The organism is Niabella drilacis, assembly GCF_900101395.1.
GTDB classification, from domain to species: domain Bacteria; phylum Bacteroidota; class Bacteroidia; order Chitinophagales; family Chitinophagaceae; genus Niabella; species Niabella drilacis.
This window is the reverse complement of record NZ_FMZO01000007.1, coordinates 173,015-230,685: the sequence shown is the minus strand read 5'-3', so window position 1 is coordinate 230,685 and position 57,671 is coordinate 173,015. Positions and strand designations below refer to the sequence as shown.

50 protein-coding genes (2 of these 50 running past the window's edge) are annotated in these 57,671 nt (G+C 44.8%); 18 read left to right on the top strand and 32 right to left on the bottom strand.

The window, feature by feature from the left end:
• Both BLS44_RS14445 and BLS44_RS26570 read right to left on the bottom strand, forming a co-directional pair.
• On the bottom strand, window positions 1-737 hold the 5' portion of the coding sequence (locus BLS44_RS14445) for a histidine kinase (protein WP_090390802.1). Its footprint begins 751 nt before the window's first position; 737 of the gene's 1,488 nt are visible here — the first part of the coding sequence; its start codon is at window positions 735-737; its stop codon lies off the left edge, out of view.
• Window positions 738-802: 65 nt separating this feature from the next.
• Window positions 803-940: a hypothetical protein gene (locus BLS44_RS26570; RefSeq protein WP_176954426.1), complete on the bottom strand. Its 138-nt coding sequence runs from the start codon at window positions 938-940 to the stop codon at window positions 803-805.
• A gap of 436 nt (window positions 941-1,376) precedes the next feature.
• Here BLS44_RS26570 and BLS44_RS14435 point away from each other — a divergent pair, with 436 nt between their 5' ends.
• The 5 genes from BLS44_RS14435 (at window position 1,377) to BLS44_RS14415 (ending at window position 9,975) form a co-directional block, all read left to right on the top strand.
• Window positions 1,377-3,119, top strand: a complete 1,743-nt coding sequence (locus BLS44_RS14435; RefSeq protein ID WP_143019782.1) for a hypothetical protein — start codon at window positions 1,377-1,379, stop codon at window positions 3,117-3,119.
• Between the two features lie 152 nt (window positions 3,120-3,271).
• Window positions 3,272-5,770: a hypothetical protein gene (locus BLS44_RS14430; RefSeq protein ID WP_090390798.1), complete on the top strand. Its 2,499-nt coding sequence runs from the start codon at window positions 3,272-3,274 to the stop codon at window positions 5,768-5,770.
• Between the two features lie 57 nt (window positions 5,771-5,827).
• Window positions 5,828-6,139, top strand: a complete 312-nt coding sequence (locus BLS44_RS14425; RefSeq protein WP_090390797.1) for a hypothetical protein — start codon at window positions 5,828-5,830, stop codon at window positions 6,137-6,139.
• 49 nt (window positions 6,140-6,188) lie between these two features.
• Window positions 6,189-7,667, top strand: coding sequence for a PL29 family lyase N-terminal domain-containing protein (locus BLS44_RS14420; RefSeq protein ID WP_090390796.1), 1,479 nt, complete (start codon window positions 6,189-6,191; stop codon window positions 7,665-7,667).
• A gap of 124 nt (window positions 7,668-7,791) precedes the next feature.
• Complete coding sequence (locus BLS44_RS14415) at window positions 7,792-9,975, top strand: aegerolysin family protein (protein ID WP_090390795.1); 2,184 nt, start codon at window positions 7,792-7,794, stop codon at window positions 9,973-9,975.
• 1,000 nt (window positions 9,976-10,975) lie between these two features.
• Here the strand turns inward: BLS44_RS14415 and BLS44_RS14410 are convergent.
• Complete coding sequence (locus tag BLS44_RS14410) at window positions 10,976-12,778, bottom strand: MICOS complex subunit MIC60 (RefSeq protein WP_143019781.1); 1,803 nt, start codon at window positions 12,776-12,778, stop codon at window positions 10,976-10,978.
• Window positions 12,779-13,004: 226 nt separating this feature from the next.
• Here BLS44_RS14410 and BLS44_RS14405 point away from each other — a divergent pair, with 226 nt between their 5' ends.
• From BLS44_RS14405 to BLS44_RS14375, 7 genes are all read left to right on the top strand, one after another.
• Window positions 13,005-13,349, top strand: coding sequence for a hypothetical protein (locus BLS44_RS14405; RefSeq protein ID WP_090390793.1), 345 nt, complete (start codon window positions 13,005-13,007; stop codon window positions 13,347-13,349).
• 83 nt (window positions 13,350-13,432) lie between these two features.
• Window positions 13,433-14,164, top strand: coding sequence for a DKNYY domain-containing protein (locus tag BLS44_RS14400; protein ID WP_090390792.1), 732 nt, complete (start codon window positions 13,433-13,435; stop codon window positions 14,162-14,164).
• Window positions 14,145-14,735: a hypothetical protein gene (locus tag BLS44_RS14395; protein WP_143019780.1), complete on the top strand. Its 591-nt coding sequence runs from the start codon at window positions 14,145-14,147 to the stop codon at window positions 14,733-14,735. The genes BLS44_RS14400 and BLS44_RS14395 overlap by 20 nt, the downstream gene beginning before the upstream one ends.
• 29 nt (window positions 14,736-14,764) lie before the next feature.
• The gene (locus BLS44_RS14390; RefSeq protein WP_143019779.1) at window positions 14,765-15,271 is read left to right on the top strand and encodes an STM3941 family protein; all 507 of its coding nucleotides are present in this window, start codon (window positions 14,765-14,767) and stop codon (window positions 15,269-15,271) included.
• Between the two features lie 24 nt (window positions 15,272-15,295).
• Window positions 15,296-15,769 carry a lipocalin family protein gene (locus BLS44_RS14385; protein WP_090390789.1) on the top strand — a complete coding sequence of 158 codons (474 nt, stop codon included), beginning with the start codon at window positions 15,296-15,298 and terminating at the stop codon, window positions 15,767-15,769.
• The gene (locus BLS44_RS14380) at window positions 15,766-16,185 is read left to right on the top strand and encodes a DUF3592 domain-containing protein (RefSeq protein ID WP_090390788.1); all 420 of its coding nucleotides are present in this window, start codon (window positions 15,766-15,768) and stop codon (window positions 16,183-16,185) included. Before BLS44_RS14385 ends, BLS44_RS14380 begins: the two co-directional genes overlap by 4 nt.
• A gap of 122 nt (window positions 16,186-16,307) precedes the next feature.
• Window positions 16,308-16,994 (top strand): hypothetical protein, encoded by a 687-nt coding sequence (locus tag BLS44_RS14375; protein WP_143019778.1) that lies wholly within the window; start codon window positions 16,308-16,310, stop codon window positions 16,992-16,994.
• A 170-nt stretch (window positions 16,995-17,164) separates the two neighbouring features.
• Here the strand turns inward: BLS44_RS14375 and BLS44_RS14370 are convergent, their stop codons facing one another.
• The 19 genes from BLS44_RS14370 to BLS44_RS27170 form a co-directional block, all read right to left on the bottom strand.
• The gene (locus BLS44_RS14370) at window positions 17,165-17,575 is read right to left on the bottom strand and encodes a hypothetical protein (RefSeq protein WP_143019777.1); all 411 of its coding nucleotides are present in this window, start codon (window positions 17,573-17,575) and stop codon (window positions 17,165-17,167) included.
• 76 nt (window positions 17,576-17,651) lie between these two features.
• Window positions 17,652-18,080, bottom strand: coding sequence for a hypothetical protein (locus BLS44_RS14365; protein WP_143019776.1), 429 nt, complete (start codon window positions 18,078-18,080; stop codon window positions 17,652-17,654).
• A gap of 92 nt (window positions 18,081-18,172) precedes the next feature.
• On the bottom strand, window positions 18,173-18,457 hold the full coding sequence (locus BLS44_RS14360) for a hypothetical protein (protein ID WP_176954425.1): 285 nt from the start codon (window positions 18,455-18,457) through the stop codon (window positions 18,173-18,175).
• Between the two features lie 124 nt (window positions 18,458-18,581).
• The gene (locus tag BLS44_RS14355; RefSeq protein ID WP_090390784.1) at window positions 18,582-19,028 is read right to left on the bottom strand and encodes a GNAT family N-acetyltransferase; all 447 of its coding nucleotides are present in this window, start codon (window positions 19,026-19,028) and stop codon (window positions 18,582-18,584) included.
• 182 nt (window positions 19,029-19,210) lie between these two features.
• Window positions 19,211-19,663, bottom strand: coding sequence for a hypothetical protein (locus BLS44_RS14350; RefSeq protein WP_090390783.1), 453 nt, complete (start codon window positions 19,661-19,663; stop codon window positions 19,211-19,213).
• A gap of 24 nt (window positions 19,664-19,687) precedes the next feature.
• The gene (locus BLS44_RS14345) at window positions 19,688-20,245 is read right to left on the bottom strand and encodes an imm11 family protein (protein ID WP_090390782.1); all 558 of its coding nucleotides are present in this window, start codon (window positions 20,243-20,245) and stop codon (window positions 19,688-19,690) included.
• A gap of 645 nt (window positions 20,246-20,890) precedes the next feature.
• The gene (locus BLS44_RS14335) at window positions 20,891-21,574 is read right to left on the bottom strand and encodes a hypothetical protein (protein ID WP_090390780.1); all 684 of its coding nucleotides are present in this window, start codon (window positions 21,572-21,574) and stop codon (window positions 20,891-20,893) included.
• Between the two features lie 363 nt (window positions 21,575-21,937).
• The gene (locus tag BLS44_RS14330; protein WP_090390779.1) at window positions 21,938-22,354 is read right to left on the bottom strand and encodes a hypothetical protein; all 417 of its coding nucleotides are present in this window, start codon (window positions 22,352-22,354) and stop codon (window positions 21,938-21,940) included.
• A 3-nt stretch (window positions 22,355-22,357) separates the two neighbouring features.
• On the bottom strand, window positions 22,358-23,071 hold the full coding sequence (locus tag BLS44_RS14325; RefSeq protein ID WP_143019775.1) for a hypothetical protein: 714 nt from the start codon (window positions 23,069-23,071) through the stop codon (window positions 22,358-22,360).
• Between the two features lie 10 nt (window positions 23,072-23,081).
• Window positions 23,082-23,699, bottom strand: coding sequence for a hypothetical protein (locus BLS44_RS14320; RefSeq protein ID WP_090390777.1), 618 nt, complete (start codon window positions 23,697-23,699; stop codon window positions 23,082-23,084).
• A gap of 17 nt (window positions 23,700-23,716) precedes the next feature.
• Window positions 23,717-24,640, bottom strand: a complete 924-nt coding sequence (locus BLS44_RS14315; RefSeq protein WP_090390776.1) for a hypothetical protein — start codon at window positions 24,638-24,640, stop codon at window positions 23,717-23,719.
• A gap of 46 nt (window positions 24,641-24,686) precedes the next feature.
• A complete protein-coding gene (locus tag BLS44_RS26245) occupies window positions 24,687-24,917 on the bottom strand; it encodes a hypothetical protein (protein WP_143019774.1) in 231 nt (76 codons plus the stop codon).
• 760 nt (window positions 24,918-25,677) lie between these two features.
• Complete coding sequence (locus BLS44_RS14305) at window positions 25,678-26,520, bottom strand: PKD domain-containing protein (protein WP_090390774.1); 843 nt, start codon at window positions 26,518-26,520, stop codon at window positions 25,678-25,680.
• 18 nt (window positions 26,521-26,538) lie between these two features.
• Window positions 26,539-27,792 (bottom strand): putative glycoside hydrolase, encoded by a 1,254-nt coding sequence (locus BLS44_RS14300; protein WP_143019773.1) that lies wholly within the window; start codon window positions 27,790-27,792, stop codon window positions 26,539-26,541.
• 18 nt (window positions 27,793-27,810) lie between these two features.
• Window positions 27,811-29,319: a RagB/SusD family nutrient uptake outer membrane protein gene (locus tag BLS44_RS14295; RefSeq protein WP_090390772.1), complete on the bottom strand. Its 1,509-nt coding sequence runs from the start codon at window positions 29,317-29,319 to the stop codon at window positions 27,811-27,813.
• 21 nt (window positions 29,320-29,340) lie between these two features.
• Entirely contained in the window at window positions 29,341-32,847 is a 3,507-nt protein-coding gene (locus tag BLS44_RS14290; protein ID WP_176954424.1) for a TonB-dependent receptor, read from the bottom strand.
• A 206-nt stretch (window positions 32,848-33,053) separates the two neighbouring features.
• Window positions 33,054-34,244 carry a FecR family protein gene (locus tag BLS44_RS14285; RefSeq protein ID WP_090390770.1) on the bottom strand — a complete coding sequence of 397 codons (1,191 nt, stop codon included), beginning with the start codon at window positions 34,242-34,244 and terminating at the stop codon, window positions 33,054-33,056.
• Between the two features lie 60 nt (window positions 34,245-34,304).
• Window positions 34,305-34,898, bottom strand: a complete 594-nt coding sequence (locus tag BLS44_RS14280) for an RNA polymerase sigma factor (RefSeq protein WP_176954423.1) — start codon at window positions 34,896-34,898, stop codon at window positions 34,305-34,307.
• A 133-nt stretch (window positions 34,899-35,031) separates the two neighbouring features.
• Window positions 35,032-35,301: an integrase core domain-containing protein gene (locus tag BLS44_RS27170; protein ID WP_394332469.1), complete on the bottom strand. Its 270-nt coding sequence runs from the start codon at window positions 35,299-35,301 to the stop codon at window positions 35,032-35,034.
• A 520-nt stretch (window positions 35,302-35,821) separates the two neighbouring features.
• On the opposite strand from BLS44_RS27170, the gene BLS44_RS14270 reads away from it, so the two are divergent.
• Complete coding sequence (locus BLS44_RS14270) at window positions 35,822-36,457, top strand: DUF6266 family protein (RefSeq protein WP_090390767.1); 636 nt, start codon at window positions 35,822-35,824, stop codon at window positions 36,455-36,457.
• Window positions 36,458-36,828: 371 nt separating this feature from the next.
• Entirely contained in the window at window positions 36,829-37,107 is a 279-nt protein-coding gene (locus tag BLS44_RS14265) for a MerR family transcriptional regulator (protein WP_090390766.1), read from the top strand.
• Between the two features lie 73 nt (window positions 37,108-37,180).
• On the opposite strand, the gene BLS44_RS14260 is transcribed toward BLS44_RS14265, so the two are convergent.
• From BLS44_RS14260 to BLS44_RS14240, 5 genes are all read right to left on the bottom strand, one after another.
• Window positions 37,181-37,420: a hypothetical protein gene (locus tag BLS44_RS14260; protein WP_143019772.1), complete on the bottom strand. Its 240-nt coding sequence runs from the start codon at window positions 37,418-37,420 to the stop codon at window positions 37,181-37,183.
• Window positions 37,410-38,531, bottom strand: a complete 1,122-nt coding sequence (locus tag BLS44_RS14255; protein WP_090390764.1) for an endo-1,4-beta-xylanase — start codon at window positions 38,529-38,531, stop codon at window positions 37,410-37,412. Before BLS44_RS14255 ends, BLS44_RS14260 begins: the two co-directional genes overlap by 11 nt.
• Before the next feature lie 29 nt (window positions 38,532-38,560).
• A complete protein-coding gene (locus BLS44_RS14250) occupies window positions 38,561-38,860 on the bottom strand; it encodes a hypothetical protein (RefSeq protein ID WP_090390763.1) in 300 nt (99 codons plus the stop codon).
• Window positions 38,861-39,000: 140 nt separating this feature from the next.
• Window positions 39,001-41,379: a glycoside hydrolase family 127 protein gene (locus BLS44_RS14245; RefSeq protein ID WP_090390762.1), complete on the bottom strand. Its 2,379-nt coding sequence runs from the start codon at window positions 41,377-41,379 to the stop codon at window positions 39,001-39,003.
• A 588-nt stretch (window positions 41,380-41,967) separates the two neighbouring features.
• On the bottom strand, window positions 41,968-44,133 hold the full coding sequence (locus tag BLS44_RS14240; RefSeq protein WP_090390761.1) for a TonB-dependent receptor: 2,166 nt from the start codon (window positions 44,131-44,133) through the stop codon (window positions 41,968-41,970).
• A 538-nt stretch (window positions 44,134-44,671) separates the two neighbouring features.
• Here BLS44_RS14240 and BLS44_RS14235 point away from each other — a divergent pair.
• The 4 genes from BLS44_RS14235 to BLS44_RS14220 all read left to right on the top strand — a co-directional run bounded on the left by BLS44_RS14235 (window position 44,672) and on the right by BLS44_RS14220 (window position 47,340).
• The gene (locus BLS44_RS14235) at window positions 44,672-45,112 is read left to right on the top strand and encodes a hypothetical protein (protein ID WP_090390847.1); all 441 of its coding nucleotides are present in this window, start codon (window positions 44,672-44,674) and stop codon (window positions 45,110-45,112) included.
• On the top strand, window positions 45,109-45,669 hold the full coding sequence (locus BLS44_RS14230; RefSeq protein ID WP_090390760.1) for a TlpA family protein disulfide reductase: 561 nt from the start codon (window positions 45,109-45,111) through the stop codon (window positions 45,667-45,669). The genes BLS44_RS14235 and BLS44_RS14230 overlap by 4 nt, the downstream gene beginning before the upstream one ends.
• Window positions 45,662-46,330 (top strand): ArsR/SmtB family transcription factor, encoded by a 669-nt coding sequence (locus tag BLS44_RS14225; RefSeq protein ID WP_090390759.1) that lies wholly within the window; start codon window positions 45,662-45,664, stop codon window positions 46,328-46,330. Before BLS44_RS14230 ends, BLS44_RS14225 begins: the two co-directional genes overlap by 8 nt.
• A 497-nt stretch (window positions 46,331-46,827) precedes the next feature.
• On the top strand, window positions 46,828-47,340 hold the full coding sequence (locus BLS44_RS14220) for an MFS transporter (RefSeq protein WP_218127760.1): 513 nt from the start codon (window positions 46,828-46,830) through the stop codon (window positions 47,338-47,340).
• A gap of 182 nt (window positions 47,341-47,522) precedes the next feature.
• Here the strand turns inward: BLS44_RS14220 and BLS44_RS14215 are convergent, their stop codons facing one another.
• The 5 genes from BLS44_RS14215 to BLS44_RS14195 form a co-directional block, all read right to left on the bottom strand.
• Entirely contained in the window at window positions 47,523-49,904 is a 2,382-nt protein-coding gene (locus BLS44_RS14215) for a glycoside hydrolase family 31 protein (protein ID WP_090390757.1), read from the bottom strand.
• 33 nt (window positions 49,905-49,937) lie between these two features.
• Entirely contained in the window at window positions 49,938-51,836 is a 1,899-nt protein-coding gene (locus tag BLS44_RS14210) for a glycoside hydrolase family 71/99 protein (protein ID WP_218127759.1), read from the bottom strand.
• Window positions 51,837-51,840: 4 nt separating this feature from the next.
• The gene (locus BLS44_RS14205) at window positions 51,841-54,498 is read right to left on the bottom strand and encodes a glycoside hydrolase family 2 TIM barrel-domain containing protein (RefSeq protein WP_090390756.1); all 2,658 of its coding nucleotides are present in this window, start codon (window positions 54,496-54,498) and stop codon (window positions 51,841-51,843) included.
• 72 nt (window positions 54,499-54,570) lie between these two features.
• Window positions 54,571-56,064 (bottom strand): RagB/SusD family nutrient uptake outer membrane protein, encoded by a 1,494-nt coding sequence (locus tag BLS44_RS14200; RefSeq protein WP_090390755.1) that lies wholly within the window; start codon window positions 56,062-56,064, stop codon window positions 54,571-54,573.
• Between the two features lie 14 nt (window positions 56,065-56,078).
• Window positions 56,079-57,671, bottom strand: partial view of a SusC/RagA family TonB-linked outer membrane protein gene (locus BLS44_RS14195; protein ID WP_090390754.1) — the final stretch only. Its footprint extends 1,623 nt past the window's final position; 1,593 of the gene's 3,216 nt are visible here — the last part of the coding sequence; its start codon lies off the right edge, out of view; its stop codon occupies window positions 56,079-56,081.

Genomic DNA, 57,671 nt, shown 5'->3' with positions numbered 1-57,671 from the left:
TGCATGGGGGTATAGTAATTTTTTTGAGAATGTTCGCTGTCAATAGCACCCAACAGTTCGTTGTTGTACAGTACCGGCGCGCATATTTCGCTGTGGCGAAACATTTCATCCTCCCGGTAGCGCGGATCGAGCGTGGTATCCGGAATTAACAGGGCTTCCCGGCCAGCAACTACGGCGCCTACCACACCCTGGCCGGGCACAACGGTAAAAGGCTGTTTCTCTATTTCCTCGATGCTGCCCTTAGGACCATAGCCTGCTTTTTGTATCATCATTGTTTTATCCTCATTCCATAAATAGAGCATACAGTCTTCAAACTGCAGCCTGGAAATAAGATTGCCTGCCACGCTCCAAAGCACCTCATCTTCCGTATTTTTATTGATCAGCTCGGTTGAAAAAAAGCTGGTTATCTTTTCCAGGTCCAGCGCTTTATTCAGCTGTTCCGCTTTTAGCCGTTCCCGTTGCAGGGCGTTCTTATAGATAATAAAGCTGCCAATACCTGTAAGCAACAGCAATGCCACGCCACTAAAAAGCCATTGCTGGCGAAGGCGCAGGTTTGCCTCGGCAACCTGCAGCTTATCCAGCCGGCTCATGTAGTTTAAGGAATCTTCCTTTTCCGAAAGATAGTGAGCATTCTCGGGGATCGAAAAGCTTTTTTGCCTACTCTTTCCGGTTCGGCCCGGAACATTCGTTTGAAAAGAAAAAACCCCAAACAGGAATAGTAAGATGGAGGCTTTCATAAAAATCGGTCTTGCCGTATACTGAAATTAACGGTCAATAATGAACCGGGTGCCGTCTTACTATATCAACAGTCCGTTTGATTGTATAAATGACCGGTTATACTGTATAAAGGAATATGCTGACCGGAAATATGCAGGAAGAAAGCCCGTAATGTATGATCGCCGACGCCGGTGATGCCGGCCTGCTCTCCTGCAGCATTCATACAGGATAGCTGCATTTTATACAACAATATGTGCCGTTTGCAAAGTGTTTCAATATACAGACTGCTGACCAGTTTATTTTAGACATATCAATAGTAAATGCAGTGCCGGTTCCGTGGAGGAGTTCAGAAGCATGTTACAACTGAGCCGATATATCTATTTATTAATAAAAAACAGGGAGAATGCCTTTAATCCTGGTGCCCCGAAAAAGCGCAATGGTTTTTATTATCGTGCTCGCCGCAATTTGCATTGCCGGCGGAGTTGTTAATAAGGCATTAAAGCCACTCATTGTTGGTCTGGCTATAATGATTTATGCGTTCATCTGTTTGGCGGCCGGCAGCAAAAAAAAGCCCGGGCAAGATTCCTATCCGACCTATTAAAGGGGGAAAAAGCAGTAATGGACAATGAAGCATCAACACAGATAGAATACCATCAAAAATGAAGCATCAATATATCATAACAGCGGTACTTGTTTTCCTATTGCAATATAGCGCAGTGCTACCGGCCCAGGACCTGCCACCCTTAACCTCTGTTGACTCTTTAGCCTATTATCCCAAAACATTGACGAGACCTAATGCAAGCGGTATTTACCCCAATACGGTCATCGCTACTTTATTGATCTCTGCTCCCGGCAATTATTTTACAGACTGGACGATAACAGGCCCCAATAATACGGCAAATCCTGTTGGGGTTACTTTAAATACGACAGACAGCTATGGCTCCGCTACCTCATTAAGAACCAATAGCAGTTTTGTATATGTAGTTTTTAAATCTACCGCAGCGATCGGAACTTATACAGTAATGGCTACCAGGGGAACAACGGCCTCAACAACAATAACCCTTACAGACGGCAGTAACCCCTCCATTAATTTATGGGTGGCAAGGGATCAGGGAGACATACAAAGAGTTGAAAGTTTTACGGTGAGCAATGGTAAATATATATCGGGGCCTTCCACGCTTTTTTATACGAATACTTCATTTGCCGCCCTCAGCAGCAACGCTTATTTTCGCCAGCAGGACGGTTTTTTCTACTGGAGTAACCAATATGATCTTGGGGCCAACACTTTTGACTTGTATAGCGTGAGCAGTGATGGCGGTTCCGGTAACATGAAGGTTTCAAGATGGAATTTCCCCGCCAATACACCCTCCTTTGCAGCCTGGAATTTTGTGCGCCTGGCCAATGACAACAACACCCCTTCAAGCGTGTGGACCATCATCTCAGACGGCTTTCAAATATGCCTGGCCAAAATGCCCTCAAGCGGCCTGAATCAGGGAACTACAATACTTGTTGATGATGATGTACAGCTCTCGGGGGGAACCGCATTCGATTTTCAGGGTGGCGATCTGTGTTTTGATGCCTCGGGAAACATGTATGTTGTAGCAGGAGGATCGGACCATAACTATATTTATACCGGGCGACCGGAAAATCTAAAAACCGCCGCCACATCTCCCAGTGGCAATACACTGCTGACACGAAAATGGCAGATTTATAATGAGAACAACCAGCCTTTTACGGGTAGCTTTACCGGTTGCTGTTTCGATATCAATGGCGGCATGTACCTTTCCGTAGCATACAACGCCAATAGTGCCGCCGACGGGATTTACTATCTTGATCCCGCCACCATCCAAAATGCAAACAACACAAATATTATACAGGCGAAACAGATTTATTCCGGCAGCGGAGTAACCGACCTTGCCTCGAATGTTTTTCCTGCATCAACCCCATTGGCTGCAGTTTTTGGCCCGGTACAGGCGGTGCGGAATAAAAACAATATCACCATCAATTGGGACACATACAGCGAAGAACACAATACGTATTTTGGTGTTGAGGTATCAAACGATGGAATGCGTTTTAAGGAAGTGGCGCGTGTAAAAACCAAGGCGATCAACGGTAATTCATCCAGCCGGTTAAGTTATACCTGTTCCCTTACGGCAGACAACGAGGGCATTTTAATAAGCTTTTCGCTTTTGCCGGTTTGTATGATCCTCTTATCTTTTCCGGGAAGGCGCCTCCTAAAACTTTTAGTGTTTTTATCAATCATTGTATGCAGCTCCTGCAGTAAAAACAAAAGCATAAACAGCCCTGGCGACCGGGCATCGATATATATACGCATTGCGCAGCATGACCTCGATGGCAGTGCTTCATACTCGAAGATTGTTAAAATAATTGATAATAATTAAGACCTGCCGCTCCATTGACATAGCATTCTTCAAAACAGCTATGTTCCGGATCACCTGGTTGATATAGATGGCCTGCAGCAGGGCCCTTGCTATGGCGGGTCAACACTATGCTAATATTCGATGCCGGGCAATTCTTGTTTAAAACAACAACAATGAAAAAACTTATCCTACTTATTGCCATTAGCTGGTGGGCCTTATTGGTTGCCAATGGGCAAAACACCTGGAAGGGTACGGTAGACAACAATTGGTTCAATGCCCAAAACTGGTCCTTGGGGCACGCGCCGGTTGCAGCTGAAAATGTGGTTTTACCGGCTAATTACATCAACTATCCTTCTCTTCCGTCTTCTCCATCAGTTAGCATTGGGGCATTAGACATCTGGGGGAAATTTTATATAAACAAATCGTCTTTAACAATTTCAAAACTAACAACGCATCCGGGTGCTGAAATTCATGCATCAAGCTCTTTTGAACAGAATTATGTACAGGGTTTCTTAATCTCCAATGGTTTTGGTGCAAATTTAACCAGCACATTACAAAACACTACCATTTATGGAGCCGTTTCTTTTACCGCGGACCATGGAACGCTTACCGAAGGAAATAATATTTATACAGCAAATGCCGGTGAGCAAAGCAATATCTGGTTCCAATCAAGGTACGACCCTGCCGCAAAACTGATGCTGGGCAATGCGGGCCCCTCGCGGTATGATGGTAATTTATGGATTAACTTGTTAAACTCAGGAACCTGCTCTGTACGCAATTTTTCAGTTGCCGGCAATTTTATTTTTTCCGCTGCTGATATGAGTATGATAGAGATCGCGGGCAACCCTAATGCTGTTACCGTGGCCGGGACGGTGTATATTAATATAAAACATACTTATGGCGACACCCCCCGGCGCCCCACCATCAGTATTACTGATTTCAGCAATGGCGCTACCGCCTCCCCAGAAAATATTTCTATAAGCGCTGTTTCCAACATTTTATTCGCCAACAATAAACTAAATATACATAAAGCCGATATTGCCGACCTTATTGGGAGCGATGCCAGTTTCACAAACAACACATTCAACACAGATACATTTAATATTGCAGACAATAGCAATAATACAGGAAATTGGATGTTACAGGGCAATACGTTCAAGGGCCATTTCAGCTTCACCAAAAACGGCAACGGCCGGGCCTATGCATATAGCAACCGGTTCAATGGCACCCTCGCCATTACTCAAAACGGCAGTGGCAATTTTACTACATCCGGAAATATAGTCAGCGGCTCCGCAGTTATTAAAATGCCGGGCAATGGTACGCTTTCACCCCCCGGCGACTATGATCTGAATAATTACGGACCAGACCAGTTTGCCGGCGACCTTACCCTCACCGCCTCCAATACCGGCCATATCGGTTTGAGTGGTACGGGTATCGGAGGCGATCTTAAGCTATACGGGAATAATACATCCGTTAACAATATCGTATTCAATGGCAATGGTGACAGTCATTTATATTCCGATCATGGCCCCGTTGCCTTCAGTGCCCTTACCATTGCAAAAACAGCTGAAACCGGTAAACTGATCCTGGATGTACCTGTAAATCTTTTCAGCACGGGTGGATTTCTGATTCCGCTGGCAAAAGTCAATTTTACAAAAGGGCAGATCATATCCAGCAAAACAGCGCCCTTTACGTTCCTGGGCCGCAATATCATACCCCCAGTTGCCAGCGCAGCAAGCCATGTGGTGGGCCCCGTTATTAAAACCGATGAACCCTATATTGACAATACTACTTCTTTTACATTTCCTGTGGGTTCAGATGCAAAGTACTATCCGCTTACGATTTCGGGCGAACAGATCTCGGCCGGCGACCAGTTTACTGCCGAATATATTTCTCAAAACCCCACTGCCGCGGGTTATGATGTAACAAAAATGGCGACTACCCTGAAAGGCGTTGCTACTACCGGTTACTGGCTTATCAGCAGGGATGCCGGCACCACCAACGTAACCGCCACATTTACTTTCAACGCAGCGCCCGGTACCATTACCAATCTTGGCAAACTGCGCGTGGCCCACTGGAATGGCAGCCTTTGGGAAGACCTGGGCAATGGCGCTGCTGCATGGATCGACTCTGCCAATGGTATTGGCCGCATCACCACGGCGGCACCCATCACCAGCTTCAGTCCATTTGCAATTGCCACCACCAATGCCGCGGCAAATGTGTTGCCGGTAACCTTTACTACACTATCGGCCATTTATAAAAACGGGCACATCGAGGTAAGCTGGGTTACCGCCGGCGAAACAAATTGCGCGTACTATGATATTGAGGTTTCCACCGATGGAACAAAATTTACAAAGGCAGGCACCGTAACCAGTAAGGCCCCGGGCGGAAACGCTGCTGCAGATCTGGAATATAACTTTTCATTTACGCCCGCTGCGATGGCCCTGTCCGGGCTGATATTACTGCCTTTCTTTTTTGCGTTTTCAAACAAAAAACGGCCGGTGTTCATCCCGGCATTGATGATCATAATCTGCGTTATGATCGGTTTTGCGGCCTGTAGAAAGGAAAAGGAAATGCTCCCTACAGGGGCCATGCGTTTGTTTATACGCATCGCCCAGGTAGATAAAGATGGTGCGGTGCACTATTCCAAAATCATCAAAGCCGTGGAGTAGCAAAGATTTTAAGGGATAACGCTTCTTTTAAATATCAAAAATATAAATTCTGAATACATGAAAGCGACAAATTCAAACACAATAAACCGGGCAATAAAAGCCATCGGCGAAATGCAGGCAAAAGCAGACACGCGTGAACAATTAGGTGTACTGCTCTATGACCGGCTGCTTAAAGAAATAGCCACAGGAAAGCATTTCAGGGAAGACGGAACAGCTAAGCTTTCTGTTACCGTGCATTTTTCCACGCAAGAGGTAAATACCGAAAGCGCTGACGGCATGCGGAAATTTTGTATCCAGGTTTGTTTTGAGACCCCGGATGGGGAAATAATATGTCATAAACACTGCAGGCCGGACTGGATAGATGGGTAATTGCCCTGTCCTTATGCCTTACTTTAAAAACCACCCACAATAAAATACAATGAAAACAAAAATCATCCTGCTGCCTTTGTTGATTACAATCTTCGCGGCCTGCCAGAAAAAAGATATTAATGCATTAAAAAACGAAGTGAATGATTTGAAAACCCAGCTGGCCTCCCTGCAAAACACAGTAAATATGACCAATGCAGACATCAAATCATTAAAAGACATTGCCGTTGCGCTTCAAAAAAACATCAGCGTAAAAAGCTATACAGCTACTGCCACCGGCTATCTGCTTACAATGAGCGATGGCAGCACTATTGAACTGAAAAACGGACAGAACGGAACCAATGGAGTAAACGGCAGCAATGGTAAAGATGGCGCTAATGCTCCCACCATTGGTATAAAGCAGGATACAGATGGCCAATACTACTGGACATTGGCCGGCGACTGGTTACTGCAAAACGGACAGAGAGTGCGGACCACCGGTAAAGACGGTGTCAACGGTACCAACGGTGCTAATGGTAATACCCCCATGCTAAAAATCGATAGCGCAACCAACTACTGGCTCATCAGCTACAATAACGGCGTCAGCTGGGCATTGCTTACCGACACCGGAGGCAAACCCGTACCGGCTACCGGCCCCCAGGGTATACCGGGGCAAAACGGTGCAACAGGGCAACCGGGTCAACCAGGCATACCCGGCTTTACGATCACTGAAAATGGCACCGCCATTGTTATCACTTATATGGGGGCAATTTACACCCTGCCAAAAGATGGAGGCGGTATCAATACATATAAAATGACATTTGCTACCCAAATACGCCTGGGGAGTGATATATCAATAGTTGTTGACGCAGCACTTAATGACAGGGCAGATGTGTGGATAGACCTGAATAATAATAAAAAGCAGGAAGACGGAGAACACATAGGTATTTTTGGCAGCGCTGTTTCATATACCTTAAGCACATCACAGACAGTAACAATCTATGGAAAAATAACACGGCTGGATTGCTCCCACAGTCAAATTACCGAACTAGACGTTTCGCAAAATACGGGGTTGGTTGAGCTGAACTGCAATAGCAATATACTCACCGCGCTGGATGTCTCCAAAAATACGGCATTGGCCAAGCTATCCTGCAACGTCAATAATCTTAAAGTGCTGGATGTTTCTAAAAATACAGCATTGGTTGAACTGAGTTGCTACGCCAATCAGCTTACGGCACTAGACGTTTCCAGCAATACGGCATTGCTTGAACTGAACTGCATTGTCAATCAACTCACCATGCTCGATGTTTCCAAAAATACAGCCCTGGTTGGACTGAACTGTTATTACAATCAGATTAAAGATGCACAAATGACAGCACTTATTAACAGTCTGCCTGTACGAACTTCAGCCGCAGTTGCCTATATCTTGAGAGAAGCCTCGAATGAAGGAAATACCATGCCTTCCGATACCGAGTTAAGCGCTGCAAAAGCAAAACAATGGAAATTGTATCAGGCAACCGCTTCGGGGGACGAAGCTTTACTTAATCCATAGATACGGCACTGCCAAGGGCTGAACAATCAGCACCAGCATTGCAATATGGCAGATAAGAACGTCTGATTGATACACCCGGACGCGCGCAAAACAAGTATAATGAAACCCTTTAAAACGTAAAATAATGGCAGCAAGAAGTGTTAAAATCAAATTACATAACCTGACCGGCTTCAGGCTAACGAAACTCGAAGAAGGACTTGATCATGGTGAATGGACCGGTCATGTACCTGAAATTATTGAGCCCAATTCGATGGTGGAGTTTGGATCTGAATCCGGCGGTGACATACCGGTTTTGGGAAGTATCGGAACCGGAACAGAAGGGCATATTAAGTATAAAATAGAAGACGGCAAAAATACCGAATGCTATTTTCACTGGAACAATCCATTTTCAAGTAGCGCTATCGGTGACCATTTCAATATTTTTCATGAATTCATTAACGAGGGTTATGCCATTTACCACACAGGCGATGACAATAGTCACGATGAAATCGTTGACCTGTATATCGACATTTCAAAAGAAGTAACGGTACCCCGTTTTTTACCATCAACTCATGGATTCAGATTTGCTAATCACTGGGCCGATTTCGGTTATCAGATACCGGCATTACAGGACATTCCGTTAATAGGCGACATAAAGTTTGGTGATGCAAGTAATGGGCTGTGCGGAGGGATGGTAAACGCTGTGCGGGATTATTATGAAGCCAATTACCCGATACCACAAATACAAACAGTGCCCAATAACCCCAATGATCCTTTGACAAAGTATATCATCGATCGGTTGCTGGCCAGTTTTGACCTCAGGGATGTTACAATGTATCTAAAACTAATGAGCCCGGCCTATGCAGATACCGATGAAGGATTGCTGCACCAGGCCGGGCAACAGGGGCGCGCTTATATAACCATAAAGGAAGAGTGGCCGATGATAAAGAATGATATTGACAACGGGCATCCCTCCCCTATTGGATTAATCAGAATCAAATCCCTGAATCCGGGCGACCTGGGGCATAACCATCAGGTTCTGGTTTATGGATATAAAATAAGCGGCAATAATGTGGTCCTGAGGATTTACGATCCCAATTATCCTGCCCGGGACAACCTGGAGATAAACTTAAGCCTGTTTTCTACAGCTGAGCCGGTGAAAGCAGTATACAATACGAATGACGGCAAGCCCATCTATGCGCTATTCAGAACCAATTATGAACGAAGGGACGGGTTTCCCAGATTCAATTATGACCGGTTCATTTCCCGCTTTGCAGCTACCAATATATACGCTTCACAAGCCGGTAAAGTTTACGGAACCATACTGCTAAAAAAAGAAGCCGCCGATTGGAGGGATATCCGGGCTTCGGATTTGGGTAACCCGCAAACCTCAGATGAGCGATTCAGAGCGGTGAGTACTTATGCCGTTAATAACGGCTATATCGGCGCGTTTCCAAATTTCTTCGAAGCCGATTACGGACAGGGAACGGTTTATGGCACCCTATTGATTAAAAAAGAAACCGCCGACTGGAAAGACATTCCGGCCGCTGACCTGGGTAACCCCCAAACACCCGACGAACGGTTTAGAGCGGTAAATACCTATGCCAGCAATAATGGCTACATCGGCGCATTCCCCAATTTCTTTGAAGCCGATTACGGACAGGGAACGGTTTATGGCACCCTATTGATTAAAAAAGAAGCCGCCGATTGGAGCGATATACTGGCCTCAACTTTAGGCATCCCCCAAACATTTGAAGAACGATTCAGAGCTGTGAATACCTATGCCGGCAACAAGGGCTATGCAGGTGCATTCCCCAATTTCTTTGAGGCCAATTATGAATATATAGGCGCATTCCCGAATTTTTTCGAAGCCGATTATGGACATGGAACAGTTTACGGTACCCTATTCATTAAAAAGGGAGCAGCCGATTGGAGCGATATTCCGGCCGTTGATCTGGGCAATCCGCAACTGCCGGAAGAACGTTTTAGAGCAATGAATACCTATGCCGGCAAGAAGGGCTACATCGGCGCATTTCCGAATTTTCTTGAAGCCGATTATGGACAGGGAACGGTTTATGGCACCCTATTGATTAAAAAAGAAGCCGCCGACTGGAAAGACATTCCGGCCGCTGACCTGGGCAACCCGCAAACACCCGACGAACGGTTTAGAGCGGTAAATACCTATGCCAGCAATAATGGTTACATCGGCGCATTCCCGAATTTCTTTGAAGCCGATTATGGACAGGGAACAGTTTATGGCACCCTATTGATTAAAAAAGAAGCCGCCGACTGGAGAGACATTCCGGCCGCTGACTTAAAATTACAATAGATGTACTTACATTCGATGACACTGTATCATAAAGTGCCGGTAGAGGCTAATACGCAAAACGGAAGCAAAAGTTTCTGATGACTATTTGTGGGATTTACTCAATTGTAAAAAGAAAATGCCATGTCCACTCTACCTCTACAAAAAGCAAGCTTTTTGCAGACCGGTCCCAAAAGCTCAATGCCTTTCTATTTCCTTTTCCTAAATATCGTTGCTTTTTTCACACGAAAAGTTCCAATAGGTTTCCTATCTGTCCTTTGTATAACCGCAAAAAACGCCAGTAAGTACTTTTAAGATCTTATAAAAAAGGAATCGGGGCAATCCAACCTGTAATATATAGCGTTTATCTTGATGATGTCAACGATGTTCAATTGATAAATATTCAACCACCCAGAAAAGCGCTACGAAATTGATCGGTCAAAAAGAAACGGTTGCGCTAACCAATCAATAATCCAGGTAAGCGCACTATTAGATTTTACAGACCTATTAGCGGAACATGTCGCCAAAATATTGTACAGGGTAATATACCAGGGCAAACGCATCTAATTTCAGTATTGTTCAGCTCCGGTGGAGCCCCGTGTTTATAGTAATCTGCTGTTTTATCAACCCGGCTCCTGTAGGAGCCGCGTGTTTGTTGGGCCCGAAATTTTACGCGGCTCCCACAGGAGCCGGCTTTTCTCTTTAATACCTTGCTATAAACACGCGGCACTTATAGTGCCTGAAAATGCTCCAGGTGTGCTCTTTTTACCCAATTCAGATGCGTTTGCCCCAGGTAATATACCTGGAAACAATTCTTTTCATACCTTTAATCTTACACTATTTATTCTCTATTCTATTAATGATCCCGAAACAACTATATGCCGCAAACACCCTATCGGGTTAGCAGTCTACCTGATTTCAAAACGCACCACTTTCAAGAAAAGCTTCTGCGAGGATATACAACAACTCTTTTGTGCTAATAAGAGACGCTTCAAAAAAAATGAACTCGCTAAAAGCGATCATTTCAAAACAAAGCCTGTAAAAACTCCTCCAGGTTCGTATCCTTGTCCAATCCGAATTTTTGCTTCAACCGGTACTTAAACATACGTACACTTTGCGGCTCTACGTGTAGCGCCTGAGCTATTTGCTTCGTGGTCATTTGCAGATGCAGGTAGGCACAGTATTTCACGTCCAATGGTGTAAGCTTCTGCACAGCTTTTTCAGAAAGCTGGTTGAAAAAACCGGGATGCAACTGCTGTATTTGCAATTTAATCTCTTCAAAGTCGGCATTGAGCAGCATCTCTTCTTTCAGCAGTTTTTTAATATGCCCGGCATTGCCGTCTTTCAGTTGAGACTGTATCTGTTGCAGCATATCGTTTTTATGTTCAATGATCAGCGAGTTGGCCAATGCCTCTTTTTCCAGTTGCTTACGCTTTAGTTCCAGCAGCTCCTGTTCGGTTTTTAGTCTTGCCTGTTCTTCCTTTTCCAGTTTTAATTGCATTGTAGCCCGATTTTCCGCTTCTCCCTTTTCCTGTTCCAGTTTTTTTTCGCGTTCAATAGAATACCGGAGTTTAAAGTGATACGAGCGAAACATGAAGCCCAATCCCGCCATCAAAGCCAGCACAATGCCACCGTATAAATAGTCCTGCCTTTTTCGAAACTCAGCCCTCTGGCTCAGCAGTTTCAACTGCTGATTCTTCTTTTCCGTTTCGTACTGTACTTCCAGCTTTTGTGTATTAAAAATTTGCTGCTGGTCGAAAGTCTTTTTCAATAATTTTTCGGCTATCTGCTGATAATTAAGTGCTGCTTTTAGGTCATCCTTCTTAACAGCAATATCAGCCAGGTGCTTATAAACGGTATATTCAGATTTGTAAAACGTTTTTTTGTCCTGCTGTATCTGGCTAATACATTGAAGCAGGTACTGCTCTGCCTGCGGCAGGTTCTTTTCCTCTTCGGCAAAACTGCTTTTAATACCATATATATTAACCCAATAATCCGGTGCGGCATGATTATTTTCAAGCTCCTGCACAGCAAGCGAAAGGTAGCGAAATGCCTGCTTCTTACGTTCTTCCAATGGCTCTTTGGAAAATTCGAAATAATAATTAGCAAAATTTACACAGGTGATCACAAAGCTATTCGGGCTGATTTTTCCAGGATTTTTCTTATGAAGTGCAAACGACTTTTGCAGATAATGAAAACTGCTGTCGAGCAACGGTTTTTGCCGGGTGTTTTCATATTTTGCCTGGAACATACTGGAAATGCCATTGTTTACATTGACCAACGAGTTATCATTATTGTCCATCAGTGCAATTTTCTCACACTGTCGAATATAGTAGTTCATTTTAGTTTCATCGTTCCAGCGGCTGTACACACCATACAACAAATAGTTGAGCGCGTACTGAGTCAGCAGGTCCTTGCCGCTTTTGTCTAAAAACTGCAACCCCTCTAACGCGCTTTTCACCACTTCATCAGGCAGGTTAAGCTGGCGGTAAAGCGATGCATTTGCACGGTAAGCAATGGCTTTGGCCCCCCTGCTTTTAGCTTTTGTGCTATACTCCAAACCCAGATCAGCATATTTTTTACTCAAAAGCAGGCTATCCATAGCACCATAGATCATACTTTGGCTGGCATATAAATAGGTCATATCGTCGACTGAATTTCCCTTTCTCAGAACAGATCGTTTTATCAGTTCCAAAGCTTCTTCCGGCTGGTTTTTAATACGTAATATCTCCAGCGTTGCCAGGTCCTGCTGGATTGCCGGATTTAGCTGTGCATTAACCCGCCCGGTCATTATAGATACAGCAATGAGGACAAAAGAAATTTTCATATATATATCAAAAAGGTTCTTTGCATCAAATTTAAGGCTCTATCCATAAAAAATGCCGAGGTATGCCGGAATCGAACTTTTAAAAAACATTGATTTACAGATATTTAAAAAATATGTATATACTTTGTATATACGACTTTCAATATTGTAGACGATTTGTCAGCACTCCAGGAAAGGTTTTTGGTTTTCAGGGTGTCATATTTGCCTTAAACAAAAATAAAAAATCATGACTCCAAAAACGCAATCCATTCTCAGCTATATTGGTATTTTATGGCTGGCAGCCTATTTCGGTGGAAAATCCCAAAGAACTGATTTCTGCATCTATCATTTAAAACAAGGTTTGGGCCTCTGGCTTATTGCTATTTTGTTTAATATTGTCTTATTTTTCGTCTCCAAGGCCTCACCCTGGCTTGCAAGCAGTTTGAGCTACGCCGGCGTTTTATTTTTAATTATAATGATCATCGGTATCATTAATGCGGCCAACAACGTGAAAAAGCCCCTGCCGGTAATTGGCGGAATGTTCGACACGCAATTCCCGTTCTTAGATAAAGAAAATCCATCAAATACCTGATCTTCTCCCCAAACTGCATCTGCATTAACATTGACGTGGATGAACATTAAAGTACAGGGAACCCTTCTGTAAAAACATAAAAAATGGTCCGAAAAGATCTGGGAAACGGCTTTGCAATTGTGAATAACCATATCATTTTACATTTCAATAAAGAAGTGTATCGAAAATTTTATCCACTCATCCACTTTCCCGATTTTGAAATTATTGAAAGCAATGGTTCTAATTTTCATTATTTCAGGGATAAAAATAATATCTACCTGGAAAGCCACATGAATCCGTTTTGTGTTTTGGCAGATGCCCACCCTCTGGATTTTCATCTCCTTGATTTCAAAAAAGGAATGGCAACATCCAACGGTACCGATTATATCTTCGATCAAAAGCTCCCCTACCGTTTTGAAGATGTAAAACCTTTGTCAGGATTATACCAGCAGGTAAACAACAAGATATATTTTGCTTATTTTAAGGAAGTACCAGCCGTGGATACCGCCACGTTTGAAGTATTATACGGAGAACGTATAGGTAACATGGCAAAAGACAGGAGAAACGTGTATTTCCGAGACAAAATAATCCCCGAAGCCGATGCGGGCAGTTTCAGGATTTTGGAACAATGTATTAACAGCGCTTACTACCACGAGTGGGATCATACATTTTACGCGGTTGACAGGCAGTTTGCATTTTATATAGACACTATTGCAAAAACCGTCAAAACAATCAGAACAAAAAGCCCTGACCGGCTTCGTTTTCAAATAAAGGATGAGCTGGGATATGCAATAGATGATGACTATCGCTACTTATTTGGAAAAAGAAAAAGATGATCAGCAAAAATCCGAAATGAAAACTAAAAAGATAATAGGCCTTGTTATGTTGATCGTTATCGGCGGATTGGTTTTATTGACTTTTGTTCTTTACTCAACCATCAAGACAAAATCCACTGATATCAGCAAATACGCTCCATATAACAATTGGATCGGCAAAACCGTAACACTGGACAAGCAAACTGTGTTAGTTATGGAAAAAGCCCGGCTTAACGGAGATAAAAGCTATCCCTATTTGCTGCTGGACAGCCTTCATCCTGACTGGCAGTACCTTGAAGAACGCGAAAAAAACGGCGATTATACAAAAGTTGTGGTGTTTCCGGCAGGACTAAAGTTGCACATAAAAAAAGCGATCCAATTTACCGGCGGTGTTTCCGGGAACTCCACACCCATGATTTTCGGAACCCTATTCCACAATGGAAAAGAATACAAAACCGGATATCAATGGGGACAACGCCAAATTGCCAGGTATATGGACAAGATAAAAGAATGCTGGCATTTTCATCGCGCGCCGTGGCAAACCCGGCCGGATACTGTTTTCTACGCACTACCCGATGCCCAATGGTGGTGATTTTTTCCAACTTAAACATCCATCATATCATGAACGAAATTAATTTTTATTATAGCAAAAAAAAACAGACCCGGCTGGCGGTTCTATTTTTACTGATAGCCCTGTTGGGTACGGCTATAGCAGTATACTATTTCTTTTTTGCAAATCATATAGTATCAGCAGTAACGTATGGAGGTATTGTACTTGCTATACTATCCCTGCTTATTTTCTTCCGGTTGCTGACAGCACCTGAAGCAGAGAACGAAGTAGCGATCAGTATTAACGAAAAAGGCATTGCAGGGTTTACTACCCCGGTTATAAAATCCGCAGGGCTGATCGACTGGCATGATATAGCCTCGATAAATGTTTATGACGGGATGCTGGAAATGGCCGTTCACAATCCTGGAAAATATGCTGCAAGAATGAAGAATTTTTTTGTACGCGATAGCTTCCTGAAAACCTTGAAAGGAACATTAAAGGTTTCGCTCGTGGAAGTATCCGCCGCTAAAGAAGAAATAATGAATGCAATAGAAAAGTATACATCCGAAAAAATATAATTTCTTAAAAAAAGAACAGCAAAAATGAAATACACATTATTATTGGCCTTAGGCTTAACCATATTATCCATATCCTGCTCCAAAGACAAAACGGATCCGCCTACGGGAAAAGAACTTCTGTTAGGCACATGGAAACAATCAAGAGTTTTGGTATTATACACGCCCGGCAAAACCGTTTTATCCTCCGATACGATAAAAACCTGTGATGCCAATAACAACTGGACCTTTGACACGGGCAGCGATTATAGCTTTACCAGTTACAAATCCTCTGCTGCCGGTTGTGTTGTACGGAATCACCGCGCAGGCACTTATACCTTCGATGAACAGGCTCAGCAATTAACATTAAGTAATATAACCGGGGGAACCCGACCCGATATATTCAATGTGTACCAGCTTACAAAAAAAGAAATGTGGTTTAACCTGGGTGCAACTAACTACGATGGCGATACAACCAATTACCTGCAAATCCTGGTTCTTACCAGATCATCAAAAAAATGAAAATGGCAACCGCAATACATGCAACTTTATTCATTATAGGCGCTATACTTATAGCACTGGGCATTTTATCTTTCAGAAGCTCACGCAGACTTATTTTATCAGGGACTAAAACAGAGGCAACGGTAGTAGAAAATATTCCTTCCCGGGATGATAAGGGTGTAATTATGTATGCCCCTTTAATGGAATACAGCACTAACGGTGAAATAAAAACATATACACCCAACACAGGTGCTAGCCCACCTGCATATAATATCGGCGAAAAAGTAACCCTGGTATATCATCCTCAAAATGCAAAAGACATACGCATCCTTTCTTACTGGGGCATGTATTCAGGTAGTAATATTTTATGGGCCATGGGTTTGCCAATGCTGTTGATCGGGTGTGGCTATTTTTTATTTAAAACAGGCATCATTTAGAAATGATAAAAGATCACAGCATACCATTTACGTTACCTGTCAATCAGGACAAAAGTAAACCACGACATTCCGAAGAATATCAGCAATATTTAAACACCTAACATTTATAAATTCATACGCCAATGTTTTTTCTTGTCCAGCGATACGAGGTATCGCAATTTTCAGCCGGTCATCTGCAAAACCCTCAAACACCCGAACAGCGCATGACCCTTTCGTTTGTACGTACTCGCATGCGTATGGCGATATGTACGGTACATTCCCGGAAAGCTGCCGGCGATTTTTGGGATGTAACCACTAACAACAAAGTGCCCAGGCGCCTGTGGACGCCTGAAATGAAAGCTTTTTATCAAAGCCGGTATAACGAAGTACCAAAGCCACCGTTTGTTTTCAAGCTGACTGTTTTAGGATGGATACTTTCCCTGCTGGTGGCTGCGTTTTTTGGTTTTATTATTTACAATTCAGCAAAACCGCCATTTCCAAAACCTGTTCAAGCTGTTGCTATGGCAAAAGCACCTGCAGTTGGAGCTATTTATTTCGGTCATTATGAAAAGTATAAAGAAAAGGGTACACCAATCGGATCCGAAATCGGGTACGGCTGGTTTATAATCAAAAAAGTAACAGATGATGATTTTTACCTGGCTAAAAGTACCGGAATGAGCAAAAGCTTCAAAGCCAAAGAGCAGCTGGAAAGTACCCGCTTCGAAACCGAAACGTTGCCGCCACTAAAATTATCGGAGCAAACCGGGTACAATATCCGCTTTAAATCGACAGATGGCCTGACAGAGGTTTATATTACTGATAAGAAGTAATATAAACCTTTTGCCTTCAATCACTTTTTGTTTTACGATATAGGCAGTGGGGCAACTCGTTGTATTTCAAAAAATCTTCAACAACAGCGTTCGATAATCCTTCTGCAGGCAGTACTATACATTGAGCAGGAAACCTTACAGGAGTCAATACTGCATTGCCTGACTTCAGATTAATGAAGCAGCATCCGGGTAAAAATTTTGACTTTAAACTTATTGGCATTATCATCACCTAAGTCTCCCTGTCCGTTCCAATTTACCGGTTTTGATCTCAGGTGCAGCTTACCTCTTATCACTTCCAGTTCGATATAATCGTTCTTTTCTTTCTGTGCGGGGATAACGAATGTTTTTCCTTTTAAAGTTGCCTGAAAAGTGCGTGGAGGAGCCATGCCATTACCAATGTCTTTGACCACAGCGTAATTTTTCCCGGGTTCAAACCGGATGGAAACCGTATTCGTTCCATATTTTTCTTTTACTTCCCATATGCCGGCAAAAGTGGTTTGAATTTCTTTAGGAACAGCATTTGTTTGGGCAGATGAAACCCCCGTTGTTAAAAGGAAAAGTATTAAGCTTAGCTGTTTCATTGCTTTAGTTTTATTGATATAAAAATACCCGGACGATACCGGCGTCAGCTTGCCATAGCGCTGTTTATTTAAACCTTCAGCCAAAAAGATAGTACATCCTCATATTGATATCGGATTCAATTTCAGCCAGACAGACTCTTACCCTTGAAATAGCAGATGCTTCATTTATTGAGAGTTCATATCGCAGACCTTCTGATTGAAATATGATTCTATCTGTCTGCTCTCTGTTATAAAGAAAATGATAAACCCGGAGATTTTCGCAAGGTGCCAGATATTCTTGCAAAGATGCTGAATTTACAAAGCTCGTATCTTCCGGAAGCGTTTTAACGAGACAACCGATATGCTGAGGGTAATGATGAACATCCACATCAATATATGCTATTTGAGGTGGCGTCTTATTGGTCTCTGCAATAAAACCGATCATAATGCCCCTGCTCTCCATTTCCACAGGAAATTCATCAAGCTCATCATATTCATAACCGGCCAGAAAATCTTCAATTTTCATCTCAAATATTTTTTCAAATGCCTTTTTGAACTCCTTGTTCCGGATATCCTTACAAAACAACGTTGATGAGATCCTACTGTCCTCTATCATGCTCATAACAAATTATTTTCCCTGAGTGTATCATAAAAATCGCCATCGCCTTCCATTTTATCGATAATTTTTGCTGTCAATTCTTTGGAATGTAGAGCAGGAGACCGTTGTCCGGGGACCGGATGTATTAAGAAGTCCATCTCCTGATGATCCTCTTTGATCCATTTTAGTAATATTACCGTATCCACCTTACTCAATGTGAAAAGATAATAAAAGCTACTGCCCGCATTTCCACCTCTTCTTATGTTAATGATATCGGCGCGCATTTTGTCATCAATCAGTATCATATCGTTAATACTTGCATCAGCATTTTTCCTGTTTAGTTCGCGTTTCGAGGCCTGGCGCACTTCGCGGAAATCGAAGCACCAATGTTCAGTTTTGCATTAAACCTGTATTTTGCCAAACTGCCTGTTAGCTGTTTGAGCTTGTTGTCCAGTCATTATATGTCATTTCAAATTTGATTTCTTTTGTTCCGTTCGTTCCAACTTCTGTCCAACCTGCTTTTCTATAAAACCGTTCTGCTCTTGTATTAAAAGCGGTTCCTAACCAAACTTTTTCTTTTGTCTGTGCAAAATACCAGTCTAACATAGTTTTGTGTAATAGTTGTCCAATGCCTTTTTTCTCAAATTTTGGGTCTAAAAACAATGCCCAAATGTTATTTTCTTTCAAGTCAGCAATTGCAAAACCCACAATTTGTTTGTCGATTTCACAAACCCAGCCTTTTCCTCTTACTGTGATAAACGCTTCGCAATCATCGTCCGTTACCAGGTCAGGATTTGATAAAGTGTTTTCTGTAACAGAATTTCTTACTATTTGCATTTGTTTTATGTCGTCAATTTGAGCTTCTCTAATCGTCATATTTAACTTTTTTATCTGCCAGTTGTAAGTTACAAATATTTATCAAATGTTATTTCTGCAGGGTCCTTCGCAGCCTGACCGATAACCATCGCTGGTGCGAGCATCTTGCTCGTGTCCGCCTGTAGTTTGTCTTCAATATATTCCTCGCAGTCGGTTTGTCAGGATGGAATATCCACAGTATGTTATTCAGCCATATCCAATTTCCGGATCGATTTAATCTTCTTTCCTTCTACCGTAACCTCAAAAAAAAGTTTTTGATCCTCTCCTATGGCCTTAAAGAAATCCTGCTGTGTTTGCATCTCTTTTACAAAATATTTGAAATCTTCGGACAATTCCAGGCCTTGCTCCAAATCAGACACACACCTGATATTATAGATAAACGTCTCCCGTTCGTTCAGCCCGTTTTCATCGTTGATAGAGGCTACTCCCGTTTCTATAGCAGCACAGTTAAACAGCAGCCCCTTTCTGCCTCCTTCCCCCTTTAGCCGGACATTGCCGACAAATATAACGCTATCTGTTTCTATGCCCATTTCACAGGTACAGGCTGTTGCAGCTTGCTTAGCGCTGTTCTGCGAATTACTGCCGTTACAGGCGAAAAGTATCAGTACAATTCCTACATAAATTTTAGCCCGCATGGGTTCGATATTTGATTTTCGATCTTATTTCTTGAACCCAACACCGTTTATTTTAGCAGCTTCAACCAGACTTTTAAACAATTCAGAAACGACTATTTTATTATCCTCCTGTGAACGCACCACATTATACTCAAATCCATACTCTTCCAAAGGAGTTGTCTGCAAAACAGTTTGGGTAAATTTCAACGAATTATCAACCGGATGTTTTGTATAGGCTGATTTGTCCAGATCATAGCATTCCACCTTATTAAAAACATTTAATGCTACGTAGCTGCTATTCAGTATGCCCTGATAAGTAAAAGCTGTACTTAGCATCTGCACATCCGATTTAAAATGGGCCGTTATCAAATCTTTAAATCGTTCACTGATCAATAGTCCGCCTCCAACTGTTTCAATAACATCCTGCCGGATCAGATCTTCGTACGACACCTTACTGTTCGCTGCATCTTCATAAATCAAAACTGAATCGGTGTTCTCCTTAACAAAACGTCCCACACCCAGCCAGGAGCCATTTACTTTATTTTGAAGACCGTATTTTAACGGATAATTAGATTTGTGTTTAATCGTCAGGAAATAGTTCATATATATTCAGTTTTTTGTTATTGCATATCGATCTCTTCGGAAGTCAAATCTGCCCGCGAACTTTCAAAAAAACAATCTACAAAATTTGGGCCTGGCGTGTTTACCCAAAAGTGCTAAGAGCGCCTCTTTTTCGCTCTCCGTATCTAAATTGATTATTTTTTTGCAATTCCTATTCATTCTTCTCTTGTCATATTTTCGTGTTGTTCCGTAAGCCCAACTCTAAAACACACTTCAGAAATTCAATGGCTGCATCTGGTAATAAAGCAGACCTGTTTATTGTTTCTTCGGAAGTGACACATACCATAATTTCATCCAGGAATTGAAATTGATTTAGTTGTCATTTCTGAAAAAGGGCACCCCCTCAGGGGCATCGTAAGGATTCCTATCCCATTCAAATTTCCGGGTATCAGTACTAAACAAGAAGCGTTCTCCTAAAATCACACTAAACTCTTTGATTGATGGGTCAAATACAACAGTTGCCCTTTTTACCTTTAATTTCTTTTCACTATCAAATACCATAAAAATATCCTTCTAAATCTGACTCCTTACAATTCAACAAACCTGACATCCCGATAACGCGTTTGATATATTTACAGATCTAACGCGTCTCCGTATTCCAGCGCCGCCAGTATCTCTTTTAAAATACTACTTCATTTTCAATATTCCAAACCGGGCATTGTAAAAATATTTTGGGTCGCTATTGATCCGGTAACATTCACTGCCTAAGCTTTTGAACCTTTGCCCATTCAGTTCATAGTAATAGATCTTATTAAAACCGGGCAGTCGTCCGTTCGTCCATTTATAAACAATACTTTGGTCAAATTCGGGCAGCTCATTTTTTAGTTCCATTGCCAGTTCCCCAATGTTGGTGAATCCGTTTTTTGATGTTGCACTATCCATTTTCTGCTTAACAGCATAGTCAGGTGCAGCATATAGAAAATCGCCTATGATTATATTCCGGTTTTTATCCATTAAAATAGTTGAGTCCGAATTGACCGTATCGACCACATATGTTTTGCTGCCATAGACGTTTTTCAGCCGGAGTTCATTTCCAATACTGTAACCGGTTGCATTCTTTTGGGCGTCTTTATTCTTTGGGTCCTGAAAAAAAAGAAGCTGTCTTTTCGAATAATAAAGCGAATCACTCAGCATTTTAATCGTATGCATAACTGTCGAATCCAATGCTTCTACCTGTATCACTATATTCGCACCAATCAATTCTTCCAACGTAGAAACGCCGGGGTGCTGATCTTCTTTTGTAGCAAGAGAACAAGAATGAAGGGATATGATCAATAAAAATGCAAAAATGAGAGGAAATAGCTCTTTCATAGTTTATTCTAATTGTTACCGCCTCATCTAAATTAATTCTTTTTAATCAGATATAAATAAAAAAGCACATCGATCATTTTCCGAATGGGTACTTTTTGAAACTCAGTCCTTATCAGTTCCATTCATCTTGTATTAATCATACTCATTGCCAGCTTCATTATATTGCGTCACTAATCCCAAATAAAACGTATTGTCATCCGCCCAGAATTCCTTTAGACGACACAGGACCATTTGTGGGTTTTCTTTCAACGACCCCATTGAGTTCTACAACTTTCTGAAATCTACCGTTTTTCTTTTGCTGGATGAAATAACAGAAGCACTACAGCCCTTGTTTATCAATCTCATTCTTAGAAACCGGAGTTGCTAAAATCCATACTGTGCAATATATACCTCTCTGAACATATCGTACACTAAACCGGCATATACCCCGGGAGTAATCAGCTCATCGAAAAGATTGCAATTACAGGAAATAGAAACTTCCGTAGTCCTCACCCCATTGTATTTTCTGTTCCTGCCGGCCGGATGAAATTTTACCGTATCCGTATTGTATATAGAGTCATAAAAAAACCTATGCGTCTTACGGATCACATCAAAAAATAGTGTAAACGCATAGTTCCCTTTCTGCATTAGCTTTTTTTGGGCCAGTATATGCGTCCATATGTAATCAAAAATGTAACGGGATACCTGTGCATCCACCCGGGACCTTTTGAGTAGAACAGCGGCTCTTGATATACCGTCATCGTCATTAATGCTCCAAAACCTGCTGATTGTCACTTCCATATTTTATGAATATTTAATATTGTTTTTATAGATCCCAACATGTGTGTGGACTGCTTCAAATGCTTCTATCGCACAGCGGAACTCCAGATTTTTCCTGTTCCTGAACGTAAAAATTAATTTTCCTTCCCTATATGCCAGTCCGACATTCCTAATAGCTTCCATTCCTTTAAAGAAAGATCCGTCAACGATATTGAAGTTTATCTTTTCCCCGATGAAGTCGATAGAACCGCAGGAGTTAATACCGGAACAGACGTGGAGCCGAAGATAATTTCCGCTGGTGATTTCGTGAGCTCCGATTTCAAGTTCCCCTGCCGGATCACCAGTTTTTAGCTCCCGGAAACGTATGTTTCCCCTTCGTGCAATGCGAAGACTGACCAGAACCGCTACCGAACATAAATAGGGCAGGCAGTAAAGCAAGGCATAGATATCCATTGCCCAGGTAACATATATGGTAAATATCAGCGGCAAACCGAACAGCAAGGCTACGGACGGCCACAGTTTTGGTGCTTTCCTTCTTTTCAGTGCCAGAACAGGCAGCGAACAAAGGGCCAGCACGATATTAAACCCTATGGCCAGCCCATACGCCAGGCCCACCATGTCGTTAGCGGGGTGATGCCGTACAGCCTGCGACTGCTGGGTGTGAAGTACCAACAGCCCTGCCACCACCGAGAGGAAACCGATAAAAAAGCTAAATAAAATGATCTTCCAGTATGTCATCTTTTCATTTCTATTTATTTCCTGCGGATGGCAGGATCTTAAACTTTCCATCCTGTTGCAAAACGTAAGTTTTACTCTCAGAAACAGGTTTTTCCTCGCTCATCCAGTTCCAGTCCGTTACCGTTATCTTGTCTTTTTCTATGCTGCTTGATTTTCCGAACGCAGATTCCGCTATCTCATCGTAAGCGATTTCCAGCCTGTCGATTATTGTATCTTCTTTACTCAGGGTAATCAACGTGGTAAACAGCTCATGTTCGCCGCTCTGATAGGTGACCACCACTGATGAAAAGTTTTCAGAAAAAGGAACTGTATAGTTCAGCCTGAAATTTCTTGCGTCTAAATGTCCGGGATTAAATTTTATCCGTTTCAGAAAACCGTTGTCAGCAATCCCTGTTTGCTCAAAATTATCGAAGCTTGTGCTGTCCTTTATCGGGAAATTGCGCTGGGGAAGGGATCCCGGCAAACGGGTTTCGGCAATAGAAACGGCTTCCCCTGTGTCTGAACGAAGGGTATCTTTGGTAGCGGGTTCAGTTTTTGGTGGCGCTGCTGTGGTTTCATTTTGCATTCTGCCACCGCAGGACAACAGAAAAAAGCCCGAAATCAAAAAAAGGACAGTTACTCTTTTCATTTATTGACCAATTAAATTCAACAAGAAAACCACCAGTGCATAAAACAGACCTTATTATTGCTAAAAAACAGCTTGATATGTCCGTCGGAAACTCCTTTTTCATCTTCCCTTAACTTAATGACCCACTGTTTTCCTTCTTTGTCCAGCCCCAGCCTTCTCTTTACGGCAGTCGGAAACAAGCGTTGCATATCATCCATTGTCGTGCCGGCGTCTATTCTGATCCCTTTGTATGTGATAAAATTTCCGTTTAAAAACCAATACTCATCCACTGCTACATTATTACCACTGGTTTCAAAACGCGAACCGTTTTTATACAGATATTTATCGTCCGGGGCTCCCGTATCAAAGATGGTTATACAGGGCGCTTCATCTGCCAGCAGTTTTATGCTGTCCGGCTTGCCAAAAAACTGTTCAAATTCAGCAAGCGAAAAAAAACGCTGGACCTTACCGTTGAACCTTATATCTTTTTCCAGTATGACGTCCCCTGGTTCATAACCCGTACCGGGCTTAGCTACTGCAGTTCCGGAATTGCATAACCTGAAAAGATCATGCCCGTGAAGGATCGTTTTGTCATACTGCAATTCCAGCGGTCTGCCAGGATCACCGGTGATGTCCATCAGCTTGCCGGTTTGCTTATAAAACTCCAGCCAGCCTACGGTTTGTTCCTTTCCCGGCCTATCCGAAATATCCGGCACAAACAGCTTAATCCTTGCCTTATCAGTGGTTATATAATCAATTTTAGCTTTGACAATCGAACGCTCAAAATGTTTAAACGCAACAGCATTGCCCGATCTGACCAAATTTGATAAGATCTGCCCACAGGAAATATCCGGGGCAATTTTATCGGCGCTATCGGTTGCTTTTGCCGGGTGGGATGCCTTATCCCGGGGGCTTGGGCAGGATAACAGCGTTATTGAAATGAGGCTTAAGTATCTTAACATTTGGTTTCTAATTTAAATTCTCTGATGCGAGCAAAAAACAAAGCGGCTACCGCCAGCAAGCAGGGGCAGGCGGCACAGCAATGCGTAAAAAAAGAGCATATTTCACCGGCGTTTGCACTTTATTCCAATGTTCCATCCCTGGCAGAGGAATATTCCTGTGTTTACAAACTTTAAGAAGTCCTATGTCAGAAATATCGTATTTTTTTGAAAGTGCCAGCAATGATTCTGACCAAACCAGATCATAAAGTTGTTGACGTGAAAAAGTTGTCGTTTCCATAGCCAGATCATTAAGCGTTTAACAATTAACCGGAAAATTACGAATAGATTCCTTCAGTGTCATCCTGACAATCGGGTATTTTGCAAAATTTCAGGAAATCTTCCACAAGCGCGTTCGCTATTCCTCCCGTACGCAGTACAAATTTTCCCCCGGCTGGGGAAAGCTAACAAAAAATTAAACGGCAATCCTATAAGGAATTGCCGTTTGTTATTGATAGAGCGAGATTCCCTTATACCGGATCAGGTTGATCCGGTATAAGGGCTAATTTACCCGTTTAAGAATCTCACGAACTTCTATGAGATACGCTTCTTTGAAATTCCGGGAATCGCAAGGATGTTATACCCCGTCTGTGTCATTCATTATTTTCAGGTAAGCTGTGACCGCATAATTCGTAATGGGCCGCGATGATCTGATCACCTGCCTGACAATGCTGCTACTACTCATTAACTTACACAACAATTTCCTGAATGCTGATTATGATTCACGATCAGAAAACCATTCCCGGTTCCTGCATTGGTTCCCTTCCCCGAATTAGCAAATGACCAGATTGGCTCTGCAACTGTGCTGATTACCTGCTTTTTATAACGGCAAACCGGGTCTGTGCCGCCGTTACCAGCTGCAAGCTGCGTTTTTTGTTTCATACAGGCACTATTGACCGTCCTGATCAATACAAATAATACAACAGCAGATCGTTTCATAATGCCTGCTTAAATCCTGAGCAAATAAAACAGCTTATGATTGTACTACTTCCGGCAGTTCTTTAATCCCGGGTTTGCATGGGCGCCAATCCTCCTTTTTCCGGAATGGGACCTGCGGCAGACCAGTTCGGCATATCCTCAACACCAACCTTTATCACTTTTGCCAGTGTGGGGAAATCAGCTTTATTTACGGAGAATTCAATTTTATAAACACCGTTTACATTCACAATTCCGCCTTTATTTTCAAAAAAATCGGGGCTATGGGGGAGCTCCTGCCAGGACCATTCCGTTCTTATTCCTGTATACTTCATCAAGGTCTGCCAATCTTTATGATCTCCTTCTATCATATATTCTATCCCGGCGGTATAGGGAAATGGGAGTGGGTTAAACCCTGTTGCCGGGGAGCCGTCCGCATCTATATATATGTGAAAGGGATTGAGCTTCATACCAGCAGTTCCTTCCACAAGAAAAAATAATCTGGCAGGCGAATAAAACGTTTTCAGCCCGGTTAAATTTGATTTGGTACCGGATGTATTCTGATAAGCATACTCCACATAATCCCAGTCGTTGAAATCTCCATCGATGGTAATCGTGGGCGCCTGCGCCCAAACGGTATCTGTAAATGTATCTGTATACCCTGTTTTGCTGCGTGCAGTTAAGGTAACCAGGTATTTCCCTTTCGTTTTATACACGTGCGTAGGAGCTACAAGTTCCGAAGTATCGCCATCCCCGAAATTCCAGTGGTACGCATCAAAATATCCAGACATGTTGGTGAATACCGCTTTTGGACCGGTTACGGTTGCGCTATACATGGCAATTAATGCCGGTTGGTAATCCTTCTCCTTTTTGCAGGAAAGGATGGCGGTTAGTAAAAAGAGTGCGCAAAAAAATAAGTTCCGTTTCATTCGTATTCTTTATTATTTTTAAGGAAATATCCGTCTTAAAATCGTACCTGTTTTTGGCGGCATAATTATTTGCGAAACTCGTTGGCCGCCCTCATTCAAATAGGTTTGATCCAGGTTAATGCTGATGTTGGCTACCTGGGGGTTAACAATAACAATCGCCCTGGTAAAATCTCTCCGGTAATATTTAAAGTTAGTACCTACCGAATCATATCCTCCAAGGGGTTTCCCCATATTCCATTCATACTCCGGCCGCCACGTATAAGGCAAATAATAGCCGTCTGCTACCGGCTGCTCACTAAACGACACATTCCCGTCATTTACCAGCCAATAAGAGGCCAATGCATAATAATACCCTTTAGCGTCGGATTCGCTACTGTGCGGCTGTACCAAAATGAGCTTATTCATTTTTGCAGCAGATGCAGCTTCTGCCATCTCTGAATGCCATAAATCACCCCCGCTATAGTCACCAGGGCCGTTTACGAGCCACCATTCATCCAATGCGCCGTCCATGTATTTCAGGTATTCATTCCATTGCCCCGGTGCGTTTAATGCCCCGGTCATATTGCCTATACTCATTTTTCCGGCAGACTTTAATTTCGTTTGAACCACATTCAGCATGTTTTTATTGGCTGTTTGAAATGCTGTATCCGTCTGATATTTTTTAATCTTCAGCCCCGGATGATGTTCTGAGACGGTAAACAATACATCGTCAATAAATACACCATCCCAGGCATATTTAATAAGTTCTGCGGTAACTGTATTGGACCAGTATTCCTGGTATCCTGAATTACCAATGTCCATTTGTCTTAAATTGTTGTAATCGACAAACCTGATTCGATTGTTGTCCGTATCAAGCAGGAACCAGTCAGGATGGTTTTTTGCTGCATAATCATACCCCACACCCGTTGAAATTAAGGTGTCGCCCGTTTTTGGATCAAGTTCATAAGTATCAATCGATGCCGACATATTTTTATATACCAGTACTTTAATATCGGGGTTGTATTTTTTGAATATTGGGATATAGTGGTTTTTCCACGCCTGCATTATTACCACCGTTCTCCGGGGGGCTTCCCGGGCAATTTGTTCCTCGGTTATATCCTGCCAGGAGAGGTAGAACCAAAACCCTGTTGGTTTGTTTATAGCATTATCAGTAACAGGCCCGCTGATTGGTGGTTCTTTATATGCAGGCAATACCTCGCCGCCATTATCCCTGGCACAGGCTACAAATCCGAATAGTATCGCAAAAAGATATGTTGAACAGATAATTCTCACTCGTATATTTTTTAATTGTTAATACCCTGTGTTTTGGTGAATATTTGGGTTCTCATTAATCGCATACTGCGGAATGGGAAATAATACATGGAAGGGTTGCACAAACTGCCGGCCCCGTGCTAAAGCATTACTGACAAAGGATCCGTTTCGAATTAAATCCTGTCTTCTTACACCTTCAAAGCAGAGTTCCCATTGGCGTTCTTTTAAAATTTGGGCACGCAATGTCGATTGATTAAAATTGCCGGCAGCCAATGTATCCAGTCCGGCCCTGGTGCGCAACCGGTTGATAATATCTAAAGATTCTGCATTTGCTCCATTCAACTCATTCAATGCTTCTGCACGGTATAATAACACATCAGCATAACGATAAATTACAAAGTCCGTTGCACTTCCAGCTCCAGTCATATTGGGGTCTATTGGATATTTTAAAGGAATCGCACCGGAACTGCTTGCTTTAAGATCCACCATTGCTTTACCATTCCAATAATACCGCTGAAACACTTCACGCCGCTTGTCTGATGGGTCAAAAGAATCCCAAACAGGCCATGGCAACTTATAGCCTTGCCCCCAGGATTGAATGGGTACGGGCGTCTGGCCCTCGCTCAGGCTTTTAAAATCTCCGGGTAACACGGCAAAATGGAAGGTGTTTTCAAAACCCGATGCTCCCGTATAAGGAATTGCCCAAATAATCTCTTTATTATTTTCATTGTTCACCGCCCATATATCTTTAAAATTGGGTTGCAGCATGTAGTAGTTCAGGTCTATTATTTCTTTACTTACTGCTTCCGCTTTTGCCCATTGTTTATCGTGCATATACAATTTTAGTAAACAGGTAAGCGCAATTCCTTTTGACATGCGGCCAAAATCAGCATTATCTGTTACAGTGGGCAGGTTTAACGCAGCTTCTGTTAATTCTTTTACCAAAAAGCCTGAATACTCCTGCTGTGAAGGCCGCGCCGGCTTATAGTTTTGTGCTTTTTGCAGGTCACTTACTATTTCGGGATCGGTCATTATAGGCACCGGCCCGTATTCATCATACAAGTCATAGGCATAGATTGCTCTGATGCACCTCAATTCGCTTACCAGTGCTGCTTTTCGCTTGTCACTGATATAGTCAGCAGCTTTAACCATTTCAATTGTAATAGTAGCTAATGTGATGGTGGGTTGCGCCCTGGACCAGAATTGTTCGGCAAACAAATCAGTTGGTTTAAGCGTAAAGATCATTTGCGGAGTAATGGCCCAGTCTGTAGCAAACTCATCGGTAGTGGATAGGTTATTTACCAGAACTGAAGTTTTCTGAATTATATAAGCGGCGGTAAAATCGCGGGATCTATCCTGTTGTCTGAATTTATTATAGACACCGGTAACTGCCGTATTCAAATCGGCTTCATTTTTAGGAAAATTTGCCGGCGTAAGATCGGTGTAGGAACGGGGAGTAAGCCCTTTTTCGCATCCTGCCCCAATCGTAAGAATCAACAGCAAACAGAATATTTGGAGAAAAAAACTATTAAGTGCTAAACGTGTCATTTTGTTTTCGAATTTAAATTCTTAAAAACTGATATCCACTCCCAGGGAGTAAGAGCGTTGATTAGGATAACCCGCACGGGTATTGGTTTCGGGATCCATATAAGGGTATTTGGTAATAATAAACGCGTTATTTACATCGGCAAACAGGCGGCAACTGCTGAATACTTTTTTAACAGCCGGCAAACGGTAGCCCAGGGTAATATTGCGGCAACGCACAAAGTTCCCGTTGAACCAAAAGTTCTTATTCGATGTCTGATACACGGATGGGGTTCCCGAATACATTATAGTGCCGGGACGATCATGTACCCAGCGCTTTTGCACGTCGCTCATCAGGTTATACCCCTGATTGATCATATCAATAACCCCTACGCCCCACCGGCTCCAGTTAGCGTCCTCTACGGCATTACGTCCAAACATCCCTGTAAAAAAAAGGTTTATATCAAAATTTTTAAACTCAAGCGTATTCCCCAAACCGAGCGTTACCGTGGGATCTGTAGTGCCTGCAAGAGCAAGATCATTAATATCAATTTTCCCGTCATTATTTACGTCTTTGATTTTCTCCTGCCCGGGCAATAACAGGGGCTGGGCATAGGGAGGTTCCTCTCCTATTTGCAAAATGCCGTCAAACAAGTACGTCCATGCGGGTCTTAAAGGATCATTCTTATGTTCATATGGCTGAAGGATAACATTTTCATTTCTGTTTCTCCAGGTATCTTTAAAATGCGAGAGCGTAAAATGGGTATTCCACTTAAACGGACCCGTAAAGTTTTTTGAGTCCAATGTAATTTCAATTCCCTTATCCTGCGTAGACCCTATATTGTCTGCTACCGAGCCTACCGGATACCAGGAAGGCAGCGCACGGGCAGACAATAACCCGTCTACCGTTTTTTTATACACTTCTACTGAGCCGGTTAGGCGATTTTTAAACAACCCAAAATCAAGTCCCAGGTTAATTGTGGTGGAGGTTTCCCATTTTAAATCAGGATTATCTAATTGGGAAAGCGTTACACCAGGTAGTATTTTACCAGGAGTTCCGAAAGCATAGGAATAACCGGATGAATAATAACTAAAGGCATTTTGGCCAATATTCTGGTTCCCTGCCTGTCCCCAGCTAATGCGCAATGCTAAATCTGATAAGGCCTGAGATGCTTCCAGGAAGGGTTCGGCAATGGCTCTCCATTTAAAGGAAGCCGAAGGAAAGAATGCCCATTTATTATTGGCGCCAAATTTAGACGAGCCGTCATATCTGCCCGTTATTCCCAAATAATATTTATCCGCAAATGAATAATTCAACCGCGTAAAATAAGATGCCAGTTCATTACTTGGAGCCCGGTAAGAACCGGCAGTACGCGTAATAGCACTTCCGGCGCCAAGATCATTGTACAAAAGTATATCCGTAAAAAAATCCTTTGCCCCGGCATTAAACCCAGTTGCATCAAAATTGGTGTATTCATACCCGGCCAATGCGTCAACACTATGCTCTTTCTTCAGTTTTTTTGCATAATTCAACGTAGCGGTTAACTTTTTATCGAATTTTTCAGAAGTTGAAATCTGTGCATCGCCGTTTACTGAAAGACCGTAAATCATCGTTTTAGGCAGGTACTGGTTTCGCTTGCCCAATTGATTATCTAAGCCAAAATTCACATTTGCCTTTAATCCTTCCCCTATTCTTGCTTCAAGAAAAACGGTTCCCAAGACCCGCTTGGTAATTGTATTATCTGCTATTTCGAGCATAGAAACGGGATTGGCCATAGGGGAATACACCGGATTAATAAGATAGTTCCCCTCGGCATCATAAACCGGGTAGATCGGCGGAAATTGAATCGCGTTGGTCAATATGCTGGAGTTCTCCCATAAATTATCCCCCAATGAAGCGTTCCGGTTATCAACCTGTGACAAGGTAAGATTCAGCCCGGTGTTAAATATGTTGCTGAGCTTTTGCTCAATATTGGTTCTTACGGAGTAACGTTTAAAATCGCTGTTCTTAACCACGCCATGTTGATTAAAATAATTACCGGTAACAGCATACTTCGTATATTCTGACCCGCCGGTTATACTAATATTGTGCTGCTGAATATCGCCTTTTCGTGTTACCAGTTTCAGCCAATCAGTACCCTCCCCGGCATGAGCAACCTGTGCATCGGTATACCGTTGCTGATATGGAATCTTGGCATTTTCAGGTATTGTATTTCCATAAGGGAAAATAGCATTGTCAAACAGCCATCTTTCATAAGCGGCCTCGTTTGCCGTTTGCATGTATTCCGTAGCATTCAGCACATCAAAATTCCTGGTTATTTCCTGTACCGATTGGGAGAAATTGTAGGTAACGGCAGGTTTACCTGATTTTCCTTTTTTTGTAGTAACCACGATAACCCCATTTCCGGCCCGCGAGCCATAAATAGCCGTTGCGGCTGCATCTTTTAATACTTCTATGGACTCTATATCATAAGGATTGAGCGTATTGAGCGGATTTCTGCTGCCATAGCTGTAACGGTTGCCGCTACCGGGTTCCGCGTCCCCGTCACTCAACGGAAAGCCGTCCACTACCCACAAAGGGCTGTTTCCTGCACCTGTTGAAGCTTGCCCCCGGATATAAATACTGATGCCTCCGCCCGGCTGGGCACTCAACTGCTGTACGGTAACGCCCGATGCTGTACCCAGCAGCATTTGCGCCACAGAGGGGGTCGCTACCATGTTCAGATCCCTGGGCTTTATCTGAGATATGGCTCCCGTAACATCTTTCCGCCGTTGTGTTCCATAACCCACTACAACAAGATCATCCAGCTGGTTCTCTACCGGCAACAGGGTGATCATTCCAAGGGCTTTGCTGTTTGCCGGAAGTTCAATCGCCCGGTATCCTATGTAGGAGATCACCAATATATCGGTCTCCTTTGCATTGATCACAAATTCCCCGTTGCTATTAGTGGTTACCCCTGCCGTTGTGCTCTTTATTTTTACGGAAGCTCCAGCCAAAGGAACTCCGGAAGAATCAGTAACACGCCCCCTTACTTCCATCAGCGCTGGCAATTGTTCGGCAGCTTGTTTTTCGCGAACGCTTACGGGAGGCGCTCCCGGCTTCTCTGACAGCAGTATCGTTTTATTGATTATTTCGTATTGCAATGACCGGCCGCTCAGCAAGCGCGTCAAAAACTGAGGCAGTGGTTCATTTCTTGCTTCGACCGTAACCGGGCCGGCTGTATTTAGCAGGCGGGCATTTGCTGCAACCGTATAGCCTGTTTGCTGCCGGATCGCGGAGAAAACGTCTTTCAATGCCACCTGCTTCCCTGAAAAACTAACGGTCTGGGAATAAAGTGCGGCGCTTACCTGCAGGCAGCAAACCAGCAAAAAGGTAGCCGTAAAATTCATAATCAGGAATAATTTTTTTAGCGCCCCACTCCGGCAGTTGCAGATGGCAGCCGCAAGCTCCTCTTTATATGCTGTACAGGTGCCTTTATCCTTCGGGCGATGCTGCATAGTAAGCAGTCCGGTCAGGAATATAATGGACTTCTTACAGTAAAATGCAGGCATTTTACAAAACGCAATTATTTGCATAATTTCGCATTCTATTTTGGGTTGATGAAACAATGGTGAATCAGCTAATTTGACTGTTGGGGTCAGCTCAAAAAGGTTGCCGGGAGTGTTGCAAGCGCTTCCGGTTCTTTTTAAATCCCCTGGGATCTATTTTCTCTATGGCATCGTAACAGATTTAAGTGAATGATATAGTTATATTACAATTACTGACCTACAATCAGTTTTCTTTCCTCTAATCTACAGGTAACACCGAGTACTTTTAACGCCTGTATTACCTGTGTAAGACTCAGGTCCCGGCCTATTTCCCCATACAGTTCAACAACCGGAACTCCGGAAGGATACACGATCTGAACATCGTACCAGTTACCCACCTCCTGCATTACGGTGGCAATACTTTGATGATTGAGATAGAACACGCCATTGCGCCAGGCCATCACCTGATTGAGGTCCGGCCTGCCCAATACGATATCCCCCTGGGCCCGACGAAGGGTGGCCTGCTGACCTGGTCTTAAAACACTGGATACCGGACGCAGGATACCCGATACTTTCACACTGCCTTCCAGCAGGGTTACCCTTGTAGCCCATTCATCATTATAGGCATTTATGTTAAAGTGGGTTCCCAGCACTTCGGTATTTATGTTTCCGGCCTGTACAATAAATTTTTTTGACGGATCTTTTGCCACCTCAAAATAGCCCTCGCCCTCTAACTTCACGTTCCGCTCATCTCCCTCAAAGGCCACCGGATAAGTAATCGAGCTACCAGCATTTAACCATACATGAGACCCGTCTGAAAGCATCATATCAATTACCCGGCTTCCTTTAGGATTTGTTAAGGTATTGTATTGCAGTTTCTTTAGAATCTGCCCGTCTGCTGCCTGGTAAGCAATTTGTCCATTAGCCAGCTTTATCAGCTTTACATTTCCCTGTTGCGCCAGCTGACCGTTTCCTGCGCTGTCGAGGTATACCTTGCTACCATCAGCCAGCGTAATCATGGCCCGGTTGATAACAGGAGCTAAAATAGCATCGGGCGTCCGGATTGCTACAGAGGGCGCAGATTCCCGCGATTGTTGATCCAGGTAAAACAAGCCAATCCCCAGAAAAATAATAACAGCGGCTGCGGCCCAATACCAATGCCGCAGATAACGGATCTTTGCCGCTGCACGGCTTACCGGCGCTGCCTCTTTAAGAATGGAGTCGATCATCCATTCCGGAATCACCACCGGTATTTCACTATTCTGCTGCAATCGCTGCTCAGCTTCTTTTACATACTGGTAATTCAGTTCTTCGTCGATATCTTTCACCAGTTCGAATAATGCATCTACTTCACTGCGTGTTGCCCGGCTGGATAAATAGCGCTCCCAAAGCGAAATAATATGTTCAGATGATTGCTGCATATTGCTTACATTTTATTGTCGGGGAACCTGTCTGAATGTACCTACCGGTTTAGAAATTTTTTATAAAAAATAACAGCAGACACAGTAAACCAAATAAAAATCAACGTGTTGCAACAGATAGGCCCTTATCTGTCTCGTAGCTTCTGCCAGGTAATTGCGCACCGAATTCCGGCTAAGCTGTAATTTTCCGGCGATCTCCTCAAGACCAAGGTCTTCTTTGTAACGTAACAGATAAACCTTTTTTCGCTGTTCAGACAACTGATTAACCGCCTTTTCCAGGGCAGTTAATAACTCCTCCCGCTGATCTGCAGGCAACGCAGCAGTGGCAACTTCAGTGATCTGCTGCAAGGTATACTGCGCTTTTACCTCTGCGCCTCTCCGGCGAATACGATCGATGGCTTTATTCCAGATGAGCCGGTGCAACCAGCCTGCCGGATTCTGAATATCCACAAGTTGTTCTTTACCCTTCCATACGATAACAAAAACCTCCTGAACAATTTCTTCTGCCCAGAATTCACTTTTTAAATAGCTCAGGGCTTTTTTATAAAGAATGGGGTAATAGCGCCGGAACAAAGCAGCAAACGCCTGTTCATCACCACCGGCAACCAGGAAGAACAAGTCCTTCTCACTATATGAAGTATACTTACTTTCCAATAGTCGTTTTGTCAGATACAGTTATTTTACCGCAAGCATATAAAAAAAAAAGAAGATTTCAAAATATCGGTGCTGATGATGACTCCGTAAAAAGCAGGAGACAATACACTAACAGCAGGTAAGGAATGATTTTTTAAATTTTCAAAAGGATCAGAGTTAAAAATTTAAGCTGCCGATCCGATTTCATTGGGCTTTTTTGTTTTGCTAAGTTGAGGGAATCAGCAAAAGCCTGCATCAGCGTTTTGCCAAAACAATATCTGCCGCTGTGAGGGCGCTGCTCATTGTAATACGCGATCCATTGATCCAGATCTGACTGAAGCGACTCCAGATCCTGATCAATTTTCTTTCGGGATGTGACCACGTAAAATTCCTCCCGGACCGTCCGGTGAAAGCGTCCGCAAATACTCTGGGCCCCGATCCGTAAGTCACGCAGCAGCGGGAGTTCCTGCTGTCTAAAAAATGGGATTACGCGGTCATGGAGGATATCAGCAGATGCAATGGCATGTTTACTGGTATAAAGCTTTGCAAAGGCGGCCCGACTATACGTGTCGGTAAAGGTCTGCCGGTAAATACGTCCAACACCTTTCCAACATAGCAGGTGTTACGGGAGCCAGGATAACCCGGGTGCGCCGCCTCTATGTCGCCATTTGGTTAACAAACCTCCCTTACCGATACAGCAACGATACACGAACGATACAGCCAGGATACAGGAGCGATACAGAAACGATACAGAAACGATACAGAAAGGATACAGAAAGGATACAGAAAACAGGCATTTCGAGATCAGAAGGGATCAGCAGGGATCAGGAAGGATCATCAGTGGTCAGAAGGGATCAATAGGGATCAAAAAAATAAACCGCCCCTTTAATACCCCAATTTTATGCAAGCAAACATTCATTTATTCATTTTTAAAAATTAAAACTATGGGAAGAGTCACCAATTCCATTTTAAGCGGCACCTCCGGCCGCACCGGGCGTGTTGTTATCGCCAACGTTCATGGGGTAGAAGTAAGCCGCGCGCGGCCCGTAACGCGCAGCAGCTCCACTGAACCGCAAACCGCCCACCGCGAACTGTTTCGTTTTGCGGTAGCTTTTTTGGGTTTGTACAAGTCCTTTGCACGCCTGTTCTTTGGCAAGCGTAAAGGACTGGCAACACCCTATAACCAGGCACAGGCCAATGTAATGGAAAACATTCAGCTTGCCGGCGGCGATGTGATCATGAACTACAGCCAGTTGCTTATTTCGAAGGGTAACCTGCTGGAAATGATTCCCGAAAGTCTTAATGCGGGGGCGGCACAGGCGGTTACGGTTACCTGGATAAATAATGCACCGCCGGACAGCAGTAATGAAAACGACCTGTGCTCCGTTTTTGTCTACATGCCATCGCGCAGGGACGGACAGTTTTTTAGCGGGGTAGCAGCGCGCCAGGCCGGCACCGCCACGGTAAACATGCTGTCCTTTTACGCCGGCGAGGAAGTGCATGTGTGGGCCACCTTTGCCGATGAGGGATCCACTGCAGCCTGTAATTCGAAATACATGGGCTCCGTAACACTTACCTGACTTTTAAAAAAAGTCCTCACGCCGGGGGGTATTTGCCTCCCGGCATTTTACAGCATACCCATGCCCGGATCAAAAATTATCACTTTACAAATTAAATATATAACATTTTATTATAATTAAAAGTATGTACATTCATAGAAGCGTTTCCGTTTGCTGATCGATAAATACCTGATCATTTATTCACAGAACGGGAACGCGGTGTGCCTGCTGGTTATTTGATCAACATGCTTTTCACCAACAACATTGCAACCGGTGAAACAGGTTATTGAAGCAACAGCACCACACCACCCTGTAACTACCATTCCGGAACTGAAATAAGCAAACCGGCTTTTCCGGAAAAAGCCCTTTTATAACCCTTTCAAACATCCGACATGGCAACCAAAGTAAATCTGTCTGTACACCAATTAGAGCTTCTCCAAAAAAAATATGAAGCGTCTGATGCATTTGAGCTTGTAAACAATAAGGCAATGATGCGTATGCTGCATATTTCCAAAAGCACTCTTTACCGGCTACGCATAGAAATGAATATCCCCTATGTCAGAGTAGGCAAACAAATATTTTATATACGGGGACTGGTGATACGTCAGCTGCTTCAACAACATGGAGCGCTGCCGCTCGTGGAGCGGGGCAATGGGGAGGCCGCGGGCTGACTGGTAATGCACCTGCATCAGATCGTTGATAAAACCCGCATCCGGGCAACAGTTTATAATAGCGCAACCCATGTCAGCATTTTAATGCAGGTTCCAAACGCCTGGAAGACAAAATAACATTGCCGGCATCATTCTTATGTATGACGTTTCCCTCCAGTACCACGCTACGCCCTGTACCGGCAACCCTTTGCCTGTTATTACCCCCCGTTATCAAAGTCTGAAAGACCAGGTTGGCCGTCAGATCACCCAGGCTGTAGCCCAGCTTTTCGACTACTGAAAGTTTCTTTACCTGCACAGGGGTTTTAGTGCTCATTGTATACATATTTTTTTTTCATTGCTATTACACTATAAAAAGCGGGTTTGGGATTACCGTTCCTGTCAAACAAAAGCGGGTAGTTGGTTCTGCCGGGTATGGGCCAGTTATTCAGCCAGCTTTGGCCATCATGCACACCCCAAAATGTAACACGCGATATTTTCTCTTTATGTTTGAGAAATATTTTAAACAGCTGCCCATAATCATCCGCTAACTGCTTCTGCACAGTGTCCGGGAGACTATTTACATAGGGATTGGAGCCGGCGTCGGTTTTCATCCGCCGGCTTAGTTCGGCACCAGTGAAATTACGGGGGAGCACTTCAATATCCAGTTCTGTGATAGCTACTTTTATGCCCAACGCCGCATACTGCAATATGCTCTCTTCTATATCGCCAAAAGGAACCTTACCCACATGCCAATGGCCCTGTATGCCCACCCCATCTATCCTGGCGCCCGCCTGCTGAATTTTTTTTATAAGCGCAATGCATCCTGCGCGTTTTTTGGGTTGTTCATTGTTATAGTCGTTATAATACAGCTCTGTGTTAGGTGAAACTTTATTTGCCAGCTTAAAAGCGTCCACGATATAATTGTCTCCGAGCTTATTAAAGAAGGGAGATTTACGTAAGGAACCATCTTCATTCAGCGCTTCATTGACTACATCCCAGGACCGCACTTTACGCCTGTAACGGCCGGCTACTTTTCTGATATGTCCGGTAAAAAACGTGCGAAAAGAATCAGCGTCCTGTATATGCCGGGCATATGCCGGCATCTGGCTATGCCATACCAGTGTATGGCCGTTTACCCGGAGATGATTCATTTTTGCATAGTCTATAAATTTGTCGGCCCGGGAGAAATCATATGTTCCCCATGAAGAGGTTAACTCCTCTGCCTTCATCATATTTTCGGGCGTCACTGTATTAAATTGCCGGGGAACCAGCTTTGTGGCAACGGGGTCCTTTCCTGCTACCTGTTGCCAGCTTATAGCCGCACCGATCAAAAAGTCGTTTTTATACGTATCTTTTAAACTTACCGTAGTATTTCTTATTTGTTTGGTTCCTGTGCAGCCACCTATCAGGGCTGCAATGATCAACAAAGAGAATCGTTTCTGCATAAAGAATTGTGTTGATTTTGTTATCGGAATTAAAACCCAATACTATTGCCACCGTCCCCGGCCAAATACCCCTTGTATTGATACGGTGTATACTGATCAAGGGATATTACATTCTTTTCATCAACATCAATTGTTTTAAACCCTCCGCCGTTAAATAAATTGATGGTGCTTTCGGTAAAAACAACCAGCCTTCTGTCCGGGAGTTGCGTCACATAACGGATCTGTTCTTCATGCAGCTCATATCTTCGCTCTAACGGCGAGAATGTAATATCCTGAGCCGCGGCGCAGCAGCACCATAATAAATTAATCAGGAATAAAGCAATCTTCATGTTCAACTTTCAAGCTGTCGCATCCATTTAATCAAAGCATCTATAAAGCTGCAGGAACGCCCTGCCTCCGGATCCGGCCTGTTCTATTCCACACGGCGATATAAACAGGTTTCTGATTTTAATATAATCAGCGGCCTGCATTACTGCGGCTTCACTAACCGAAGATAATATACAGGACTGCTGCCACCCCCCTCCACCGCCTGGAACTTAATGCGGATGGCGCTTTTACCCTTTACCATTGAGTCAGGGATATCATATAGCACATCGAAAAACCGCGATTGGTTCCATTTATTGGTATTGTCTACGGAAACCAGCTTTTCATCATCAATATAAATATCAAATTTTCGCTGGCTCCATTCGGCGCCCCAGTAGCGCGCCAAAATGCCAAGATGCGATTGACCACCGGTTGATAATAAATAGCTGAAATAGCCGCCATTAACAGCTTCGCGAAAGGCGCCGTCATGCGCTACCCCTTTTTTCGAGTTTTCCGATCGCATTTCATGGTCCGCTTCCGGCTGTTGTTCGCCCGGAGCAACAAAATCAACGGTTCTTTTTTCAAGCTCCAGCTTTCCTTTTTCTATATTGGCAATCGAATCCATATAACTGCTGTATTGAGCAGGCGTAAGTGCCATCCAGTACATCATGTACCGGGCGTCGTGAATCCTGAAAAAGGGTTCTAATATCATCCTTTCCCCGTTCGCCATTTTTTGATCAGCGAACCGGAACTGCATCGGTTTTCCTTTTATGGGAACTAAATGCCCGGCAATATCTTCCGCCCTGTCTGCAATGAATACCGGAGCCTTGTCAACCGGTAATTTTTCACCCCCAGCAATATGGCTCCAGCGGCCGTCATCGGCTACCAATCCGCGCAGCTCTTCAGTACCCGTTCTGGCTCCCAAAAGGATCGGGCCGCGCATAATGGCGATGTATTCTTTTACATTGGGCATATGCCCGATCGTAGTTCGCATCGGCAAAGCAATTTGTACTACGTCGCCCTTTTTCCAGGTTCGTGAAATTCCGATATATGAAGCAGGTTTTTGTGTAACCGCAACCGCTTTGCCATTTACCAGGATCTGAAAAGCCCCTGCCCCTACCCAGGAAGGATACCGGATCATCAGCGTAAATGCCGACGATCCCCCGGTAATCGTTAGTTTTGTTTTTTCCTCATCAGGAAATACCGTTTCCTGCCTTAAACGGATGCCTTTGTCTTTCCAGTTAAGCTCAGAAGCGATAAAAAGGTTCAGGAACAGCGAATCTTTTTGATGGGTATATATTTGCCCGCCATACTTCCCGTGATTTTCCATCCCGCTCCCCACACAGCACCACATGGCCTGGTTGGGCGCTGAGTAAACCCTGTAATGCCGGGGCCGCGCGGGCGTAAAATAAACGTATCCGCCATGGCGGGGGTGCTGGGTAGACAATATGTGATTATATAATGCCCTTTCATAAAAATCCATATACCGGGCATCCTGGTCCAGCCTGAAAAGATCCTGCGTCAGCTTCAACATGTTGTAGGTATTGCAACTTTCCGGTCCCTCTACATCGTTTACAAAATCGTAACAGGATGCTGCACCCGGAAAGAATTCCCTCCTGCTGTTGCCCCCCAAAGCCAATGAGCGGTTTTGTGTGACGGTTTCCCAGAAGAAACGACCTGCATTTTTATACCGGTCGTCATTGGAGAGTTCGCCCACCCGTTCAAAACCTATTGCCTTCGGCACCTGTGTATTGGCATGTTTGTTATCCAGGTTATCGATCCCTTTTGAAAGCGGGTCTAACAACTCGCGATGTGAAAAGCGCCTGGCAGCAGCAAGGTATTTTCTATCGCTGGTCATCTGATAGGCATCCGCAAATATCTCATTCATGCCACCGTGCTCATTTCCCAGCATTTGCTGCATCTGCTCATCAGATAAAGTCCCTGTGAGGTCAACAGCCCAATCGCAAAACTTCAAAAACAGGTCCCGCGCCTCCCCGTTGCCGGCATATAACCAGGCATCCCTTAAACCGGCATACATCTTATGCACATTGTACCAGGGCACCCAGTATTTCCAGACAGGCGCCAGGTTGCCCGACTTTATGCCCGGCCATAATCCCTGCCCGTCCGGAACCGCTCCCACATAACCCCTGCCCCAGCCAGGGTATTTTTTTCCATTGGCCTCCTGGCAAACTTTCAGCACTGCTATCATGTACTCCATCCTGCGCTTACATTCCGCATTGCCTGTTGCTGCATAGTTCATAGCCAGTGCAGACAGATAATGGCCGCCTATATGCCCATCCAATCCCTCCCAGTTCGGGTATATTTTTGCTTTTGCGGGCAGGCCCGCTTCTTTTCGGTAACCCGCCAGTATACGGTCTACATCATACCTGAGCAGCACTTCAATATTCAGATCCCGGGCATGCCGGAAAGGACCGGGCAGCAACGCCACGTCCCCAAGACTGAATGTATTCTTATACAATTTATCCTGAGCAGACAGCCCCAGAACGCTCAAAAGCAATATACCTATAAATATCCGCTTACACATATGGCACTTAATACATTATAACAAACAAACCTGCATCAGATGAAACCGGCTACACGAATATAAAAAACAAATGTCATTTTTACAATAATAAACCAATATCCCAATCACCCATATGTATATAAACCCTCCATTCTGCGCTTATTATGCTTTGTTTACACTGCAGCTTCCCCCGCTTATTCCGGTCTTTTACTTTCTTCCCGGCCCCGGAGTTAAGCCGGTATCAAAATAAGGCGAACAATTGATTTGCAAATATTTATCATCAGGCAACATCTTAAACCATCTTTCAAACAGCATTTAAAAGCAGAAAGGATTCAGCACAAAAGTAAGTTACCCTGGTGCTCCCCTAAAACGGAGCCCAGTTTACAGCATCAGGAAAAAACCCGGAAAATTTGCTATTCTTTTCTTCTCCCGGTGCGGTACGGTAAGCGGTACTAAACTTTTGCACAGGAGACCTTGCTGAAGCTCCTACTATACGTTTTTTTTTGGAGATCGGGGGCGGAGCCGGGGATCAATAAAAGCGGGTCAATAAAAAGCTATTGACCCGCTTTTGCGCTTTTATACAAGCCCTCAAATAAACCGAAGCATCCCTTACAGTTTCAGTTTTATCCCCCCGTTTACCACAAACCCATCCAATGGTGCATAAATATCCCGGAAGACCGGGTTATCAATCGTTCCGGTATAGATACTGCCAAAACGGGTCTGACGGGTATCCGTAAAATTTTCGAAGTTCACAAACAGCGAAAACTTTTCCCAAAGCTTCTCCGCCATGAAACCGGTGATCCAGTAAGGCTTTCCGCTGGTACCGTCACTCAATTGCTGCTTGCTGTAATAGTACGCTTCCAGGCCCAATTTCCATTTATCCTCCACTTCATACATCAGCACATTATTCAGCCGGTGCCGGGCCGTTAAAGGAAGCCACTCTTTTGCCCCGGTAAAATGGGTATTGGCATCGGTATACGTATAGCCTACAAACAATTTAAAATCGCCATAGGTAAATCTTAAATTGGTCTCCATACCCTTTGTGTCCAGGTAACCATCTGAGTTTTTAAGCGCCGCCGTTCCGTCGTCTTCTGTTACCAGTACCAGCGGGCGGCGCAGCTTCGTGTAAAAGAACAGGTGATTCAGGCTAATACCCACAGCCCCGATGGAAGTACGGTAATTAATATCCCAGTTACCGCCAACTGATCGCTCATTTTCAGCACGATGAACGTCTATCGGCAACAGGTTCCGGAATTGCATCCGTTCTGCCTCTTCTGTAAAGAAGGTCGGCGTTTTATATCCATAGCCGCCACCGATGCGGGTTGTAAGCGCAGGTGCAATTTTAAACATGGCCGACACACGGGGCATCAGCTCAAACCCGTAATGGGTTACATAATCGCCCCGCAGCCCGGTTTCCAAAACCAGCAGGTCCGAAACCGTCCAGGCATTTTGAGCAAACAATCCATAAGTTACATACGAATAATTCCTCAAAGGGAAGTCCGTCTGTTTGCGCTCTTTCAGATCTTCCGTTAAAACATTTGCTCCAATTACCCAATCAGCCTTTTCACCTGACCGGTTCCAGGTCAGTTCAGAAAAGGAGGATTGCTGCAGACCATCAAACTGGTAATCAGGAATGGCGATCAGCCGGTCAAAGCGACTATAGCTGTTCTTTAGCTGTAAGGTTGAATTTTCAGAAAGCTTATGTGCTATGCCCAGCTGGGTAGTGACCCGGTCCGTATTGTTCTTTTCAAAAAATCCGGGATTCCCTTTTTTGATATAATCCATACTTCCCCCGGTACGGTCTTCGGTAATATAGGTAACTCCAAAATGAGCAGTCGTTCTTTTTCCATACAGGAATAAACGGGGATTGATGGTATAGCGCTCAAATTTGGGAATAGCGGACAGACCAATATCAGCCGGATCGTATGCCCTATTACTGTTCCGGGAAGCAAATACAGTTACTCCTGCTTTTCCATACCGCCGGCTGTAAAAACCGCTCAGGTCAAGTCCACCGGCAGTAGTCCCGTTCGCCAGGAAATTCAACTCCCGGTGTGCTCCCGGTGTTTTGGAGATGAGGTTAACGAGCCCGGCAATGGCACCACCGCCATAAAGCGTGGATGCAGATCCCTTGATCACTTCTACCTGCTTCAGATCCAGCGGCGCGATCTGCAATAGGGAAAGACCGCCTGAAAACCCGGAATACAGCGGATAACCATCCCTCAGCATTTGAGTATAACGGCCGTCCAGTCCCTGTATTCTTATACCTGAATTAAACGACGTGGCCGAGGTTTGCTGGGTCTGGATACCCGTGCTTTCATTCAGCATCATCCGGATATCGCCCGGCTTCATATTCCCTTTTTCTTCCAGCTCCTCCCCGGAGATCACTTCTGTACGGGTGGGCGTATTGGCAATGGTGCGACTGATACGGGTGCTGGTTACCACTACTTCTTCCTCATCTTCATGCCCCGCCTCATCATGTTCCAGCAATACCTCACTACCGGCGGCATCTGCTTGTGGAAGTGTAATAGTGATTTTCTCCTCTTTAAAACCTGCAAAGCTTACCGCAACGGCATAGCTGCCGTCAGGGAGATTTTCAATAGTCGCCCGGCCCAAACTATCCGCTACCGCTGATTTCCCGGGTGTTTCAATGACAACGGTTGCACCCGGCAGCGGGCTTTTATCTTCTTTATTTTTTATGGACAGGGTTAAATGATTTTGAGCATACGATACATAAGCACCTAACATTACCATGCTCAGCAATAGCAATTTCTTCATTTTATTATAGTAAAATAAAAATTAACAAATAGAATTACAGTTATTAAAAATGACTGCTTAAACCCTGGGAGGCTGGAACAGGCGGGCGTGATAGTCTGACCGGGTTCCGATATAAAAATCAGGATAAGCCTGTACGATATACGTCCCGGGTACTGTTAAACCGATGTTTGCCGGGTTGATCACACAACCGTGATATACAGAACAGATTGAAAAAGGCGAACAGTTGCTGCAATCATTGTGCTTTTCCGGGCGAGAAGATTGCTCCATTGTATGCTCGTCCTCACATCCATCCAGGACGGAGCAAGGCAGCATGCTGCTGAACAATACCCAAAAGATCAATATATACCCAAGGCACTTTATCAAGATCCGCAAATTTAGTATAAAGGTCCATCCCAAACCACTAAACCGGCAACAAAATACCATCCCGCCGGAACGTTTTTTAGCAGCATAAAGACAGCACTGCCTGCCCACCAACCTCCTATTCAATGATTTCATTGAATAACAGTTATCAATGCGTATCTTTACGGAAAGAACAATTATGAAGTATCCCGTTTTTTTGTTAGTCCTGCTCCTGTTATTTAAAAGCGGCCTGGTGGCACAAAGTGCAAAAGAGCCCTGGAAGGAACAGCAATTGATCGCCCCGCGGGCACTTGCCGAACAGATCGATAAAAAACAAACGGGCAATATCCTTATTCTATCAGTGGGACCGGATGCTGTTATCAGGGGATCTGTTGACATGGGGCCTGCTCATGAGCCGGAACACTTCGCTAAGCTAAAAAGTTATCTCAAAAACGTTTCCAGGAACAAGGAGGTAATTATTTATTGCGGCTGCTGTCCTTTTGATAAATGCCCCAATATTCGCCCTGCGTTTAAGACACTGACGGGTATGGGATTTAAAAAGGCCCGGCTGCTTAACATACCCAAAAATATTAAGGCAGATTGGCTGGATAAAGATTATCCGACAAATGATAATGAATGAACCGGATCCTTTGTACGCTCATCAGTCTTCTTTTTGCAGTTACTACTGCTGCTCAAAGTACCCCGCTAAAAACAGGCAGCATTGCCCCTGAAATTACGCTACCCCGTATGGATGGAAGTATGTTTGCGCTTTCCTCTTTAAAAGGCCGGTTGGTGCTCATTGATTTTTGGGCCACCTGGTGCGCTCCCTGCGTAAAGGAACAACCGCAACTGAAAGCCCTGTACGAAAAATTTGCACCTGAGGTCAAAGAAGGGAAATTTGAAATCATTGGCGTTTCTCTTGACAAAGACAAAAGCACCTGGAAAAAAACAGTGGATCGCCTTAAAATAAACTGGGTGCAGGTCAGCGACCTCAAATTCTGGAGAAGCCCGGTTGCAAAGGATTATGGTATAGAAGAACTGCCCTTTAATGTACTGGTGGATGAACAAAACAAGATCATTGCCATTAATCTTCATGAAAAAGAGCTGGAAAACCTTATACAGCGCCGTTTGGGCGCCACGAGGGAACAGCCCAGATCAATAAAAGCAGCAACATTGAACAATAGCAAACATGAATAAACGGCTATTTAAAGATAAGGTGTATACCGAATTAGCAAAGCTGGTTAAAGCCCTGGCCAATCCGCACCGGCTGGAGGTCATTGACCTGCTGGCCCAGGGGCCTTTTTCGGTAGAACAGATCGCTGCTTACACAGGAATGTCGGTCGCCAATGCCTCGCAGCACCTGCAAACACTAAAAAATGCCCGGCTGGTAACGGTGGCCCGGAATGGAAATTTCATCCACTATTCCCTGGCCGGTGAAAACGTTTTTGACACCTGGGTGGAGCTTCGCAACCTGGGGCTTGCTCACAACGCAGAAGCTGCAAAAGTGATCAGCGATTTCCGCAAAGGAAAGAGCCGTGATACGGACCTGATCGATGCGGAAACCCTGGCCCGGCTGCTCCAAAAAGAGCAGGCTGTGATACTGGATGTACGTCCGGAAGAAGAATATAACCGGGGGCATATACACCGGGCGTTGTCTGTACCGCTGGAAAGCCTTGCCGCTTATTTAAAAAAACTGCCCAAAAGAAAGCTGATCGTGGCTTATTGCCGGGGGCCTTTCTGCGTGTATGCCGATGAGGCGGTTGCCCTGCTAAAGGAAAACGGATACAAAGCCGCACGTATGGAAGAAGGGTTTCCTGAATGGAGGCAGAAAGGGTACCCCGTAGCGCAGGTAAGTTAATACACCGGTTGTCATTTATAAAAATGATATAGCAAAAATCGCATTGGCGTCCTGCGCCGAAGGCCCGGAGTTGTTCAGGGTTCTATGGGATCACGCTCATCAGGTACTCGAACAGGTTGCCAAAGCCGGATCCCGATCACGCTACCTCCTGAAGATCAATTATACGATGGTCATGCCGAACCTGTTTCATTACCCGTAAGGGCCATTCAACAGCCCCGGAGATCACCAAAACACTAAGCTTTTGATAGCCCAACCAAAAACCACTGTGCGGGCACCTCGCCGGGTTCAGGCTCCCGACCTCCGGTATAGTACGTTGCCGGGGCAAATACCGGGCATCTGCAATAATAACTATTCAATAAATCTATTGAATAGTAAAATTTTTGTTATCTTTGCACATTGTACTTACTAAAAATGATCATCCATGACCGGCACTGCACTGGGACTCAAAAAAACGGGCAGCAATTTACGGTACTGGTACTGGTAAATATGCTGGTGGATTGCTTTTTATATCCGCGGGTGTAGGCCTCGAAGGCGTGGGATGGATCAAGGCGATATACCCGGTTGTTTGGGGTGTTGGACAAATCATTACAGCCCCCCTGGCAGATAAGATCGGCAGGGAGCCGTTGATCGTATGGGGCATGTTTGTGCAGGTATTGGGGCATATTGTTATCGGCCTGGAACTCTTTAGTCCCTTCACGTCCGGTATCGTTGGATCGGTGCTCCTGGGTATGGGCACGGCCATGGTTTACCCCGCTTTGCTGGCGGCCGTAAGTGATGCGGCGCATCCTTCCTGGCGGGCGTCCTCCTTAGGCGTGTATCGCTTCTGGCGGGATATCGGGTATGCCGTGGGAGCTGTGCTCTCCGGCCTCATAGCCGGTCTACAGAGGCTGGTATGGGCAGTACACATCGCGGGCATTGTTACATTTTTATCCGGCATTGTAGTTTGGGTCAATATGAAAGAAACCCTGCATAAGCAGATCTTCATCAATGAAATACATGGTGCTTACTGATCACCGGTTATGTTCAACTCCCAAACGAATAACAATTCATCGGGTTGCTTTCATCTTTAAAACAACCGGTGAAAGGATTAGCGAACAAACATATCCATCATTTACGGTTCCGTCCGGAGCAACCGGGGAATCCGGCGCGTTTCAAAAAAACATGTGATCGTCTCTTTTGCCCGGGCGCCCGGCTACATCCGCACTAAGACCCGCGCGCCTGAATAAGTAACCTGTTTAACAGCTTTAGTTCCTGCAATTCTTATTGTAAAGCCACGTGTTCCGGACATTCCGTTAAAAGCTCCCCTGCGTGGCTCAACGGTCAGTACCCGGGTCTTATCATTCCAGCTGAACCGGATCAACGAGCATTGTCCCTTTTCATAGCTATAATCATTTCCTTCATCTTCATATAATTCAAAAGTTCCACTCTTCCCGGGGTATATTTTAATTTCCAGGTCTTTAAAATTGCTGATCGCTGAATACTGCGGAACAGCTGCCAAAGGAAGAATAGTACCGGCCCTGATAAAAACGGGCATACCGGATAAGCTGATCTTTTGTGCAATAGCTGTTCCTCCCCTGTGCTTTGCGTCACTCCAGAAATCATACCACCACCCTGCCGGCAAACGGGTATCCACCGCAATCGTTTCTTTATCATTCAAAGCTGTTACGCCGGTTTTAAAAATTGAATCGGTTACCGGGTTCACTAAAATACTTTCTCCGAATAAATATGTATTGTTGTTATTCCAGACCATCGGATCCTCCGGATAATCCATTACTAACGGGCGCATAAGACTGGCGTTATTACGGGTAACGGCCCACATGGCTGAATAAATGTAAGGCTGCAGGCGGTAGCGCAGACGGATAAATTTTTCGGCAACATCAAAAGCGATATCGCCCCTTTTTCCAAGCTGATAAATTTCCCGCGGCGTATTGGTACCATGCGATCGCATGAGGGCGGTAAAGGCAGCAAACTGCAGCCATCTTATATACAGTTCCCGGTAATGGAGATTCCGGATCCCTCCCGGGTAATTTCTTACAAAAAAACCACCGATATCTGAATTCCAGTAAGGCATACCGGACATGGTCAGGTTCAACGCTGCCGGTATTTGTGCTTTCAGCACTTCCCAGCTTGCCGTTACATCGCCAGACCAAAGCATACTGCCCGTTTGCTGCTGCCCCGCAAATGCCGAACGGGTAAGAATATAAGCACGCTTGCCGGTGTTCGTATTCCGTTGTCCTTCATAAACCCCTTTCACCGCTTCATATGGATACAGGTTCCCATACCGTTTAAAACTGCCAATATGCGTTGATACTCCTTCAACGCTCGTTAACAGGTCTTTGACGGCTATTTCATGCTCATTGGCTTTCCGGTCCGTATTTCCTGTTACACTTTTTTGCACAGGCTCCGTTGCATCCAGCCACCAGCCATCAATACCCAATGAGAACAGGTTTTTATTCATATAGTCCCAATAAATATTCCTGGCTGCCGGGTTAAACGCATCGTATACTTTTACATAATTCTTTACCGGGAAGGTATAGAAATGATACAGCATTCCTTTTTTTTCCAGCTCCTTATAAATGCCGGTGCCTGCACCAAAAGAGGGCCACACGGAGATCAGCACTTTCGCATGCATCCGGTGTATAGAATCAATGGCCCTTCCGGGATCAGGGAATCCCGGGTTATTGAAACCCACTGCGTTCCAGTTACTGTCATTCGAGCCCCAGTATTGCCAGTCCTGTATCACCGCATCCAACGGCACTTCCAGCTCCCGGTATTTTTTTACCACATCCACCAGCTCGTACTGGCTCCGGTACCGTTCCCGGCTTTGAACATATCCCAAGCTCCACAGAGGCAGCATAGGAACGGACCCCGTCAGCAAACGGTAGTTACTAATAACACCATCCGCATTTTTTGCCGCAATAAAATAATACGCGACACCATCTCCGACCTCAGAGGTGAGCGTTCCTCCTTCTGCTCCCGGGATATACCTGCTAAGCGAATAATTATCCCAGTAAATGCCATAACCTTTTACCGACTGAAAAAAGGGGATGGCTATACTCATATTACGCTGGCGCAGCAGCAGCTCTTCAAAACGCTGATTCAATTTCCCGTTCTGATGCTGACCAAATCCATAAACCGCTTCATCCTTTTGAAAGGCAAAGCCCTGTGTTACCTGCCATGCAGGTTTGCCATCATCATCAACAGGAACAAAAGAAACGGTTCCCGGGGCTTCTGCCGCCAGTAAGGTATTGGCCCTGTAAAAAGTCAGCGTACCCGAAACTTTGTCGTAACGGACTTTGAGCGATCTGCTGGCAGCCGTTATCGCTACCGGCCCGTCTCCCATGGTTATTGGTCCGTGGGATAGCGGACGATTCACCACCCGGCTTTTCCTTTCATCCACGCCTCCTTTGGGGTATTTGTATACACGTACGATATCGTCTGTTATAAAAACCACTTTGGTTGTAATATCATGCATACTGGCTGTAAACCCGTCTTTAGCAATCTGCCGGGCGCCCGCAGTAAAGGTTGCCGCAATAAAGACCGGGAACAGTAAAAAAAGTATTCTATGTTTCATAACAATGGATATGAATAAGGCCGAAGCATGATTTTACCGGCGTCCTGTAATGATGTTGCGCTGCTCAAATACCGTAAAATCCATCGTCACATTCCGCACCGGCACATTGCCGGCTATTTTAAAGGACGCGGCTTTATCGTAAGTATGTAGAAAATCGATGTTCGCTTTGATCAGCTTAATCTTTGCTTTTTTCCACTGGCCTGAGTTTGCGGTTCTGATCTCGCCGACAACCGAAAAGTCGCCGGTATGAACAACAGGATCTTTTACACGCGTGGTGTTACTGTAAACAACCGTTTGATTTAATTTCCCGCTGTCCAGGTACTCAAAATTGATATACCCTTCATAATAAGTGCCTGCAAACTTTTTACGCAATGCCTCATCAATGGTTATGTAATGCTTTTTGCCCGCTTCCAAAACAACACCGGACCTTTGTTGCTGACCATTGATCAAGAGGGTTGCCCCCAGGCTGTATTTTTTGGCAGTGACCCAATATTTTGTTGCCCGCTTATAATGCTTTGCCTCTTTTTTTAAGCGCCTTGCGGCCTCTTTGTATGCACCATCGCTGATGAGCCGGGCAATCTGATCCAGCCGTTTGTTTTCAAAATGCTGTTCATAGTCCAGATCACTTAAAAACCGGCTCGCTTTTCTCAGCCGGAATAATTCCAGGGGGAGACGGATTCCTTTTTCCGTATAGGATTCCTCTTTAAATTCGGCGGCCCTGCGTAAAGTGGTCTGCAGTTCCCTGTACCCGTTTTCAACAGTCGGTTCTATTTCATGTCCCTCTGTATAATCGCTCCATGATGCAATAAACATCATATCCAGGTTGTCCCCGGATGCAAGGTTGTATTTCCACAGGTCATCATATAATTGGCCGCCCTCTCTCGAAATATAAAAGAAATGGCCGCGCCCCCAGCCGCCGCATCCCCGGTTGTCCATACCCGGCGTCACAAACCCGGACCGGATAAGAGCGGATCCCCCGGAATCCCGGGGCTGATCCCAGACTTTGGCTTTAAAAGGCTCCATGGAACGGAGCACATCTTCGCGTGTTGCGTAGTTGTCCCAATAGGGATGCCCGGCATCTATCCTGCGCACCCGCGGCGGTATCCATGCCGTTGGCGACATGCCCAATCGTTCCCAGGTGGCGAATTCGGTATCCAGCGGAGGCGATTCATACCGGCCGTTCACGAGCTCCCCCCATTCCGCCACCCTGCGCAACCCCTGCGGTGAACCGGCCGCGCCCGGCAAACGGAATGAATGCTTTGTTACCACGCTGTCGTATTCACCGCTCCTGATGCCGCCGCCAAACAAATAATAAACCGGCACCCCTTTCACTTTTGGAGCTGTTGGCGTTGAAAATACGCTATCCGTTAAATATTGTAAGGATGTTATAAAATGCGCGGTCTTTTCTTCCCTTGTTTTTATTTCCGGCCGCAGTTTTGTGATCCAGTCATAATACAGCCAGCCATCACACCAGTTTACCCCTATTTCAAAATGATATTTGGCCGCTACTTTCCTGAAGGCATCCAGCAGCCAGGTAGATTCATGTTCGGGGAATCCCCATTCAATAAAAATGCCATCGATTTTTGCTGTCCTGGCAGACAGGATCTGGTACTCAATAAAGTCGGGATCCAGGTTGGATTGTATCCCCGTTAAAGGATAATGAACCGCCGCGATCTGGTGCTTCCCGTTTTCCAGGATATTGTCCCCGTTATAGCACATCAGCTTTAAAGGCGTTTCCGATTTCCCGGAAAGGCCATAAAAAGACCAGCGGCCCAGCATCCCGTCATGCTCGCGGGAGTAACGGGTGCCATGGTAATCCACGTACACTTTTTTTCCGTTCCCTGTCTGCTGAGCGCCTGCATTGAAAACAAGGAACAGTATGAGCAGCAGGAACCCGGTCTTAACGATTTCAGTTTGCCTGAATCCTTTCATTGAATCAGTAGCTTTTTCTTTTCACTTTAATAACACTTAACAAGGTTGCGCCCTTCACCGGTTGAAAATCCACCGTTATGCCCTCGTTATTTTTTACATCGACCATATACTTCCTGTCAACGGCGGTTGCTGCACCGTAACTTTCCAGCAGGTTAAAATGGTTCAATTTTTCAACACCGTTTATGGATATATTAAACACACTATTATCTTTCGTCCGGTTGGGATCGTAGCCGATGTCATTGATGATAAACTCCGGCTTGGCGCCCGGCTCTGCAAAGCCCAGCGTTACTTCGTATTGACCGTCCGGCACATCAAACCGGTATGCTTTTAACCCGGCACGCATCGTCTGATACAGCGGGATATTATGCGTACCTTTTATTTCCGTTTGAATACCGATCCTGCCGGGCGTATTGGTAAACTCCTGGCCGCCGATATACCCCCAGCTACCCGGCCGGTATTCCTGGTCGGGCAACCATGTAAAACCGGACGCCTGCTCTGTAAAAAAACAATTGCTGCCTACATTTACACCCAGGTCAAATGCATTATCGACATGGCTTACATGATTGGGCTGAAAAGCAAACCGGACCTGGGATCTATCTTTGAAAACAATTCCGTTTTTTTGTCCGCGTGCTTCCAGCTCATTGACACCCCGGGTAAAAGGCAGGTCCCAAATGGCCATGCAATTATGCACTTCTTTTACGCCCAATGATCTGCCATTTGCAAAAAGCTCGATCCTGTCCAGGTTGGAATATACTTTGAGGGGTTGTATAACGGTACTGTCTTCCGGCTTTAATTGCAGGCCCGCCCTGTTATCCCAATCACGGGAGGCAATATGTACAACCGGTTCCTTATTGAAGCTGGCCTTATAATAGTAGAACATATCCTTAGGGCTCCGGTCTGCATAAACAATTCCCTTGTTATTGACATGCGGCATGGTCTCTTCCCGGTTGGCCGATCCAAAATCGATGAGGTTCCATAAGCTGGACCCCGCAATATATTTACGGTCCCGGATCATCGGCCACATAGCTTCATGATAGGATTCGGCATACTCGATACTAAAATCGAAGCATTGGGGCCGTAAGCTATGAATACGCCGGTCGGCACCAGCCCCATACTCGCTGATGATATGCGCCCGCCCGGGATGCAGCCGGTGCTGGTCATCCATAAAGGTTCCAAAAGCCTTCACATCCCCGCCATACCAGCCCTGGTATAAATTCCATCCCAAAACATCCGGCACCGGTGAGAGCCCGATACTATCATAAGCCGGCAGGTTTTCATGCTGCGCGGTTGCCGTAAACCTGTGGGGATCTTCTTCTTTTACGACTGCGTTTAAATGCCGGGCCATTTTTACAGTGGCGTCAAAATAGCGCCTGTATTGCTCCGGCGGGATCTTCCTGAGGGTTCCCAGCATGATCTCATTCATATATCCCCAAACGATAACAGCAGGGTGGTTATAATGCTGACGGATCATCTCCCGCAGCTGGGTTTCGGTTGTTTTTGCGAACTCCGGGGCAAGCGAGATCATATCCACTACCGGAATTTCTTCCCAGGCCAGGATCCCCAGCCGGTCGCATTCTTCCAGTACAACATCGCTTTGCGGGTAATGGGAGATACGTAAAAAATTAGCGCCCAGGTCTTTTATCAACTGTACATCACGACGATGCTGCTCCGCACTCAGCGCGTTGCCAAAGCCCGCCTGGTCCTGGTGACGGGACACTCCCAATAATTTATAGGGCCGGCCATTGAGAAAGAATCCCTCCCCGCCATCAAACCGATACCAGCGATAACCGATCCTGTTCGTCAGCGCATCCAACAGTTCTCCGGTAACTGCATCTGCAATGGTTGTTTTACAGGTATAGAGCCGGGGCGTTTCCGGCGACCACAGAAGCGGATCCGTCACCGGTGGATTTTTAATGGAAAAACGGACCATTTGCTTCGACGGAATACTGACCGTTTCTGACTTAACAGAAACAACAGTACCCGAGGGGCTGATCACGGCGTTTGATATTTTTACTTTTTTATTTTTTGTTCCATCATTCTGAACAGCCCCCGTAACAATGGTAACGGCCCGCTTTTCGGAAACAACAGGCGTTTGAATAAACACCCCTTTAGAACCGCTATTGTTCATATCAAAATGAACGGCAGCTGTTGTTATTTTCCATGCATCCCTGTAAATGCCGCCAAACAGCGTAAAGTCACCGGATAGCGGGGCAATCTGCTGCGGGCTGTTATCCACTTTTACGGCAACAAGGTTTTCACCCGCATGGAGGTAGGGCGTAATTTCTGCCTGGAAGGCCGTATATCCTCCTTCATGCTTTGTTACCGGCTTTCCATTCACATATACTGCTGCACTGAGCAGAGCGCCGTCAAATTTTAAATAAACCCGTTTCCCATCCGGCGTTTCCGGAATAAAGATGCGCTTGCGGTACCAGCCAACTCCCCGATAGTAATTTTTTGTTTGATATGCATCTTCACTATTCCAGCTATGTGGTAAATGAACCGGCTTCCACTGCGCTTCATCCCCGTTTTTCCCGGGGGCTCCAGCCATATCTCCCCTGTAAAAATACCAGCCATCATTAAAACTTTCAACAGCCCGCTGCGCACGGGCTACCAGTACCGCGCCTGATAGCAAAAAGAGAAAGAAAAATTTTGCAGGACTCATTATTCAAACATTTTATTACAGGACCCGGATGACGCAGACTGCTGCCATCCCCGGCTCCCGGCATTTATCCGGTTAGTTATACCCGTCGTTATTGGGGGCCAGCCGGGGATTGGTACGTATTTCCGCTAACGGCACAGGCAGTAACAGCCGGTAAGATTCTAATGCAGGGCCCTGGGGCCTTGCCACGCCGTAAGCGCCATAGTCTTTTGTCATAAAGGTGTTTAATGTGGGGATCAGATTGCCGTTCCTCAACAGATCAAACCACCGTTTCCCTTCCATATTCAGCTCTACCCTTCTCTCATGCAATAACCTGGCACGCAAATCGGCCTGATCCGTATAGTCCAGCTCGTCCAATCCGGCCCGTTGACGAACTCTTGTAATCATTTTATTGGCTTCTGCGCTTTTGCCATTTTCATTTAAAGCCTCTGCATACATGAGCAATACATCTGCATACCGGTATTCGATCCAGTCGTTGTTGCCGTCGTTCAGTGCTGTATTGCCGGCATTCAAATACTTTTTTGAATACATCACCGGATGACCGTTAATAAGATCCACCGTACTTGAGTCTATTGAAGCAGCTTTGCGCCTGTCGCCTTCTTCAAATGCCTCCAGCAAATCGGGATGAATGCTATTGCCTCCATAAGCCGTTGTTAAGGACAGTTTATCCGCTGTTGTTACTTTCTCGGAATTACGTGGCATAAACTGGTTGTTGAAAGAGCTGCCGATGGAAGGCTTTTGCCCGGCAAGGTACCGTATCGCAAAAATAATTTCGCTGTTCATTTCATTATTCACGGTAAAAATACCGGAGTAGTCCGGCAGGAGCGCCACTCCGTAGGTGCTTTCATTATTTACGATCTCCGCAAGCTTTACGGCTGCTTCTTCGTACTTTTTCTGGGTCAGCAGTACCTCTCCCCACAGCGCTATGGCCGCGGCCCTGGTAGCCCTTCCTGCATTGGCATCAGCCTGCGGGTAGTAAGCAGGCAGTGCGTTATAGGCATCGGAAACATCCCGGAGAATGAGGCTATATATATCCCCGATATCATTACGGCCTTCAACAAAAGCATCTTCAGGCGCATCAAAAGGTTTGGTTACCAACGGTACCTTCCCCCAGATCCTTACAGCATAAAAATAACTCAGCGCCCTCAAAAATTTAGCTTCCCCTGCAAGACGCTGTTTAACCGTTTCATTCATTGCAATGCCGGGGGCCGCTTCTATTATGGCATTGCTCCGGCCGATAACCCGGTAAATATTGGTCCAGAATGCTGCCACCGCCAGGTCTGATGAAGTAATAAAAAGTCCATTCCAGTTGATCGTGGAAGTTTGTATGGACCAGCTATTGTCGGTGGCCAGGTCTCCTAATATAAAGATACCATTCGTGCCGGTACCATAAAGGGTCTGCATCGCGCTGTAAACACCGGTAACGCCTGAGGCCAGACTTGCGGAATCTTTATAAAATCCCGTAGCCGGTATTAAGGAGGGCTGGTTCACATCCAGGAACGACTTGCTGCAGCCTCCCGCAAGCAGGCTGCCTATTGCTAAAGCGGCGATAATTATATATTGTTTCATCTGTTATTTTTTATTTAAAATCCAATGTTTAAACCAAACACATAGCTGCGCGCCAAAGGATAGGTGCCCATATCCACATTAAAACGGGCATCGTCATTCCGGCCAAACATATTTACATCCGGGTTATAACCGGGGTAGCTGCTGAATGTATAAGCGTTCATTACGGTAAAATATAACCGCGCTGTTTTCTGTTTATCGCGCTGAAACAGGAGGTTGGAAAAGTTATAACCCATTGTTACATTGTTGATCCGCAGGTAAGAGGCACTAAACAGGTTATAGGTAGAGAACTGCGCTAACGGATCGGGGTTCGCATTTCCGCTGTAGGCCACGGCCCTGGGTATCCATCCGTTTCCGGGATTATCCGGGCTTCTCCACCGATCCAGGGCGTAGCTAAACGGATTGTCGCCACCTACGAATGTGTTGGAATACCGGACCAGTGCGTTCGCGATCTGCCCGCCGTAAACACCCTGCAGGACGATATTCAGATCAAAATTATGATAGCTGAAATTATTGCTGAAGCCGTAGGTAAATTTAGGCTGGGCGGTTCCTATCTTTGTTATATCGGTCCCATCAATTTTCCCATCCCCGTTAATATCTGCATATTTAATATCGCCCTCACGGGAAGGTGTTGTTCCGCCGGTCCATTTGGCAACACCGGGATCTGCCATGTCTTCAGCGCTGTATATTCCTATCTGTTTCAGGCCGTAAAAATCACCGATCGAGCCACCAACCACCTGGCGGATCGTACCCGTATAACCTGCATTGCCGGTTATATTGCTGGTAATAGGATCTGTGCTAACCAGCGCTGTAATTTTATTTTTATTAAACGAGATATTGAAATTACTGTTCCACTTAAACGCACCTGTTAAATTGCGCGTGTTTAATGTAAACTCCAGCCCCTGGTTATTTACATTGCCGATATTTTTATACGCGCTATTCGTCACTCCTGATATAGCGGGAACATTGGCATTCAGCAAAAGATCCTTTGAAATACGGTTGTAAAAATCTGTTGCAAACACGATCCGGTTCTTTAGCAATGAAAATTCAAGACCGAGATCAAATTGCTCATTCGTTTCCCAGCCCAAAGTAGCCAGGTCAAAGGATCCCCGTCCAAACCCGCCGGATACCGCAGTACCCGTACCGGTTCCGAAAGCGTAGTTGGCAATGTTCATCGCTCCCAACCGGGTAAAATCACCGATACTATAGTTACCGGTCCGGCCCCAGCTTGCTCTTATTTTTAAATCACGGATTATTGATTTTATACGCCCGTTCTTAAAAAAATCTTCTTCATAAATATTCCATGCAGCAGAGGCTGACGGGAAAATACCATACCGGTTTTGAAGGCCGAAGCGGGAAGAACCGTCCCGGCGTATCGCTGCAGAGAATAGATACCTGTAATCATAGTTATATTGGATACGTCCAAAACTGGAGATCATTGTATTCTCATTATATACAGGTCTTGAGCCAAGAACGGCCGTACCATTTGTAGGATAGTAAAGAAACAGGGTGGTTGCCGTTCCTGCCTGGTTCTGTATCATGATACCTTCGGAATGGCTCTTTTGTGCGGCATAACCCAGTAAGAAGTCCAGGTTATGCATCCCGTTCAA

What these genes read in the sequence shown, in the direction of transcription:
- BLS44_RS26570 (WP_176954426.1), bottom strand. Translation starts at nt 940, where the DNA reads ATGAATGCTGCAGGAGAGCAGGCCGGCATCACCGGCGTCGGCGATCAT.
- BLS44_RS14435 (WP_143019782.1), top strand. Translation starts at nt 1,377, where the DNA reads ATGAAGCATCAATATATCATAACAGCGGTACTTGTTTTCCTATTGCAA.
- BLS44_RS14430 (WP_090390798.1), top strand. Translation starts at nt 3,272, where the DNA reads ATGAAAAAACTTATCCTACTTATTGCCATTAGCTGGTGGGCCTTATTG.
- BLS44_RS14425 (WP_090390797.1), top strand. Translation starts at nt 5,828, where the DNA reads ATGAAAGCGACAAATTCAAACACAATAAACCGGGCAATAAAAGCCATC.
- BLS44_RS14420 (WP_090390796.1), top strand. Translation starts at nt 6,189, where the DNA reads ATGAAAACAAAAATCATCCTGCTGCCTTTGTTGATTACAATCTTCGCG.
- BLS44_RS14415 (WP_090390795.1), top strand. Translation starts at nt 7,792, where the DNA reads ATGGCAGCAAGAAGTGTTAAAATCAAATTACATAACCTGACCGGCTTC.
- BLS44_RS14410 (WP_143019781.1), bottom strand. Translation starts at nt 12,778, where the DNA reads ATGAAAATTTCTTTTGTCCTCATTGCTGTATCTATAATGACCGGGCGG.
- BLS44_RS14405 (WP_090390793.1), top strand. Translation starts at nt 13,005, where the DNA reads ATGACTCCAAAAACGCAATCCATTCTCAGCTATATTGGTATTTTATGG.
- BLS44_RS14400 (WP_090390792.1), top strand. Translation starts at nt 13,433, where the DNA reads ATGGTCCGAAAAGATCTGGGAAACGGCTTTGCAATTGTGAATAACCAT.
- BLS44_RS14390 (WP_143019779.1), top strand. Translation starts at nt 14,765, where the DNA reads ATGAACGAAATTAATTTTTATTATAGCAAAAAAAAACAGACCCGGCTG.
- BLS44_RS14385 (WP_090390789.1), top strand. Translation starts at nt 15,296, where the DNA reads ATGAAATACACATTATTATTGGCCTTAGGCTTAACCATATTATCCATA.
- BLS44_RS14380 (WP_090390788.1), top strand. Translation starts at nt 15,766, where the DNA reads ATGAAAATGGCAACCGCAATACATGCAACTTTATTCATTATAGGCGCT.
- BLS44_RS14375 (WP_143019778.1), top strand. Translation starts at nt 16,308, where the DNA reads ATGTTTTTTCTTGTCCAGCGATACGAGGTATCGCAATTTTCAGCCGGT.
- BLS44_RS14370 (WP_143019777.1), bottom strand. Translation starts at nt 17,575, where the DNA reads ATGAAACAGCTAAGCTTAATACTTTTCCTTTTAACAACGGGGGTTTCA.
- BLS44_RS14365 (WP_143019776.1), bottom strand. Translation starts at nt 18,080, where the DNA reads ATGAAAATTGAAGATTTTCTGGCCGGTTATGAATATGATGAGCTTGAT.
- BLS44_RS14360 (WP_176954425.1), bottom strand. Translation starts at nt 18,457, where the DNA reads ATGATACTGATTGATGACAAAATGCGCGCCGATATCATTAACATAAGA.
- BLS44_RS14355 (WP_090390784.1), bottom strand. Translation starts at nt 19,028, where the DNA reads ATGACGATTAGAGAAGCTCAAATTGACGACATAAAACAAATGCAAATA.
- BLS44_RS14350 (WP_090390783.1), bottom strand. Translation starts at nt 19,663, where the DNA reads ATGCGGGCTAAAATTTATGTAGGAATTGTACTGATACTTTTCGCCTGT.
- BLS44_RS14345 (WP_090390782.1), bottom strand. Translation starts at nt 20,245, where the DNA reads ATGAACTATTTCCTGACGATTAAACACAAATCTAATTATCCGTTAAAA.
- BLS44_RS14335 (WP_090390780.1), bottom strand. Translation starts at nt 21,574, where the DNA reads ATGAAAGAGCTATTTCCTCTCATTTTTGCATTTTTATTGATCATATCC.
- BLS44_RS14330 (WP_090390779.1), bottom strand. Translation starts at nt 22,354, where the DNA reads ATGGAAGTGACAATCAGCAGGTTTTGGAGCATTAATGACGATGACGGT.
- BLS44_RS14325 (WP_143019775.1), bottom strand. Translation starts at nt 23,071, where the DNA reads ATGACATACTGGAAGATCATTTTATTTAGCTTTTTTATCGGTTTCCTC.
- BLS44_RS14320 (WP_090390777.1), bottom strand. Translation starts at nt 23,699, where the DNA reads ATGAAAAGAGTAACTGTCCTTTTTTTGATTTCGGGCTTTTTTCTGTTG.
- BLS44_RS14315 (WP_090390776.1), bottom strand. Translation starts at nt 24,640, where the DNA reads ATGTTAAGATACTTAAGCCTCATTTCAATAACGCTGTTATCCTGCCCA.
- BLS44_RS26245 (WP_143019774.1), bottom strand. Translation starts at nt 24,917, where the DNA reads ATGGAAACGACAACTTTTTCACGTCAACAACTTTATGATCTGGTTTGG.
- BLS44_RS14305 (WP_090390774.1), bottom strand. Translation starts at nt 26,520, where the DNA reads ATGAAACGGAACTTATTTTTTTGCGCACTCTTTTTACTAACCGCCATC.
- BLS44_RS14295 (WP_090390772.1), bottom strand. Translation starts at nt 29,319, where the DNA reads ATGACACGTTTAGCACTTAATAGTTTTTTTCTCCAAATATTCTGTTTG.
- BLS44_RS14290 (WP_176954424.1), bottom strand. Translation starts at nt 32,847, where the DNA reads ATGCCTGCATTTTACTGTAAGAAGTCCATTATATTCCTGACCGGACTG.
- BLS44_RS14285 (WP_090390770.1), bottom strand. Translation starts at nt 34,244, where the DNA reads ATGCAGCAATCATCTGAACATATTATTTCGCTTTGGGAGCGCTATTTA.
- BLS44_RS14270 (WP_090390767.1), top strand. Translation starts at nt 35,822, where the DNA reads ATGGGAAGAGTCACCAATTCCATTTTAAGCGGCACCTCCGGCCGCACC.
- BLS44_RS14265 (WP_090390766.1), top strand. Translation starts at nt 36,829, where the DNA reads ATGGCAACCAAAGTAAATCTGTCTGTACACCAATTAGAGCTTCTCCAA.
- BLS44_RS14260 (WP_143019772.1), bottom strand. Translation starts at nt 37,420, where the DNA reads ATGAGCACTAAAACCCCTGTGCAGGTAAAGAAACTTTCAGTAGTCGAA.
- BLS44_RS14255 (WP_090390764.1), bottom strand. Translation starts at nt 38,531, where the DNA reads ATGCAGAAACGATTCTCTTTGTTGATCATTGCAGCCCTGATAGGTGGC.
- BLS44_RS14250 (WP_090390763.1), bottom strand. Translation starts at nt 38,860, where the DNA reads ATGAAGATTGCTTTATTCCTGATTAATTTATTATGGTGCTGCTGCGCC.
- BLS44_RS14245 (WP_090390762.1), bottom strand. Translation starts at nt 41,379, where the DNA reads ATGTGTAAGCGGATATTTATAGGTATATTGCTTTTGAGCGTTCTGGGG.
- BLS44_RS14240 (WP_090390761.1), bottom strand. Translation starts at nt 44,133, where the DNA reads ATGAAGAAATTGCTATTGCTGAGCATGGTAATGTTAGGTGCTTATGTA.
- BLS44_RS14235 (WP_090390847.1), top strand. Translation starts at nt 44,672, where the DNA reads ATGAAGTATCCCGTTTTTTTGTTAGTCCTGCTCCTGTTATTTAAAAGC.
- BLS44_RS14230 (WP_090390760.1), top strand. Translation starts at nt 45,109, where the DNA reads ATGAACCGGATCCTTTGTACGCTCATCAGTCTTCTTTTTGCAGTTACT.
- BLS44_RS14225 (WP_090390759.1), top strand. Translation starts at nt 45,662, where the DNA reads ATGAATAAACGGCTATTTAAAGATAAGGTGTATACCGAATTAGCAAAG.
- BLS44_RS14215 (WP_090390757.1), bottom strand. Translation starts at nt 49,904, where the DNA reads ATGAAACATAGAATACTTTTTTTACTGTTCCCGGTCTTTATTGCGGCA.
- BLS44_RS14210 (WP_218127759.1), bottom strand. Translation starts at nt 51,836, where the DNA reads ATGAAAGGATTCAGGCAAACTGAAATCGTTAAGACCGGGTTCCTGCTG.
- BLS44_RS14205 (WP_090390756.1), bottom strand. Translation starts at nt 54,498, where the DNA reads ATGAGTCCTGCAAAATTTTTCTTTCTCTTTTTGCTATCAGGCGCGGTA.
- BLS44_RS14200 (WP_090390755.1), bottom strand. Translation starts at nt 56,064, where the DNA reads ATGAAACAATATATAATTATCGCCGCTTTAGCAATAGGCAGCCTGCTT.